Raw genomic sequence first — 57,671 nt, 5'->3', positions numbered from 1 at the left:
GAATACTAAAATTTTAGAAAGAGCTTGAATCACTTTTTTTCCTGAAGTTTGTTTTCCGTAAAACTCGGAGCGGAGACCAGCGCTAACGACACCTCCGAAACCAGCAATATTATTCAATGTATTCACAAACCAACTAGTCTCGAAAACATATAGTTTTTTAGGTTTTTGTTCCAAAATATGATTTAACGTAAAGTCATACCCGATCATTGGTGTTACTGAGATCAGTCCGATTAATGCCATCAACAAAATATTTTTTAGGCTTATACGACTAAAAATATCTGAAAGTTGATCCAATGAAATAGTTTTGGCGATATTAGATAATTCGAAAATAACGATGACAATGACAGAAATCAGAAAAATCGTTTTTAATTTACTTAAATGGATTTTGAACCACTCAACAAATTTCCCCATAAACTCACTCCTTTTCTAATAAAAATTGTAATACTTCTTGATTGAATCGTTTGGGATTCCGTCTGGCAAACATATGACCTTGACCTGACACGATAGCGAAACTAGCATTCGGGATAGAGCGAGCTAAATACATCGAATGTCTAGTCTTGATAGAGTCGTGTTTCCCCACGATAACCAAGGTTGGTGCTGTAATGGCATTCAAATCTTCTGTCGATAAACCGATATCGCGGAAGAGTAAGCGTAAAATTGGCAAGAAATTACGCATCCCTTTATCTACGAATGCACCTATCCAAACAATCGCGTATTGAAGATAACTCAAAACGTGGGGGATAATTCGGACTCCGTCTGGTCTTGTGTTGCCAGCATTCAAGACTAAATGATCTACTTTTTGAGGATACAGATGAGCGAACACCATCGCCAAATTTGCACCATCGCTGAATCCTAATAAATCTGCGCATTCAATTTTTTCTTGGGTCATGATTGCAGCAAGATCATGAGCCATGATTTGGAAGCTAGTTTCTTTTTGTGTATTTGTCGATCGACCGTGCCCCCGACTGTCTACAACATAAACATTGAAGTGTTTACTGAAACTGTTGATTTGTTTCGAAAAATATCTTCCGCTTCCGCCGTTCCCATGAAGTAAGAAGAGGGCGGGACCATTGCCGTATTTTTCATAATAAATTTCTGATCCGTCACTCATCTGAGCGATTCTTTTTTCAGCCATTTTGTTATCACCTACCAAAATTAAGTATACTGATTTTTTTCTTTCTTGCACATTAATTTAGTTATAAGAACAAGTCACATCAATAGAATAATTAATTTAATATAAAGCTATCATTTTTTTCTTTTAAAATCCTAATAACTTCTAGTAGTATAAAAAGAGAAAAAAAGAAGATGATTGGATAAGCTATATGTTGAAATTAATTGGAAAGATAATAAAAATGATGATAACATTAGGGATAATTATTGTTATTTTTGTTGGAGGATTTTTTGCGATTCGTACGTATAAAAGTGTAAAAACAGTCAATAGCTATCGGAGCGATGTCCAACAAGTAGCAGATGAAGCTGGCGTAGGCAAATACACAGATGTCATTTTAGGGATCATGTATACAGAATCAAAAGGAAAAGGCACTGATTTAATGCAAAGTTCTGAAAGTGTCTATGGTAGTCGAGGGCAAATTGATAGCCAAAAAGAGAGCATTGAAAGCGGAGTAGAGCATTTTGTCCAAAGTTACCGCTTAGCCAATGAAGCGGGGTGTGACTTAGCGACTGCGATTCAAGCATATAACTTCGGGACGAAATATATCGATTTTGTTAAAAAAAATGGCGGTAAAAACAGTGTAGAATTAGCTGAAGAATATTCAAGGGATGTTTTATCACCGGGGTTGGGTAATGACCAGCAAACGACTTATCGTTATATGAAAGTGCAATCGGTTCTGTATAATGGCGGGTATTTGTATCGTGACGGAGGAAACATGTTTTATGCTGAAATCGTTCAAGGAAATAAGCAATTGATCAATTGGTATGAAAGGTTTCAAAAAAGTTAAAATAACGAGCGGAAAACTTGTAATAATAAGGAAGTATGCTAAAATGGTACATGTATAAGTTTGTCTAAAACAATCGCGCTGATCGGAAGATGAATTGGGGCGATTTTTTAGGTCTTTTATCATATTTTTATGGAAATCAGGGTGATATTTTTTGGTACAAAGAATTCCCCAACAAGTGATCGATGAGGTTCGAGAAAAAACCAATATCGTCGAAGTAATTGGACAATACGTGCAATTAAAAAAATCAGGGAAAAATTATTTAGGGCTATGTCCATTTCATGAAGAAAAGACACCGTCGTTTTCAGTAGCTGAAGACAAACAAATTTTCCACTGTTTTGGATGTGGCAAGGGTGGAAATGTCTATACGTTTTTACAAGAACTGGAAGGAATCACTTTTCCTGAAGCGGTAAAAAAAGTAGCAGATATCGAACAAATCCCTTTAGCCATTGAGATTGCAACCGAGCCAGTCAGTCAAAACTCTACGGGCCAGCAACAATTGATTGCTTTGCATGAACGGACGAGAGATTTATATCATCATATCTTGATGAATACTAAAGTTGGCGAAGAAGCATTGAATTATTTACACGATCGTGGTTTGACAGACGAATTGATTAATGAATTCAAAATTGGCTTTGCGCCCAATCAACGAGATTTCTTAGTTCAAGTAGCCCAGCAAGATAAAGTTGACACAGACTTAATGGAACGAAGTGGCTTATTTATTCGTCGTGATAATGGTAGCTATAGTGATCGGTTTTATCAACGAGTGATGTTTCCTTTGAATGATTTTCGCGGTAAGCCAATTGGTTTTTCAGGTCGTTTATTGAAGACCCAAGCTTATCCTGGAGATGATCAACCGAAGTACCTCAACTCACCAGAAACGGAATTATTCAACAAACGGCAAGTCCTATTTAATTTCGACAAGGCCCGTAATGAAATCCGAAAACAGGGTGAAGCTGTTCTATTTGAAGGATTCATGGATGTACTGGCCGCTTGGCAAGCAGATATCAAAATTGGATTGGCGTCAATGGGAACAAGTTTGACTGAACAGCAAATTTCAGCAATTGAGCGAATCACCGGACAAGTAGTTATCGCCTATGATGGCGATGATCCGGGACAAGCAGCTACCGATCGAGCGCTAACCTTGCTGGATACACACAGCCGGTTAAATCTTTCAACGGTCACGATTCCTGAAAAATTGGATCCAGATGAGTACTTGCGTAAATATGGGGTCAGTGAATTACAAAATTTGATTCACCATGGTCGTCAGACACCTTTTGCCTTCAAAATGTATTATCGTAAAAAAGGTTTGAATCTGGAAAATGAATCAGATCGGTTGAACTATTTAGAAACAGTGATGCAGGATTTGGCAAAAGTTCAGTCACCGGTGGAACAAGATATGTATTTAGGTCAGCTCGCAGATGAATTCCATCTATCGCGCGAGAGTTTAAAGCAACAATTGAACATGGCGCGCCAAACGCAACGGACAGAGCGGCGGCAACAGCAAATCGTTGTACCTGCACCTATCCAGCCAAGTAAACGTGTACTGACTAAAGAAGAAAAAGCAGAACGTATGCTGATTTATCGTTGTATGAACGAAAATTCAGTGCGTGAACAGTTAGTGCAATCGGAATTTCAATTTATTCACGATCAATATCAGGAATTGCTTCTTTATCTAGATAGTTATATGATGGTTCATGGAAATTTTGTTTTAGCGGACTTCCTGAACTATTTAAAAGAGGAAGAGATGAAGCAGCTAGTCATCGATATCTCTATAATATCCATGTCAGAAGATAGTAACGAACGCGAAATCTACGACTTAATGCGAGTTATTTCCCAATCTGGCATTGCTGAAGAAATCAAACAACGACAAAAAGAGCAGCTTGAGGCCAGAAAAAGTGGGAACCAGCAACGAGAATTAGAGTTGACTGTTCAAATTATCGAATTGACAAAACGCTTGAAACAAGCCTAGAAGTGAAAGGGGCATTTATTTTATGGCAGATGTAAAAAATGACAAAGAATATCAAAAAAAATTAGCAGCCTTTATCAAGGAGAAAAAACCTTTGGGACAGGTGGTCTATGATGAGTTGACCAACCGTTTAGCAACACCGTATTCATTAGGTGCGGAAGCGATGGATGCATTGATTCAAACAATCGAAGATGCTGGGATCAGTGTTGTCGACGAAAATGGCGAACCATCTAAAGCCAGTCTAAAACAAAATGAAAAAACGGCAAAAGAAGCACAAAAAGAAGATTTATCAGCCCCAACTGGTGTAAAAATCAATGACCCAGTTCGTATGTACCTAAAAGAAATCGGTCGGGTTTCTTTATTAACGGCACAAGAAGAAGTTGAACTTGCATTATTGATCGAGCAAGGAGATCAAGAAGCAAAACAACGTTTAGCAGAAGCCAACTTACGGTTAGTAGTAAGTATTGCCAAACGCTACGTTGGTCGTGGTATGCAATTCCTTGATTTGATCCAAGAAGGAAATATGGGTTTGATGAAAGCTGTTGAAAAATTTGATTACCGCAAAGGGTTCAAATTCTCAACTTATGCAACATGGTGGATTCGTCAAGCGATCACTCGTGCAATCGCCGACCAAGCGCGTACAATTCGTATTCCTGTTCATATGGTTGAAACAATTAATAAATTGATTCGAGTACAACGCCAATTACTACAAGATTTAGGTCGCGAACCAACACCTGAGGAAATTGGTGCTGAAATGGATCTTCCGACTGAAAAAGTTCGTGAAATTCTTAAAATCGCACAAGAACCTGTTTCTTTGGAAACGCCGATTGGTGAAGAAGATGATTCTCATTTAGGGGATTTCATCGAAGACCAAGAAGCAACGAGTCCGGCAGAACACGCGGCATCAGAAATGTTGAAAGAACAACTAGAAGACGTTTTAGACACATTAACTGATCGTGAAGAAAATGTTTTGCGTTTGCGTTTTGGATTAGATGATGGTAGAACACGTACGCTAGAAGAAGTAGGCCGTGTATTCGGTGTTACGCGTGAACGTATTCGACAAATCGAAGCGAAGGCATTGCGTAAATTGCGTCATCCTTCTCGTTCAAAACAATTGAAAGACTTTTTAGAATAAACATCGTTGAACTCCTTGAGGCAACTCAAGGAGTTTTTTTATATGAAACGAGCAAAAAGGATTTTCTTATTTTTGATTAATTCAATCGAAAACTGCTTGGAACATTCCGTTACATATGATAGATTAGAGCATAAGATTGAAAAAAAAGGAGCCGATTTCATTGCAAAAATGCCCTAACTGTGGTTTTGAATCAGTCCAAGGATGCACAACTTGTCCGAAGTGTGGCTTTTCATTACAGTTAAATGAAAAAGAAGATACGATAAAAAAAGATGATGATATAAACGACACGATTGAGTGGTCTAAATTGGCGAATATGCCGATCGAATCTGTCCAACAAATGTTTAAAGAAAACGAGGACAAAATGAAAGAGGCGGAAGCTGAGCGTGAAGATCCTAAGCGTGAACCTGAAGAAGCTCTGGAAATGAATCCTATTTTGGCACAATATATTCGCCAACACAAAGAAGGCGCAGACCCTGCTGAAGAAGCGCTACTTGCTGCGGCGATTAAAGAAGCACAAACAGACGAAAAACAATCCCTAGAAGAAAGTAACCAGTCTGAAGAGTCAACGGAACTTTCTAAAGAAGTCGTTGAAGAAACAGCCGAGCCGGAAATGTCGAAGTTAATTGCTGAAGCTGAAAATGCTGCTTTGGCAGAAGACTCATTAGAGGAGTCAGAACCAGTAGTTGCTACTGAGGAAGTGATTGGTTCTGTTAATCCTGGGGAATTAATTGAAGAAACGCAAATTGGGGATCAACAAATTGAACCGAATATAACAACAGTAGAACCTGAACTTAAATCAGAAACGACTACTCAATCTGAATTAGATGAATTGGAGACAAAGGCACCTGAAGAAGTCGAAGCTGAACCACTCTCAGCCAGTCAAAAGGAAGAAACAATCACTGAACCAATAGTGACAAATGAACCTACAGAGGCTATAGTTGAACCGATAGCAACTAGCGAGAAGTCTGAAGAAGCGGTTGCCGAACCGTCTACAAAAGCTGCACCTAATCAAGAAGCCCCCCTATCAAATAATCAAATGCCTGAAGAAAAACCAAAGAAAAACCGTAAAAGATTATTCGTAACATTGGCAGCAGTCGTTGTTTTGGGGATAGGCGGTGGCTACTATTATCATCATGAAAAAGAAGTCGAAGCGCAACGTGTTGCGACGGTCAAAAAGGATAATGAGTCATTGGATGCGATTGAAGAAAGTATCAATGATTATTATACGACGGATGATAAAACTTATATCGCGGCTGATAAATTGGATTTGAATACTGCAAAAATCGATGAGGAACTAGCTGGGTATAAAACTAATAAACGCTATGATGGTTTGAAAAAAGAGTATGCTGAATTGGTCGCCAAACAAAAAGCTGAACAGGCGGTTAATCAATTGTTCACTAGTGCGGCAATCGATGGTGATAAAATGGTGGAGAAACCTCTATTAAAAACAGCTGAATCAGTTGATTTGACAGTTGCTACAGGAGATAAAGATTTTGACGCATTAATGGATCAAGCAATCAATAATGCTAAAGATCAATACACAAAAGTAGAAGCTGCTAAAACAGCTATTGCTAGTTTGTTGAAAGATGGAAAAATGATTGATTCAGTGACGCGTGATCAATACAACGCCGCTAATAATGCCGTAAAAGCAGTTGTTAATCAAGAGTTGGTCAAGTCTCAAAAAGATGAATTAGCTAAAGTAGATCAAACATTGAAAGATAAGGAAAAAAAATCAGCTGAAGAAAAAGCGGCCGCTGAAAAGGCGGCTAAAGAAAAAGCAGAGCAAGAAAAAGCTGCACAAAGCGCTGCGGATACTAGCACTGCAGGTGATACCAACAGTTCTGCCTACACCTGGGCAGCAGGAGTAAAAGAGCAAGTGATTCAAACTTGTATCTCGCGTGGATATATCGTTGAAGGTGGATACAGCTTAGTCCCTGTCAAAATAGAAAATGGCGAAGGTTACTACAATCTTTATGCTACGTCTAATCGTGCAGCTTTGACTAAGGGCTACTCAGATTCTGATTTACCGATGTACCTAGTAACGATCAATTGTAAAACCGGTTGGTTCAAAGGTAATGGTCCTAATTAAATCAATGATACCGAGCTGGGAAGAATACTTCTTTCCAGCTTTACTGCTTGCATTCATCTACGAGAGAATGGTATATGTTAAATAAAGTTATAAGACATTTTGTCTTTATTATAAGTAAGGAGCAAAAAAATATGAATGAGTTATTAGGTCAAGTTATTACGGGGCTGATTATTGATGAGAACGAAACAATGTATTTAGTGCAAAAAAATGGTGTTACTTTTCGATTAGCAAAAACAGAAGGCGAACATGAAATTGGTGAAAGTATCGAAGGATTTGCTTACGTAAATCAAAAGAAAGAAGCAGTTATTACTACTGTAATCCCTCAAGTACGTATGGGACATTTTGCTTTTGGTGAAGTAACCGATGTTCGACGAGATTTAGGTGCATTTGTTAATATTGGATTGCCTGACAAAGATATGGTCGTATCTTTAGATGAGATGCCTAGTATGAAAGAACTATGGCCTAAAAAAGGCGATCGTTTGATGATTAGCTTACGGGTGGATGAAAAGGATCGGATGTGGGGTGTTTTAGCTGATGAGACTATTTTCCATTCATTGAGTCGAGCAGGTTCTGCTGAAATGCAAAATGAAAATAAAACAGGAACAATCTATCGGTTAAAAGTTACCGGGTCTTATCTGATTACTGATGATTTTTATATCGGTTTCGTCCATCCTTTAGAACGGTATAAGGAACCTCGCTTAGGTGAAGTAGTCGAAGCACGAGTAATTGGCGTTCGTCCAGATGGCGTATTGAATATGTCATTAAAACCACGTAATCATGAAATGATCAATGATGATGCTGCAATGATTTTAACGATGTTGCAACGAAATGCAACTAACTCTTTACCGTACTGGGATAAATCAGCACCTGAAGAAATCAAAGAAGCTTTTGGAATCAGTAAAGGTCAATTCAAACGTGCAATTGGACATTTATTGAAAGAGAAATTAATTGTTCAAACTGAGGGAGAAATCAAATTAAAAAGCTAATTGAGAATAGCCTTGCATAAATCTCAAGCTTAAACTATAATAATTCTAAGAAAGAGACGTTTAACTAATCTCTTATTTATAATTATTATAATGTAGACAAAGGAGGGTTCTCTTGAACGCAGTTTTAGCTTTACAGAAAACCAAAAAACAACTCCATGATTCTGGCTTCAAGTTGACTCCTCAACGTGAAGCGACTGTCCTTGTTTTATTAGAAAATGAAAAAGACCATTTATCAGCAGAAGAGATTTATTTTCTTGTCAAGAAAAAAAGTCCAGAAATTGGTTTAGCGACTGTTTATCGGACATTAGAAATTTTGACAGAGTTGCGTATTGTCAATAAAATCAGCTTTGATGATGGCTTAGCACGTTATGACTTACGCAAAGAGGGTGCGGAACATTTCCATCATCATTTACTTTGTTTAGAATGTGGTAATATCGAAGAAATCGAAGAAGATTTGCTAGGAGATGTAGAACGGATTGTTGAATCACGTTATCATTTTGCCGTAAAGGACCATCGATTGACTTTCCATGGAATTTGTCAAAGTTGCCAACAAAAAAATAGAGTATAAAACTTTTAATAAATCGATTAATTCATAATTAAATTTGTAGTCCCTTGCAAAGATACGTGCTATCATTTCAAGGGGCTTTTTGTTATGATAAAGCGAAAGTGGTGAAAACATGGAAGAACAAATTACGGAATATTTGCATTTTTTATCGATTGAACGTGGTCTTTCTGAAAATACCAGAACGAGTTATCAACGAGATTTGCATCAATACTTGGCTTTTTTAAAAGAGCAAGGAATAACGGAATGGTCTGCAGTAGATCGCTACACGGTCATTGCTTTTTTAACGAGCCTGACGGAGGCTGGTAAGGCGACAACGACGATCACGCGAATGATTTCTAGTTTGCGACGATTCCATCAGTTCTTACGCCAAGAGCGCTACACGGATCATGATCCAATGCAACACATTGATAGTCCCAAAAAAGCGCAAAAGCTTCCTCAAACACTTTCGTTAGCAGAAGTTGAGCGTTTGATTGCAGCTCCCGATACGACGACAGATTTAGGTATTCGTGACCGAGCAATTTTAGAAGTGATGTATGCTACAGGTTTGCGGGTAAGCGAACTGATCGGCTTGAAGCTGGGAGATATCCATTTAGAGATGGGGCTGCTACAGACGATCGGTAAGGGAGATAAAGAGCGAATCGTGCCATTAGGTGATTATGCCATCCATTGGATCGAACGTTATTTATCTGAAGTCCGACCAATATTAACTAAAAAAACCCCCAATGAGTCCCATGTATTTGTGAATAATCACGGACACGGAATGAGTCGTCAAGGAATATGGAAAAATTTGAAACAATATGTAATTAAGGCTGAGATCACAAAAGATGTCACGCCACATACATTACGGCATAGTTTTGCGACGCATTTACTAGAAAATGGGGCTGATTTACGAACAGTTCAAGAGCTATTAGGCCATGCGGATATCTCAACGACACAAATTTATACACACATCACTAAGCGTAGGATGACAGAAGTGTATAAAGAATTTTTTCCGCGTGCTTAACAGGAGGAGAAAAAATGCTTACTAAATATCGAAAAAATCAACGAAAAATTGCTATGGGGTTGTTAGGATTTCATGACGGTTTAAAAGATCAAAAACATTTATTAAAAGAAATTGATACATACGAAGAAGACGAACATTATCAATTATTTTGTTACTATGACGAAACATCAGATAACGTTCAAGGGGTCATTGGTATTAGCCAACTAGAAGGCGGCGAACTTGTTTTGCATGATATTAGTTTAAATCCTTCTTATCGCGGAGAAGGAGTCAGCCTAAAAATGATGGAAGAACTCCAAGAACTTTATCCGGAAGAACGAATCATCGGTACACCTGCTACATCCATGTTTTTAGCAAAATGGCAAGAGCGTAAACGAGGATAATATGGAAGCTATCAATTTAAAATTAGATGTTTTCGAAGGTCCGTTAGACTTATTGTTGCACCTGATCCAACAATTGGAGATAGATATTTATGATATCCCAATAGCTGGGGTAACGGAACAGTATATGGATTACATCCATGCGATGAAAACGTTAGAACTAGAAGTTGCCGGAGAATATATTGTTATGGCAGCTACCTTGATGTCGATCAAAAGTCAGATGTTATTACCAAAACAAGAACTAGAATTTGATTACGAAGAGGACGAAGGAGAAGATCCGCGTGATGCTCTAGTACAACAATTACTAGAATATCGCAAGTACAAGTACGCAGCGACTGTTCTATCTGAAAAAGAGCAAGAGCGCAGCCAGTACTATACCAAAACTCCGATGGATCTTAGTGAGTATGAAGACGAGATTTTACCACTGCCTAAAGATCAATTAAATACGATAGATTTATTTTTGGCGCTACATGATGTTTTACAACGTAAAAAGAATTTAGAACCGATTGTTACAACCGTAGCTTCGGAATCAATCACTATCGATCAAAAAGTAGTCGAAATCAATCAACGTCTGATTCATTTAGCTGAAAATGAAAGTTTAACATTAGAGTCATTATTCACGCATTACACTAAAGATGAAATGATCACAACCTTTATGGCATTATTAGAATTAATGAAAAAAGGTCAAGCAATTGCCACACAAACTGAAACATATGCACCAATTTTAATTTTTAAAGGAGCCACCCTATGAACCAAATGAGTCAAATCGAAGCGATGCTTTTTGTTGTTGGTGATGAAGGATTGAGCTTAGAAGAACTGTCATTTACATTAGATTGTCCGACTGCAGAGCTTTATGATGTCATCAATGAATTGAAGAAGCATTATGAAAACGATGAATCATCGGCATTGACGATTTTAGAAGTGGGTAATCATTTCGTGCTCAGTACGAAGAAAATATTTGCTCCGCTGCTAAAAGATTTTGCCCGTTCACCAATGTCCAATCGTTTGAGTCAAGCAGCCTTAGAGACACTGTCGATCATTGCGTATAAACAACCGATTACTCGATCTGAAGTCGATGAATTACGCGGAGTTCAATCCAGTGGTGCAGTCCAAACGTTAGTAGCGCGTCAATTGATCGAAGAACAAGGACGAGTAGAAGGTCCAGGTCGCGCTATTTTATATGGGACAAGCAACTATTTTATGGATTATTTTGGATTAAAAGATATCAAGGAATTACCCGATGTACAAATGATGGAAGCAGATCTAGCAGACGAAGAAGAGCCATTGGATTTGTTTTATGATCGTTTCAAAGAAGAGGATGAAGTATAAATGGAGAGATTACAAAAAATTATTGCTCATGCAGGTATTGCATCACGCCGTAAAGCAGAAGATTATATCACGAGTGGGCGGGTCAGTGTTAACGGTGAAGTCATTAGAGAATTAGGGACCAAAGTTGGAAAAAAAGACATCGTTGAAGTTGATGGCGTGCCGATTTATCAAGAGGAACCTGTTTATTATCTATTTTATAAGCCACGTGGGGTCATCTCTGCTGTTTCAGATGATAAAAAACGAAAAGTCGTAACTGATTATTTCGCGGCTGTTCCGGAAAGAATTTATCCCGTAGGTCGTTTGGACTACGATACATCAGGTATTTTGCTTTTAACTAATGATGGAGATTTCTCTCAACGGTTAGCCCATCCAAAACATGAAATCGATAAAGTGTATGTAGCTAAAGTTAAAGGTTATGCTGAAAAACAGACGTTGATGCCGTTAACTAGAGGCGTGAGAATTGAAGGTAAGAAAACAGCACCTGCGCGGTTTGATATTCTTTCAACTGATAAAGTTGCCGGAACAAGTATTGTTGAATTAACGATCCACGAAGGCCGTAATCATCAAGTTAAGAATATGTTAGCCGCAGTTGGATTACCGGTTCAAAAATTAAAACGTGAACGTTACGGTGATTTGACGCTTCAAGGACTACGTCCAGGTGAATACCGTCGCTTAAATAATAAAGAGATCAATTCTTTATTGAACCAATCAAGATAGTCAAACTCATTTACTTGTATTTTGATAGTAAAGTTGTTATAGTGAATTTACCAAAAAAAAATAATTTAAGGTTCGTCTTCAGGGGCAGGGTGAAAATCCCGACCGGCGGTGATAGTCCGCGAACTGCGTAAGCAGCCGAATCGGTGAAAATCCGATACCGACAGTACAGTCTGGATAAAGAAGATAGAGCTTATTTGAGTGAGTCTGTATTCAATTCAAGTAACTCTATGCTTATTGCTGAAGCATAGAGTTTTTTTGCGCGATCAAGATTTTACTCAAATAGTTCGATGAAGATGATTCCGAATCGGAGGATTTCAGATGAAGAACTTAAAGTTACAAAAAATGACAGCAGTAGCAGTAGCAGCGGCTATGGGATTGATTTTGCAATTGATTGCATTTCCTATTGTCCCCATGTTTCCTTTTCTAAAGCTAGACTTTAGTGATATCCCAGTATTGATCAATATGTTTATTTTTGGTCCACTGACTGGAATCGCAACTGCGCTTATTCGTTCAATCGTACATCTTACAATGACAGGATTTTCGATTGATAATATGATTGGTGATTTTGCTAGTTTCTTTGCATCAGTATTGTATACACTACCGATTTTTCTTTTGTATCGTCAAAAAACGAAAGCCAAACATGCTCTTGGGTTAGGCTTAGGTATTTTAGCAATGACGATTTTTATGAGTGTGGCAAATTATTTTGTGATTACGCCATTATATTTAAAAGTTTTTGGACTTTCAGCAGGTCAAATGCTCGGTATGGATTTAGGACGATATATCTTAGTTGGAATCGTGCCGTTTAATTTAATCAAAGGAGTTATCGTGAGCGGGGTCTTTCTGGTACTACATGCTAAGTTATTGCCTTGGTTATCTAGAAAAACAGTTTCTTCGCAGCACCATTCGATTTAAAACCAAAAGCACAGGCCAAAGCCTGTGCTTTTTTTATTTTTTTACATACAGCTGTTGTTTTACAGGAGCATGATTTTAAAATATGTTATAGTGAATCTTGATATAAGATTGCATGTGAAGGACAACGTTTAGCTGATTCAATGACCACAGCTTGCTGAGCTTCAGGAACAAATTCATGAGTCGCCCCAGGTTCTCCTACGAATAGGACGAGTCCTTCATCTGTATAATCAAAAATTTCTGGCGCGATCGTTTGACATAAACCACAAGCGATACAACGTTCAGGGATGATTTCGCATTTCATTTTTTCACCTTCCACAGGAGATTTTACTATGACAATTTTTATTTTAACGTTATTCCGAACAGGCTACAAGTTAAGAACCTCTACTTTATATCATTTGTTAGTGGGGAAAAGAACTAGTTCTGTCTTGCTACATGGTTTTTTTTACCAAAATTTAGCTTATTTAGGTGCACTGCCCCAACTAAAAGAAGCAAAGTTTCAACAAGCTATTCAGCAATTAGTTGAACACCAGCTGATTGATTTTGAAGACGGATACGGCCAGTTGACGACTTCAGGAAAGCAATTATTAGTAGAAAAAAAAATAGATCTAACTGGGATTGATAATTTACGTTTTGGCCGAATGCGCGAAGAAAGTTGGCAATTGATTTTGTTCAGTATTCAAGTGACTAGTCATCTATCATTTAATGAAAAAAATTATCTGCCGATCGAACATCGTCCGTACTATTTGCATCAAATAAAAAAATGGTTGGTACAATCAGATCAACAGCTAGTAGACAAAATTCAGCAGGAACTATTGACTACGTTAGAAACTTTACCGAATGATGCAGCTGATTTTTTAGCCAACCAATTCTCGGGGCATGATTTTCAAGGGAAAACCGTTTTTCAACTTTTGCCAGAATCTTGGAAAAAGGAACCTTGGGCTGAATTGTACCGCCAACAAGCAATCGACAGTCTTTTACAAGCTCTACCAGATGGCGAATTTAAACGATTGATTGATTTCTTAGATCAGCAAAACATTAATCGCAGTATGATCAAAACGAAAGAATTATTTTTAGCTGGTAAAACAGTGGATGAACTATTAATGTTACGCCAATTAAAACAAGGAACGATCAATGATCATTTTATTGAATGGGCATTGTTGGATGAAACATTTCCATTCGAGCGTTTTGAATTATTACATTTTACTGGAATGAATACGGATGAAGTCATCAATGCTCGTTACCAGGCGTATAATTTGTCGTATTTAAATTTTCGTTTATCACAAATTTATTTTTTGAGGAAATAACTATGGAACTAAAGCAAATAATAAAAACAAAATTCGGTTTTGATACGTTTCGGCCGGGACAGCAAGAAATCATCGAGACCCTCTTAGCGGGGGAGTCAGTATTAGGAATGCTGCCGACTGGAACGGGAAAATCCTTGTGCTATCAATTACCTGGTTACTTATTAGATGGTACCGTGATAGTGATATCGCCATTGATTTCTTTAATGGAAGATCAAGTCACACAACTACAGCGTTTAGGAGAAAAACGGGTGGTTGCACTGAACAGTTTATTAACCTCGTGGGAAAAACAATGGATCTTAAATCAAGCGCACACGTACAAATTTATTTTTATGAGTCCGGAGATGTTTTTGAGTCCGGCAGTCCAGCAAACGTTAAAGTCAATTAAGGTAGCCTTCGTGGTGGTCGATGAAGCACATTGTATTTCGCAATGGGGGATTGATTTTCGCCCCGAGTATTTAAAACTTTCTGAAGGGACTAGTTTTATTGGAACGCCTTTCGTACTTGCTTTGACTGCCACGGCAACCCCCGCTGTTCGTAGAGACATTCAACGCTTATTATTTATTGAACAGCCGGCCAAAGAATTTGTTTATTCCGTTGACCGGCCGAATATCAGCTTCTTTGTTAAACGAGAAGAGAAATTAAATGAACTCCAAACTTTGATCAATTCACTGGATGGATCAGGGATTATTTATTGTGCAACAAGAAAAAAAGTTGAAGAACTCTATGAAACTTTCAAGGGCCAACAAGCCATTGCTTATTATCATGGTGGACTAAGCGGACAAGAGCGTCGAATGTTGCAGCAGCAATTTCTAGCCGGAGATTTGAGGATCTTAATTGCAACGAACGCTTTTGGTATGGGAATAAATAAAGAGGGCATTCGCTTCGTCATTCATTATGATTTACCAGATTCACCGGAAAATTATTTGCAGGAAGTGGGACGAGCCGGGCGTGATGGTCGATTAAGCCAAGCAATCCTTTTATATGAAGAAGGCGATGAACATATTCATCATTTTCTGCAAGATCAAACAGTCCAATCAAAAAAAATGTATGAGATCAAACAAAAAATGACAGACATCATTTTTGATGATCCATTGATTGATAAGTGGGAGCGTTTTTTTCCTAACGCGGGCGAAGAATTGTTAGATTTATTGGAACAGCGAGGAATGACTAAGAAAATTCAGCTGCAAAAAATGTTGGATTATGTTACTACGAATCACTGTAGGCGGGATTTTTTGGTTAGTTATTTTGATGAACGATTAACTAGTGAAAACGATTGTTGTTGTGACAATGATGGTGCTAAGTTACAACTACATCAATTTGAGCAAGCTGTGATTGAAGAAACAATCCCTTGGAAAAAAATTGTTCAAAAAATTTATAAAAATCCATTGAAAGATTGAAATATGGCGCAAATAATTTTAGAGCTATGGTATAATACATGGCGATAGCACTTAGGAGGTTAGAGAAATTGAGTAGAAAAGATCGCTATAATGATACGAAAAATGAACCATGGGAACAAAATATTTATGAATCTGATGGTGAAGAATCAGCAAGTTCACGTAGCCAATCTCGTCGTAGTAACGGTGGGAATAAAGGTGGCGGAAATACAAAATTCTTAACGATTCTTGTCGCGTTATTGTTAGCCCTAATTTTGATTCCAGCTGGCGCATTTTTCTGGATTACTAAAGGAGACAGTAAACCAGCAGCCTCATCAGAAAGTACAACAGAAGTTTCAAAAGTCTCTTCAACAGCTACTTCAAGTAGTGAAGAAAGTACCACAGAAGAAAGTACGGAAGATTCTGCAGCAATTGCAGCTTCACAATCACAAGCAGCGGCTGAACAAGAAGCAGCAGCTTCACAATCACAAGCAGCGGCTGAACAAGCGGCAGCAGCTTCACAATCACAAGCAGCGGCTGAACAAGCGGCAGCAGCTTCGCAAACACAAGCAGCAGCAGAAACGACACCTTCATCATCAAGTACTCAACAAAATGATGAAAATGCGCAATACGGCACGGTACAATCAGGTGAAGGACCTCGTCAAATAGCAGCACGATATGGTATAAGTGTGGACGAAGTTTTACAATTAAACGGAATGACACTAGATAATTTCTATTTCAGTCCGGGACAACAAGTGCGTATCAAATAAGTTAAATATTTTGCCGTAATCAATTGCGATTACGGCTTATTTATTGAAAAGAGGTAGCATATGGAGAAAATTTCAATTGCCATCGATGGACCAGCATCATCTGGCAAAAGTACTGTGGCTAAAATACTAGCTAGTGATTATGGATTTATTTATGTTGATACTGGAGCGATGTATCGCACCATCACTTATCTAGCAATCAAACATCAAGTCGCATTTTCAAATGAAGAAAAATTAGCGGAGTTAGCAATTGATTATCCAATCACTTTTAAACAATCAGCTCATGGCCAGTTGGTCTTTGTCGATGATGAAGATATTACCATGGCGATTCGTCAACCTGATGTGACTGCAGCTGTTTCTGAAGTTTCTGCCCATGGAAAAGTTCGTGAAAAATTGGTTGAAGCACAACGGAAATTAGCAACAGCTGGTGGGATCGTAATGGACGGACGTGATATTGGAACAACCGTCTTACCACAAGCAGAAGTCAAGATCTTTCTGATTGCCAGCGTCGAAGAACGCGCGCAACGTCGTTACAAAGAAAACCAAGCAAAAGGGATCGAAATGGATTTTGAAATGATTAAAGAGGCGATTGCGAAACGTGATTATTTAGACTCTCATCGTGAAGTATCTCCGCTTATCCAAGCAGAGGATGCTTTATTAGTAGATACAACGGGTATGTCGATCGTCCAAGTAGTGGGAAAAATTAAAGCGATCGTAACCTCAAAAGGTTTTTAAATTATTGATATTTTAGACAAATAAAGCGAAATTCTACTAATTTTTAGAAAAAAAGAAGAAATCGCTTTATTTTTCGTGTGTATTATTTTAGAATAGAGCATGTAGTGTATTTTACGAAGAATTGTTGGTTAGGAGGACAAACGACATGACAGAATTAGAACGAAATTCGGTGGAGAACGAAAGTGTTTCCATGGAAGCAGCAATGGAAAGTGTGCATGAAGTTCAAGTTGGCGATATTGTTAAAGGTGAGGTGCTTGCCTTAGAAGACAAACAAGTGATCGTTGGTATTGAAGGTGCGGGAGTGGAAGGTGTTGTTCCTGCAAAAGAACTATCTACATTACCTGTTGAAGATATCAATGATGAAGTCAAGGTGGGCGAGATTCTTGATTTAGTCGTTATCTCTTCTATCGGAAAAGACAAAGAAAATGGTAGCTATCTTCTTTCTAAACGTCGCTTAGATGCGAAAAAAGTTTGGGAAGACATTGAAAAAGAATACCAAGATGGCAATATCATCGAAGCACCTGTAACTAGTACTGTTAAAGGTGGATTAGTTGTTGACGTTGGTGTTCGTGGTTTTGTACCAGCTTCAATGATTGATGATCACTTTGTCGATGATTTCTCAGTGTATACTGGAAAAACATTGAAATTTAAAATTATTGAAATCGAACCTTCTGAAAATCGTTTGATTCTTTCTCATAAAGCAGTTGTTTCTGCTGAAAAAGCTGAGAAGAAAAAAGACCTTTTGGCTGATTTATATGAAGGTCAAGTAATCAAAGGTCAAGTAGCACGTTTAACAGACTTTGGTGCTTTCGTAGATTTAGGCGGTATCGATGGTTTAGTACATGTTTCAGAAATTTCACATAGTCATGTGGCAAAACCTTCTGATGTATTGACTGTTGGTGACGAAGTAGAAGTTCAAGTCCTTTCTGTGGATCCTGATAAAGAACGTATTTCATTATCGATCAAAGCAAACTTACCTGGGCCATGGACAGATATCGAGGAAAAAGCTGCTCCAGGAACAGTTCTCGAAGGAACCGTTAAACGGTTAACAAGCTTTGGGGCGTTTGTTGAAATCTTCCCAGGAGTAGAAGGTTTGGTGCATATCTCACAAATCTCTCACAAACACATTGCGACACCACATGAAGTTTTACACGAAGGTGACCAAGTCCAAGTCAAAGTATTAGAAGTACATCCTGAAGATCATCGTGTTGCTCTTTCAATCAAAGCTTTAGAAGAAAAACCTGAAGAAGCAAAAGAAGAGCCCGCTGAAGAAGAAGCTTATGAATTGCCAGAAGAAAATACTGGCTTTACAATGGGTGATATCCTTGGTGATGTATTGAAAGACGATTCAGACGCTAACGAATAATCATAATCGAGAGCAGGCCAGTTTACTGGAATGCTCTCTTTCTTTGCTATTTTACTAAAATAGCAAAGAGTATCTAAAACCTTCTTATGAAAATGGCTCCTTCTCTTGCCAGAAGGAGTTTTCTTAGTTAAACTAAGGAGAATTTGAAAAACGATGCTAGTCCAACTGTTTGCGATGTATTTATGTGCTATAAGTATGAGTCAAATAGTAGGTCTATAGCTATAATCTAATACGGATAGTTGGATGTTATAAGCTGAAGGGCATCAGATTTATTTTTCATAAGGAAAAATAAATACATTAAGAGGAACGAGGAATCAAATTATGTCAAATCCTACAATTGCAATTGTTGGTCGTCCAAACGTTGGTAAATCAACATTGTTTAATCGAATCGCCGGAGAGCGAATCTCAATCGTCGAAGATACACCGGGTGTAACTCGCGACCGTATCTATGCGAAAGGTGAATGGTTAGGCCATGAATTTTCAATCATTGATACTGGTGGTATCGATATCGTTGATGAACCATTTATGGAACAAATCAAACAACAAGCACAAATCGCTATTGATGAAGCAGATGTTATTTTACTAGCAGCTAGTGGTAAAGAAGGTGTCACTGATGCTGATGAAGCGGTTGCTAAAATTTTGTATCGAAGCAATAAACCTGTTATTTTAATGGTCAATAAAGTTGACAATCCTGAAATGCGTAATGATATTTATGAATTTTATGCTTTAGGATTAGGAGAACCATATCCAGTTTCTGGTAGTCATGGATTAGGTTTAGGAGATGTATTAGACGAAGCAGTCAAACATTTCCCGACGGATAATGAAGAAGAAGAAGATGAAACGATCAAATTTAGTTTGATTGGCCGTCCAAATGTTGGTAAGTCATCATTGATCAATGCTATCTTAGGCGAAGATCGTGTAATCGTTTCTGATATTGAAGGAACAACTCGTGATGCGATCGATACGAAGTTTGTTGGCGAAAGTGGACAAGAGTTTACGATGATCGATACCGCTGGAATGCGTAAACGCGGGAAAGTATATGAAAATACTGAAAAGTATTCAGTAATGCGTGCTATGCGTGCGATTGATCGTTCAGATGTCGTGCTTGTCGTATTGAATGGTGAAGAAGGGATTCGTGAGCAAGATAAACGAATTGCTGGCTATGCGCATGAAGCGGGACGAGGCGTCATCATTGTCGTAAATAAATGGGATTTAGTCAAAAAAGATACAAATACCATGAAAAAATTTGAAGAAGAGATTCGTGATGAATTTGCTTATTTGGATTACGCACCAATTATTTTTGTATCAGCAATGACAAAACAACGGTTGAATAAGATTCCAGCAATTATCGAAGAAGTTAGTATGAATCAAAATCTGCGGATTCCGTCATCTGTATTGAATGATATTATTATGGATGCTGTAGCCATTAATCCAACACCAACAGATAAGGGTAAACGTTTGAAGATTTTTTATGCGACTCAAGTAGCTGTAAAACCGCCGACCTTTGTTGTTTTTGTGAATGAAGAAGAATTGATGCATTTCTCATATGCTCGTTTCTTGGAAAACCAAATTCGTAAAGCATTTGAATTTGAAGGAACACCAATCAAGATTATCCCGCGTCGCCGAAAATAAAGTATTTTATCATACTTTTATTTTGGTGACAATAGATTTCGCTGAAACCTAAAACCAGCATGAATTTTAGTTGATTAATCGCCAAAAACCTTGCTATCACTAGGTTCATATGCTATCGTTATAAAAGAATATTGACCAAATCAATATTTCTCACTAATACTGGACCACTCAGTAATTAGTCGATGTTTATACATCATGTCTCAGGAGGTGAATTCATTCATGGCAAATAAAGCAGAATTGATCGAAAAAGTTGCATCAGCTACTGACTTAACTAAGAAAGATGCTACTGCTGCAGTTGACGCTGTATTTTCAACAATCCAAGAAGCATTAGCTGACGGAGAAAAAGTACAATTGATCGGCTTTGGTAACTTTGAAGTACGTGAACGTGCGGCCCGTAAAGGACGTAACCCACAAACTGGTGAAGAAATCGAAATTCCAGCAAGCAAAGTACCTGCATTCAAACCAGGTAAAGCATTAAAAGATGCTGTTAAATAATTTGGTTGCTAAAACCACTGTGTCCTTGGACACAGTGGTTTTTTGTGCTTCTTCAAGTCGTGAAAACCATAACGTTCGTTCTATTATTAATTTGTATTCTTTTATTTTACGAAAAGCCTTACATAAGATAAAATTAGATAATAACAAAAAATGGAAATGAGTGGGATGCGATGTCGGAAGAGCAATTATTTTATGTTGAAAAAAATGATTCATGGCAAACATATGCGTTTCTTGAAAGCAGACAAAATGATATCCAATGGCATGCGGCCTTTTTGGATGCGCAAGCGTTGTTGGCTCAAGAAGAAAGTCAAAAGCAACGTCGGAAGTTCACGGTGTTGATCGTTGCTGTTCCCGTTTTAGTACTGGGATTGATGGCCGGAGTTTATTTTTATGATCTTGGTGGGGAGCCAGTGATTCCGCAGCGAACAGTCACATTGAATACGGCGATCTCAAGTTCAGAAAGTACCACTGAGAAATCAGAAACGATTGATACATCAAGTGTTGGTCAAGTGCTCGTGACACCTTGGGGAGAACAAGTCACTGTGTTAAGAGTCTTATCTAACGGTGAACATGTCATTAATGAGAATGCTACGCAATCAGATTTGAACAATGATGGTCTGCTGACCTACGAAGAGTTATCTAAAGTACAAGAAGAAGCCAATCAGCAGCAGTCGCCACAGCAAGACTATAATGCAACTGGTCAGGAGCAACAAGAAATAGTAAATGATGGAACAAATCAACAAAATAATTCGACTCAGGTGATTTATCAGCAAGGTCAACCTTGACCTCCTAAAGATAAAGATTCAAAATGTCGGATTGCCTTTCGCTGAATGGTTGCGGGAGGTTTTTTAGTAGTATAGAATGAAGCTGAGGGGATGTGATTGGTTGGAAGCAACGTATCAATCTAATAAAAGAGAGACTCGCATCACCTATGGTGAAACAATTGTATCGATGCTACGCAAAAAAGATTTAGCTAATAAACAAATTCTTTTTTGCGGCAATCAGCGCTATTATGATTTATATGCTGAAAAGTTACGGCAATTTGTTCCATCGTCAAGTACACATGAGTGGTTCATACTAACGAATAACCGCTATTGCAATACCATGGATAATTTTCAAGAATTGATTTATTTTCTTGAGCGTTTTAGCCGACAAAAAGAGTTAGTAATTTTTAGTATTGGAAATGAAGGTGTCATGGAGCTTGTAGGATTTGTCCAACATGTCACCGAATTTAAATCGGAACTATATTTTTTACCCGTTTCTTTACGTTCATTTGCCCAAACACTGACATTTTCATCACAAATCGTTTCGACAGAAACATTGATGAGTATCATGGAAGTAAATGAAGCACCAGAAAGTATCCTTTTCGATCCAACTTTAGCCAATCAACAAACGACTGGTAAAATGATTGATCTTTTGACGCTGATTCGTTGTGGTATCGTCTGTGAACACTCTTTTTTACAAAATCTCTATCAGAATTTCCCGACTCGAGAAGCGCTGTTGCACCATTCATTTGCTGCATATAGTGATACATTGATTCAATATTATCAATCAGATAGTCAAGCCATTCAAAACTTTGGCAAGACATTTGAAAAGGCGTTTTTCCAAACAGAAAATAGTTCTTTATTATCAAATAGTATGAAAATGATGTTTGGCTTGCTATTTGAGCTTGCCTGGAACATCGAATCAAGTGAACTTCATTTCAATTTTAAAAATTTTATGATATGGTTGGTGCGATTGGGTTTTCCTATCGTTATACCACCAGAGATATCTTTAGCTGATTTCGGCCAACAAGTAATCTATTTGGCTGAAGAAAAGCCGCTGAGAGGCTTAGCAAAAATTGGTGAAATCGGCAGGGAAAAAATACCAACTCAAAAAGAATTGCTTCAAACATTTGAAGTGTATCAAAAAATCGTTACAGAGATCAGGGGAGAATAAATGTCAAGTTACAGTGAAAAAATGCTCGCAGCATTAAGAAATGAAGATTTAACCGAAGCCAATTTAATGTTCGAGGAAGCATTGAAAAAAGATGATCCAGAAATATTGGCAAGTTTAGCTGATGAATTACAAACAATCGGTTTTTTAGACGAAGCCAAGCGTATTTTAGCAAAACTCTCCGTTGATTTTCCTGAAGAAGATGTATTTAACCTTTCATTGGCAGAAATTGCGATTGAAAATGATGATATCGATAGTGCCTTTGAATATTTAGAGCGAATCCAACCAGAGAGCGAAAATTATTTAGAGAGCTTATTAGTGACTGCAGATCTTTACCAAGTTTTAGGGATCCCTGAAGTCAGCGAAGCTAAATTACTGCAAGCTAAAACAATTGCACCAGAAGAACCGTTGATTACATTTGCTTTAGCTGAGCTACACTTTACTGCAAATCAATTAGGTGAAGCGATTAATGATTACTCACAATTGCAAAAAGAAGGCATCGATGAGATCGCGAATATCTCAATTGATGAACGGATCGGTTCTGCCTACAGCATGATGGGCGGTTTTGAAGATGCTATTCCATTTTTAGAGCGTGCATTAGAAAAAGAACACACGTCTGATCGTTTATTCCAAACAGGTTTTACGTACTATCAACTGCATGATCATCAAAAAGCGATCAATTATTTGCAAGAATTGATTACGTTAGATCCAGAGTATCAAAGTGGCTATTATTATCTAGCAGAAAGCTTGAAAGAAGAAGAATTGCTTGAAGAAGCGTTGTCTGCAGCCGAAGCTGGAATCAAAGAAAATCCCTATCAAGTCGAATTGTTGCATTTAGCTTCTGAGATTGCTTATCGTTTAAGAGATAGTAAAAAAGCAGAACAACTACTACAGCAAGCACTTGAAACTGGAGATAAAACAGATGAAACATTGTTGACTTTGAGTAATCTTTATTTAAATGAAAATCAACCAGATAAAACGATCGAAATGATTAGTCAAATGGACGAAGAAGGGAATCCTTATGCATCATGGAATTTGGCGCAAGCATACGATGAACTAGAAGATTACGCTGCTGCCGCTACTTATTATAAACAAGCCCATGAAGATTTAGCTCATGAACCAGATTTCTTAAAAGCTTACGGTATTTTCTTACGGGAAGATGGCCAAATCGAATTAGCGAAAACAATATTATTGAGCTATTTAGAATTAGAGCCTGGAGATTTAGAGGTGTTATCATTATTAGAAGAGTAGAGAGGTGAGGAAATATGATCGATGTAGCTGAAAAACGCGATTTTCTCGTTTGGCTGATTAATAACGTAAGCTTTCCGAGAAGAGAAATAATTTGGATTTTGAACTATCTGATCAATCATGAAGCCATTTTAAGAAATGTCCATATTGTTGAACAAGCCTTGACCACGAAACGTGGTTTAGTTTTTCGAGATAGTACACAAGAGGAAGAACCGATGATGTTCAATGTAGAAGACCATCAGTTTTCTAATAGTGATCAAATTTTTCACGAGATTCGTCTACATTGGCAACAACCTTTGTATTTAGAGTGTGTATTTCCTAACTCTTGGCAAAATGCTCAATACTTATCTGTTTTAGAGGATAATCCCGCGCTTCCTTGGAATGATACTGTTAGTGAAGAAATCGTGACCGAAGTCGAGAATTTTTTGAAGTATCAAGAAAAAGAAGCCAAAATCGATTTGTTGAAGAAGCAAATCGATATGGCCTTAGAAGATGGAGACCGCGAAGCCTTTCTTTATCTGAGCGATGAATTGAATCGATTGAAACTAGCCTTACAAGAATAAAAAATAGCCCGTCTCTCATGAGAGTGACGGGCTATTTTTTATGAAGTGCGTTTTAATTTGAAACGGCGACGTTGTGGTTTCAAATAGGTGAAACCTTCACCATCCACATCATGAACATTTGTAATTGAAATAAAAGCTTTTTCATCAATCGAATGAACAATTTTTTTGACTTCGTTGATCTCTTGTGGTGACACCACGATATAAACGATTCGCTTCAATTCAGAAGAAAAACCACCTTCACCATGAAGGTAAGTGACGCCTCGTTCAAGATGTGACATTAATAATTCAGCAATCACATTGCTCTCGTTAGAAATGATCATGACACCTTTGGCTGCATATCCGCCAGAAGCTAGAACATCAACTACTTTACTGAAGACGAATGAAACGATCAATGTGTACATCATTCGTTTTAAATCTAAATAAGTTAGTGAACAAATCAAAACAATAATATCAAAAAACAGGAGTGATTTTCCCATGGTGAAACCGAATTTTTGTTCCAAGATCCGAGCGACGACATCTGCACCACCAGTCGTTCCACCATTGCGATAGACCAAGCCGCTACCAAATCCTGCAACCAAACCAGCTAAGATCGATACGATAAACAAATCGTGATCTAAATTAATTTCGATCGTGACCCGCTGCCAGATCCATAAGAAAACAGATAAACTGACTGTTCCTAAAATTGTGTAGTAAAATGATCGTTTCCCTAAAATTTTTCCACCAATCAAAATCAATGGAATATTGATAATCAACGTAGTATAAGCAGGATCGATTCCGAATAATGCACGAATAATCAAGGTGATCCCAGTAACACCACCTTCAGCTAAATCATTTGCGATATTTAAATAAACCAATCCAAATGCATAAATTGCTGTTCCAAATATGATAAATGAAATTTCTTTGGCTCTTGTAGCCATCGTCGTCTCCATACGACACCTCCTGATTTAATGATGGGAATAACTTTTCCGATGAAAAATTAAAAATAAATCAAATGCCGGATACCTTTTTTCTGTATACTGATTAGTCATTAAGACAAGTAAGTTGCTAAAAATCATCAACAGTTTAGTAATTTTATTTAAAATTGCAGAGGCTGTTAGTAAAGTATGTCATATTCGGCAGAGCGAGTCGTTGGCATTTTCAAATTTCATCCTTATCCAACATAGCATGAAATTTCAAGAGTTACAACATCATGATAGGAAACAAATCTGTTTTTTGATAAGATAGGTCTGAGGTGGTTTGATGAATCAAAAGACAATGAAAATCATGCAGCAAGAAGTGGACGAATACATCCAACAATTTAAAACAGGTTATTTTTCTCCTTTAAGTCAAATGGCAAGACTAACTGAAGAAGTCGGAGAGTTAGCTCGAGAAGTCAATCATTATTATGGCGAAAAAGCTAAAAAAACAACTGAAAAAGCAAATACGGTGGAGGAAGAATTAGGTGATGTGTTATTTGTCACGATTATCATGGCGAATTCTCTAGGTATTGATTTAACAGAAGTTTTTGATCGAAATATGGATAAGTTTAATCAACGCGATCGATATCGTTTTGAACGTAAAGATGGATTGACAGAGGGTGACGAAAAATGAGATTAGAAACACTACCATTAGAATTTCAAGGGGCTATGCCAATTTTGAGAACTTTGCAAGAAGCAGGATACGAGGCATATTTTGTTGGCGGAAGTGTGCGAGACATTCTATTAAATAAACCCATCCATGATGTTGATATTGCAACTAGTGCTTTTCCAGCAGAAGTCAAAGAGTTGTTTCATCGTACGATCGATGTTGGTATTGATCACGGGACAGTAATGGTTGTTACAAAGGAAGAGACATATGAAGTGACGACCTTTAGAACAGAGTCGACGTATCAAGATTATCGCCGCCCTGACCATGTGGAATTTGTTCGTTCACTAAAAGAAGATCTGAAACGACGTGATTTTACGATCAACGCATTAGCGGTCGGTATCGACGGCGAAGTAATTGATTTATTTGACGGCTTGGCTGATTTACGGAACAAAATTTTACGAGCTGTAGGCAATCCGCATGAACGATTCCACGAAGATGCGCTTCGAATGATGCGAGCATTACGCTTTGTCAGTCAACTAGGTTTTACATTAGAACCGCAGACATTTGAAGCGATTCAAGAATATCATTCCTTATTAGCAAAAATTTCTGTTGAACGGATCAATGTTGAATTCGTCAAATTAATGATGGGTTCTTTCCGAGAAGCTGGATTACATTCTTTGGTTGAATCTGAATGTTATATCTATTGCCCTGGGCTAAGAGAATATGGGGAGAGTTTATTGGCTTTTGCCGATCTGAAAGGTCCCGCAATCCCCACTGAGCGTCAAGCGTGGACATTACTGATGTCGCGACTTAAAATGACGCCGGAAGCTATGCGCGGATTTATGAAAGAATGGAAATGCTCAAACCAATTAACGAAAGAAGTCATCCAAATGGTCCCGGCATTAGAGTTTCGTTTAGTTCACGAATGGGATAATTGGTCACTTTATCAATTAGGAAGAGAATTAGCTTTGTCCGTAGAATATTTATTACAATATTTTGATCATGAGCCGAACTTAGCCAAAGTACGTTTGCTCTATCAAAATCTTCCAATGCATTCATTGAAAGACATGGCTTTAAAGGGCAATGATTTGATGGCACATTTTGATTATCCTCGTGGTGCTTGGATCAGTTCAACATTGCATGCGCTAGAGCAAGAAGTTGTTGAAGGCAGACTGAAAAATAATAATGAAAGTCTATTAGCTTTTGCAAAAACCTTTTTGGAGGAAGAAATGACATGAAAATATTCACAAAAGAGTATTTAGTCACTTCTGATCAAACGGCTTTTGCGATGGGGTCAGGTGATTTAGAGGTGTTGGCGACACCAGCTTTGGTAGCGATGATGGAAAATTGTAGCAAAGAATTACTTACAGGTTATTTGACAGCGGAACAAACGAGTGTTGGATTTTCCTTAGAGCTGAAACATTTAGCTCCATCTAAAGTAGGTGCTGTCATTCAAGTTACGGCAGAGATCACCAAACAAACTGAGCGGAAAGTTTTATTTTTGATCCAGGCTTTTCAGCAAGAACAGTTGATTGGTCAGGCGCTCCATCAAAGAGTCGTTGTAAAAAAAGCAACTTTTCTAAAAAACTGAAGCAAGAGCACAACATGTGACCGTTTACTCAAGGTGTGCTACACTTATTTTTAGATTAGTAGTGAGGAGAATGTAGAATGGCAAGAGAAATGACAGCATTAAAATTCTATTTCCGCAATGGAGAAACTTGGACAATTGGTCGTCGTTATATCGGTGATTTGTGGATCAAACAAATTACCACAAGCTTTGGTAGAATCCATGGTAGCGAATTTGTTGAGATTCATCCTTGTGCAGGCTTTAAAATCGAAATCTATCAAGAAGGCGATCATGTTCAAACTTCTGATATTAATTTAGGTGGGTTAGAACTAGGCATGTTTGAGCGCGCTCGTAAATTTGAGGATATCGAAAGAATGGAAATCATCTATCGTGCAGGTCATCCTGATTCTGTTTATTTCCCTTATAAAGATAAAGATACGGAAGGATTAGATAACGTATATCAATCAACCAAAGTTTCTGAAAAAACAAAAAGTTTGTATATTGTTATCGATCCGACAAAAACGGTTGATGATGTCTATGGTGAAAATCTCTAAAGTATCCAAAGCTGGAGCAAAAGTAGAAAATACTTTTGCTTCAGCTTTTTTATGAAGGCTTAATGAGGGTCCATTTTCAGGAATTATTTGAAATGAAACATGTTCAGTGGTCAGTTTGCTGGAGAATGATTAAGTAATTATTAAGGTACCAGATTAATATTCTTTTTTCACTTGTATTTTTATTAAGGTACCTGTATTATATTCTGTATAAGGTACCTTAATAAAAGGAGAGATTATTTATGGAAAATCAAATGAACGAACAATTTATGAAATTACAACATGACCTACGTCGTTATTACCACCGTCAAATGGCCAAAAACCAGACATTTGGAGCTCACAGAGGTCAAGGTCGAGTTTTAGCACTTTTAAAAATGAACCCAGAAATCAGCCAAAAAGATTTAACCTTTGTTTTAGGCATGCGCCCACAATCAGTAGGTGAGTTATTACAAAAATTAGAAGAGAAGGAATTTATCACTCGTGAAGCATCTGAAGAAGATCGCCGCGTAATGATTATTCGTTTAACAGAGCTTGGGAAAGCAGAAGCAGAAAAACTTTCAGAAACGCCTGAGTTCGGTGAAGAGCTGTTTGCAGATTTCACCGATGAAGATAAACAAGAATGGACACGTTTAGTAGATAAATTAAGCGAAACGTTAAAAAAACAATTAGGCGAAGAAGATTCTGAAGATTTCTTCGGTGGAGGCCGAGAAGCCCATGGTCATCATGGACATGGTGGACCCCATGGATTTGGCGGACCTCACGGACACAGCCCCTTTCATGGACATCATTTTGAGAGATTTGACGGTTACAACGGGTAATTTGCTGATAAATTAGATAATTATTGAGAAAGCCATCGAGGAAAATTTCCTTTATGGCTTTTTTTTGTTACAATAGCTTAGAGAAATTTTGAGGATGGTTCAAAATGAAAGAATTGAAAGTAACAGAACTTTATAAGACCTTTGGCGATAAAACACTATTTGATCGTATTTCTTTTTTGATTCACGAAAAGGATCGGATTGGATTAATCGGGGTCAATGGAACAGGTAAATCGAGTTTATTAACGATTTTAGCGGGAAAAGATAGTGGCGATGGGGACGTCTCGGCTATTGAGAAAGCGAGTGACTACCGGATTGGTTACTTGGCACAAACCCAGGATTTCCCGGCAGATCTATTAGTTTTAGATGCTGTTTTTCAAGGAGACAATGCCTTGATGCAAACAGTTAGAAATTATGAAAAAGCTTTATTGCGTTTAGCTGAAGTGAATACGTCTGAATCACAACGTCAATTTACTTTAGCTGAAGAAGCTATGAATAAACAAGATGCATGGACAGCTGATAGTGAAGCAAAAGCAATTTTGAATAAATTAGGGATTGATACGCTAGATAAAAAAATCAGCGAATTATCTGGTGGCCAAATCAAACGTGTGGCGTTAGCACAGGTATTGATCGATGCGCCTGATTTATTATTATTAGATGAACCGACCAACCATTTAGATTATGAAGCAATACAGTGGTTAGAACATTATTTGAAAAGTTACACTGGTTCATTATTAATGGTTACCCATGACCGTTACTTCTTAGATCGAGTAACGAATCGTATTTTTGAGTTGTCATTTGGGAACTTGTATGAATATCAAGGGAATTATGAAGCTTATTTAGTTGAAAAAGCTGAGCGTGACCGGGTAGCTGTTGAACAAGAAGGTAAACGCAAACAGTTGTACAAACAAGAACTTGCTTGGATGCGTGCCGGGGCAAAAGCTCGAACGACAAAACAGCAAGCACGTATCAATCGTTTTGAAGATTTGAAAGAAAATCTTCATCAAGTGCAAACGGATGAGCAGCTTGAAGTCAATATTGCTACGACTCGATTAGGCAAAAAAGTCTTAGAACTGAAAGATGCTTCTTACGCAATCGAAGGAAAAACAATCTTAGCGGATTTTGATCTATTGATTCAAAGCGGCGAACGCTTAGGAATTACGGGGAAAAATGGCGCGGGTAAATCCACGTTATTGAACATTTTAGCGGGACGGTTGTCTTTAGATAATGGCGTGATCGAAATAGGAGAAACGGTTCGTTTAGCTTATTATACACAGCAAAATGAAGAAATGGACCCTAAAAAACGGATGATCGCCTATCTACAAGAAGCTGCAGAAGAAGTGAAACAGCGTGATGGCTCACAAATTAGCGTGGCTGAAATCCTAGAACGATTCTTGTTCCCGCGTTTTATGCATGGAACATTGATCGGTAAACTATCTGGTGGTGAGAAACGACGGTTGTATTTATTAAAATTATTGATCCAACAACCGAATGTTTTGTTATTAGATGAGCCTACAAATGATTTAGATATCGCGACTTTGACTGTATTAGAAGATTATTTGCATGAATTTTCTGGGTCAGTCATTACCGTTTCTCATGATCGCTATTTCTTAGATAAAGTAGCAGAAAAATTATTAATCTTTGAAGGCAATGGAAAAATCGTTTCTTATTTTGGTTCGATTATCGAATATTTGGAACAACAAACGCCAATTAAAGAAGAAAAATTAGTTAAAGCAAAACCACAACCAAAAGAGCGCAAAAAGAAGCTCTCATACAATGAACAAAAAGAATGGGAAACGATTGAAGAAGATATTGCTTTGTTAGAAAATCGAATCGAAGAACTAACCGAGTCAATGAATCATCAAGGCGATGACTTTACAAAATTGCAAGATTTGCAAAAAGAAATCGATGCAACAGAACAAGCCTTAGAAGAAAAAATGGATCGTTGGGAATACTTGAGTGAAATCGTTGAAGAAAATTAAGTAGAGGTTAAATGTGGGAGGTACGCTATGTTAATCGCAATTTGGGCACAAGACAACCAAGCATTGATCGGGAAAAATAATCGTTTACCATGGCATTTGCCGAATGATTTACAGTATTTTAAAACGACAACAATCAATCATACCTTGGTGATGGGGCGTAAAACATTTGAAGGAATGGGCGGTCGCCCATTGCCTAAACGACAAACAATTGTTTTAACACATGATCAAAAATATCAAGCAGAAAATGTTTTAGTCTTGCATTCAGTAGCTGAAGTTTTAGACTACAGTAAAAAACATGATCAAATAACCTTTATTGCTGGAGGCTCTGCGATTTACCAAGCCTTTTTACCTTATTGTGATAAAATCTATCGAACTTACATCAATGAAACGTTTGAAGGCGATGCGTATTTCCCGACAATTGATTGGAAACAGTGGAATTTAGTTGATTCTCAGCAGGGTCCGAAAAATGAAAAAAATCCTTATGATTACTATTATGAAAAATATACTAAAAAGAAAGCCAATTAAATAGGCCATTCAACTTTTATAAAGATATAGTTTCAACAATGATTTATTTTACGAGGTTTGATATACTAAAATTAACGTGAAACTCGGTAGGAAAGAAGGATCAGCATGCCAAATGTAAAAATTGTGACCGACTCGTCTTGTACGATCGAAAAGTCGGTTAGAGATGAATTGAATATAACGGTCATTCCATTATCAGTAATGATCGATGATGTCGTTTATCCTGATGATGATGATTTAACGGGAGAAAAATTTATGGAGATGATGGCAACCGCCAAAAATCTACCTAAAACTAGCCAACCGCCAATTGGTTATTTTGCTGAATTGTATGATGAATTAGGAAAAGATGGCAGTCCTATTGTCTCCATCCATATGTCTCATACATTAAGCGGAACGGCGGAAGCAGCGCGCCAAGCAACTTTTTTAAGTAGTAGCGAAGTCACTGTGATCGATTGTGGTTTTATTGACCAATCACAGGCATTTCAAGTAATTGAAGCAGCTAAACTAGCCGAAAAAGGTGCCAGTGTCGATGAAGTCTTGGAAAGAATCGAAGAAGTAAAAAATCATAGTAAGCTGTTTATTGGAATTTCTTCATTGGATAATTTGGTGAAAGGCGGACGTATCAGCCGTGTAACTGGAGTGATTTCAAGTGTATTGAATATGCGTGTGATCATGGAACTTGAAAATGGTGAATTATTGCCTGTCAGCAAAGGGCGTGGTAAGAAAACCTTCAGTAAATGGTTTGCCACTTTTAAGGAAGAGTTGAATAAAGTCAACGTAAAACAAATTGGTATTTCCTATGCTGGAAAGCTAGAATTTATCGATGAAGCAAAACATGCACTACAAGAAATGTTTCCAGAGATGCATATCCCTGTATTGCACACGAATCCAATCGTTGCAACACATACAGGACCTGGTGCTTTCGCAATCATGTATTATACAGATTAGTTGAAACTGTCTCTAGGAATAGAGGCAGTTTTTTAAAAAGGAGTTGATAAATGAATGGATCGATTAAAACGATTCTCGACGCTATTTATTTTTTTAGCAGCTGTCGCAGGGGCATTATTGGTTCTATTTTTAGTGATTCCTAAAGCAGATTCGCGTTTGCAAGTCAGTCAAGATAGCAATCAGAATTATAAAAAAACGATTCATTTTGTTGCGGTGGGTGATTCTTTAACTGAAGGAGTTGGCGATGAAACAAAAAGCGGTGGATATGTGCCACTAGTCGCAAATGCCCTACAACAAAAATATGAATTGAACTCAGTAGAAAAGGACAATTATGGTATTTCTGGTGAGCGAAGTGATCAAATTTTAAAACGTGTAAAAAAAGATAAAGATCTTCGTAATAGTTTAGCTAGTGCAGATATTATTACGATGACTGTCGGTGGTAACGATTTGTTTCAAGCTTTCCAAAAACATTTAAATGCAAAGAGTGCGAAACAATTTGATTCTTCAATCAAAAAATACGGAAAATATGTTGAGGATATTTTAGCCGAAATGCGTGAGCTGAATTCAGCTGCTCCGATATACGTCGTCGGGATCTATAATCCGTACTATATGAATTTTCCGGACATCACTGCCATGCAAACAGTAGTAGATAATTGGAATAAGCAGACCAAAAATTTGACATCAGATACAACCAATTGTTACTTTGTACCAGTCAATGATTTATTGTATAAAGGAATCGAATCAGAAACAAGTGATAGTACGAAGTCTAGCAACACTAGTGACAGCTCCAGTACGACCACAGAAACGAAAAATAATGTCTTATATGATGAAGATAACTTTCATCCAAATAACTTAGGCTATCAATTGATGGCCAATGCGATTCAGGATAAAATTATGGATACAAAAGATTTATGGTTATTGAAGGAGAAAAAGTGATGAAAAAAAGAATCAATGGTTGGAAAATTGCTTTTCTTGTATTGGTAGGTGTGTTATTGGGCGGGATTATCTTTACGACAGTTCGAGTTTTCTCTACCCGGGAGACGAACCTTCCACCAAGTAGTGAGACAACGGTGCCTGCGGGTTCTCCTGTGCTGACAATGAACACAAATAAGAAAAAACTAAACACTGTTATGGCGTATTTCCTGAATGATCTTCAAAAAGGTTCTGATGTGAAATACGAATTTTATTTAGAGAATCAGGCAATGTTAAAAGGAGAATTCAAGCTGTTAGGAGCTCCGATAGACTTTTATCTTTACTTTGATCCGTATGTTATGGATAATGGCAATGTTCAATTAAAAGCACGTGATCTATCGATTGGAACCTTGAGTCTACCAGTCAGCCAAGTAATGGCAACCATCAAGCGAAGCTATGATTTTCCTAAATGGGTAGCAGTAGATTCAAAAGAACAAACGATCACGTTGAAATTAAATGAATTCAAATTAAATAATGGCATGTTTATCAAGGCAAATCATATTGATCTTGTAAATGATGATATCCAGTTTAGTTTATATCTACCAAAAGACAAGAAAGCCGATGAATAATTGACTAGTAAATCATTGGAGTGAGATCGAGATGAGAAGAAGTTTTTACCATTATATTTTGACACAACGCGGGCATAATCTACATGATCCAATCGAAGCCTTTGCCGGTGAGGTTGCCAAGGATATCATGTTTCCCAAACAATCAGAAGAGTATCATGAAGTAGCTGATTATTTAGAAATGAATGTCGATTATTTAGATTCAATGGATCTTTTTGATCAACTTTGGGAAAAATATTTAGAAAACAACAAATAATTTAAAAAGGAAAAGTTCCGGAAGACTTTTCCTTTTTTTTCTAGCATGCTATGATGAAAAAAAAGGTGAAAGGAAAATGCGCCTTGCAGAAAAAAACATTACCAGTTCCGATCGTTATTATTGTTCTTATTTGTACGGTGATTGTTACAGTAGTCGTGACACATTTTATCGAACAAAAACAAATTTTGAAAAATGAATCAGTCGTAAAAATTACGCGTAATGATCTAGACGATATTCAAGATCTTTATGATTTGATCAGTACAAATTATGTTGATAAAGTTGATAAAGAAACCCTGATTCAAGGTGCACTAAAGGGAATGACTGAAGCAGTTGGAGATTCGAACTCAGAATTTTTGACTGCCAAAGAGACTAAAGAACGTCAATCTCAAGTTGCTGGAAGCTTTGAAGGAATTGGGATTGATTTCGAGATTCAAAATCGTTTACCAGTACTTAATCGTGTGCCAGAAAAAAATTCACCCGCTGAAAAAGCAAAATTGAAAATGGGTGATATCATACTAAAAGTCAACGGCAAATCAACGAAAGATTTATCTGTTGATACCGTGACTAGTATGATTCGTGGAAAAAAAGGAACTCAAGTGACCCTATCACTTCAACGCGGAGCTGAAAGGTTTGATGTCGTGATTGAACGCGATGTAGTTTCTGAGGACACAGTAACTGGAAGTATCGACAAAAATCATCCAACCGTGGGTTCGATTCAAATTGCAAATTTTAGAGATACAACAGCGTTAGAATTTCGCACGATTGTAGAGGATTTACGTAAAGAAGGAGCGACTTCATTTGTGATCGATCTTCGACAAAATTCAGGCGGATTATTGGCTGAAGCTGAGCGTGTAGCAAGTTATTTTTTGGAGAATGGCGATACGATCGCACAATTTTCAAATAATAAACAAGTAATTTCGATAGATAAAGCAAGTAAAAAAATCGATCAAGGCTTTAAAGTCAAAGAGCCGAGTGTTTTTTTGATTGATCAAGAAAGTTCTTATGGAGCAGAGCTGCTAGCAGCAGCAGTGAAAAATAAAAATTATTCTTTGATTGGTTTAACCACGTTTGGGAAAGGTAGCGTTCAAACAATCAGTCCAATCGGAAAAAATAACTATGTTCAACTGACGATCATGAAATGGTATACGCCAGATGGTTCTTCTGTCGAAGGCAAAGGAGTAACCCCAACGATCGAAGCAGATTATCCAGCGTATGCCAAGCTTCCACCAATCTCTAAACAATCTAATTGGCGAGTTGGAGATTCTGGTGATGCAGTCAAGAATATCAATACGATGCTTAAAGCATTGGGATATCCAACAGATGGTGATTTATTCAACGAGGCGACACGCGATGCTGTGATTGGGATCCAAACAGAAAATAATCTACCTGAGACTGGAGCGTTGGACGATAAAACGACTGATGCGCTTCAGACGAAATTATTTAATTTGATCAAAGCCAATGATGTTGCTTATGCGAAGGCCATAGAAACGTTACAAAAATAAGCAAAGAGATTGGATGCTTATGATTGCAAGGAGTGTAGTACTTGAAAAATCTACTTACAAAAGGTCGCTTATGGTTGGGTATAAAATATTTAGTGATTGCTCTTTTTGTGGGTGTGATCATTCGGGGGTTTCTACTAATACCAGTTCCGGTAACGGGTAATTCGATGGATCAGACACTGTCTCAAGGAGACATGGTATTAATGGAGAAATTTAGCAAAATCAAGCGTTTTGATGTGATCGTCTTTCAACAACCCGATGGCACGATTTATATTAAACGTGTGATTGCTTTGCCAGGCGATGAAGTACGTTATGATCATGATCAATTATATGTAAATAATAAAAAAGTTGCAGAACCATTCTTATCGAATAACCGTCAACGGGACCATCAGGTTTCGCCCTATACGACAGACTTTAAGTTAGAAGATCTGACTGGTAAAGCGAAACTTCCGAAGGGTGAGTACTTCGTGTTAGGGGATAATCGACGGATTTCCAAGGATAGTCGGTCATTTGGAACAGTTGATAGCTTAGATATTTTAGGAAAAGCCCGAGCTGTGTATTATCCATTGAACCATCTAAAATGGATATCGTAATTAAACAGAGTATTTGAAGACCGTTGCTATTAGTAGCAGGTCTTTTTATTTTCATAGCGTTTCTAATCATTATTATTAAAGTAAAGCAACTTGTGATACAATCAGAAACGGAAAATAATTTCTGTGGCTGTTATATAGATTGAACGAATAAAAAATCAAGGAGGAAACAGATAATGCCAACAATCCAATGGTTTCCAGGTCACATGGCCAAGGCGAGAAGAGAAGTTTCAGAAAAATTAAAATTTGTCGATATCGTATTTGAATTAATCGATGCTCGGTTACCTTTGTCATCACGTAATCCGATGTTAGATCAAATCGTGCAACAAAAATCACGTTTGATTTTATTGAATAAATCCGATCTTGCCGATCCAAATCAAACGAATTTATGGGTCAATTATTTTAGAGAAGCTGGCCATCATGTGCTTGCGCTAACGGCCAAAGATGACAAAAGTGTCAAACAAATCGTTCCGGCAAGTAAAAAGGTTTTAGCAGAAAAAATTGCTCGGGACCAGGAAAAAGGAATCAAACCACGCGCAATCAGAGCGATGGTGTTGGGAATTCCGAACGTCGGAAAATCAACTTTATTAAATCATTTAGCTGGAAAAAAAATAGCAAGTACGGGTAATCGTCCTGGGGTGACCAAAGGCCAACAATGGTTACGTTTTGGGACTCAACTTGAATTGTTAGATACACCAGGAATCTTATGGCCGAAATTTGAAGATCCAGAAGTCGGTCAACGTTTAGCCCTTACAGGTGCTATCAAAGATGACTTGCTACATTTAGATGATTTAGCATTGTATGAATTAGAAGTCTTTACACGTTTCTATCCTGAACAATTGAAAGAACGCTATAAATTAACAGATGAAAACTTAACTTTAGAATTACCGGAGTTACTACTTTTGATTGCTGAAAAACGTGGATTTAAAGACGACTACGAACGAGCAAGCGAGATGTTGATTCTTGAGTTACGGCAAGGAAGATTAGGACGCTATACGTTAGATCGTTTTGAGGAGCTGAGCGAGTAATGGAAAAAATGTCCATCAAAGCGATCAAAGCACAATTAAATGAAATCATCGATGCAAAAGATCCTAAATTAGTTGAATTTCGTCAGGATAATCGCAAGGGCGTACAACAAGCATTGGATCAATGGCAAAAAAAACAAGCTAAACAAGTTGCTTTAAAACAAAAATATAATGACATGTCTGTTTTTGAGATAGAAAAAAAGGCGCAAGGATTTCAAGCGATTTGTGGGATCGACGAAGTGGGCCGGGGACCATTAGCCGGACCGGTAGTTGCGGCGGCTGTCATTCTGAATGATGAACATGCTATTTTAGGCTTGAATGATTCGAAACAACTTTCAGCTCATAAGCGAGAAGAATTGGTTCAAGAAATCAAAAAAAATGCTCGTGCCATTGGTATTGGCGAAGCTACAGCCGAGGAAATCGATCAATTAAATATCTATCAAGCGACAAAAGTTGCGATGCAGCGGGCGATCGATCAGCTCGAGATTGCACCGGATTGTTTATTGATTGATGCGATGGTGCTCGATAATGGACTGCCCCAAGAAAAAATTATCAAAGGGGATGCTCGTTCAGTTTCGATTGCGGCGGCAAGTATCATTGCCAAAGTTTATCGGGACGAATGGATGGCTAAGTATGGGGAAAACTATCCTGCATATGGTTTTGCAAACAATGCGGGGTATGGCACAAAAGAACATTTGAAAGCAATCGACGAACAAGGGATCTTACCGATTCATCGAAAAACTTTCGCCCCAATTAAAAACAAATAAAATGAAGATCCTTCTTTTTATGTATCTTTTTGATAAAAGAGCTGAAAAGAGGGTTTTTTTTGAAAAATAATTTTCTTTTACGTTTGAGTATGACGAAAGGGATCGGTGCTGTCGCAAAGCAGCGTATCTATCAATTTGCGAAACGCCATCAGTGGTGGCAATTTGATAGTCTAGAAATTCGTTTGCTTGCTCAAACGACGCGTAAGAATGATTGGAATGACTGGAGTGAGGAACGTCTTTGTGAAATACAGCAAACACATCACTATGTCACTATTGAAGATTCAACTTATCCTGAACAGCTAAGACATGTGCCGACACCACCTTTAGTATTATTTTATAAAGGTGAGTTAGCTTTTTTAGAAAGAAAAATGTTGGCAGTCGTAGGGGCTCGTGATGCATCACAATATGGTTATTCTGTTTTGCAAGAACTAATGCCGGAATTAATCAAACGCAACTTCGTGATTGTTAGTGGTCTAGCAAGAGGAATCGATAGCTTTGCCCATCAATTTGCCATCAGTAATCAAGGAAAAACTATCGGAATAGTTGGAACCGGTTTAGATATTTGTTATCCTAAAGGAAGCGGTAATTTACAAATCGAGATGAGTAAACATCACCTCGTAGTAAGTGAATATCCAAATGGGACCACCCCCGCCAAATTCCATTTTCCGATGCGGAATCGAATTATTGCTGGTTTAAGCAGTGGGGTACTTGTGATTGAAGCGAAGAAACGTAGCGGCTCGCTGATTACTGCGCAACAAGCGTTGGATTATGGAAAAGAAGTTTTTGTTGTTCCTGGATCTATCTTGGATGGAAGATCAAGTGGTTGCCATCAGCTGATTCAAGATGGAGCTGTTTGCGTCGAAAAGGCTCAAGATATTTTCGATTGTTATGATTTACTGAATAAATTCGCTAAGCCCTGACTTGACAAACAAAATTTGAATAGCGTATTATAGGCTACGATTTGTCAGTAGTTATCAATATATAATAGAAGTAAAAATTGAGGAGGCAAAACATTTGGCCTATAAATACCTAGTTATTGTAGAATCACCAGCGAAAGCTAAAACGATTGAGAAATATTTAGGAAGAAATTATAAAGTCGTGGCAAGTGTTGGACACGTCCGTGATTTACCTAAAAGTAAAATGGGAATCGACGTTGAAAACAACTATGAACCTCATTATATTTCTATCCGTGGAAAAGGCGATGTCATCAAAAGCCTAAAACAAGCGGCTAAAAAAGCTCAAAAAGTATATCTCGCAAGTGACCCGGATAGAGAAGGAGAAGCTATCGCCTGGCATCTCGCTTACTTATTGGGATTAGATTTAAATGACAAAAATCGAGTAGTATTCAATGAAATTACTAAAGATGCTGTTAAGGCAGCCTTTAAAGAACCGCGGACTATCGATGTTTCGCGTGTAGATGCTCAACAAGCACGGCGCGCATTGGATCGTTTAGTTGGCTATTCGATCTCGCCGATTCTCTGGAAAAAAGTCAAAAAAGGCTTGAGTGCTGGTCGGGTACAATCGATCGCCTTAAAAATAATTATTGATCGCGAACAAGAAATCCGTGATTTCATTCCAGAAGAATATTGGAGTATCGATGGAAACTTCAAAAAGAAAACTAAAAAATTCAAAGCTAATTTTTGGGGCGTCGATGGGAAAAAGAAAAAATTACCAAATGCTGAAGCTGTAAAAGAAATAACTTCAAGAATCGATGGCAAGGATTATGAAGTAACAAAAGTTGAGAAAAAAGAACGTAAACGCAACCCATCATTACCATTTACAACAAGTAATATGCAACAAGAATCTGCACGTAAATTAAATTTCCGGACCAGAAAGACAATGATGGTTGCGCAACAATTATACGAAGGTATCGCTCTAGGTAAACAAGGAACCGTCGGCTTGATTACTTATATGCGTACCGATTCGACTCGGATCTCAGAAACAGCAAAAGCTGAAGCTGCTGAATTCATCGAAAACACATATGGTAAGGAATTTTCGCAACACCAAGCAAGAAAGACTAAAAATCCTCAAGGAGCACAAGATGCCCATGAAGCGATCCGTCCGACCAGCGTGCAACGTACACCAGATGAAATGAAAAAATACTTAGATAAAGATCAACTAAAACTTTACACATTGATTTGGTCACGCTTTGTTGCAAGCCAAATGACGTCGGCGATTTTAGATACGATGAAAGTAACGCTAGAACAAAATGGCGTCATCTTCATCGCTAATGGGTCTAAAATTAAATTTAAAGGATTTATGCAAGTCTACATCGAAGGCAGAGATGATGGCAAAGAAGACAAAGAAAACGTCTTACCAGATCTCGAAAAAGGTGATGTTGTTCATTCGGTAGATATTGAACCAAAACAACATTTCACTCAGCCACCGGCACGCTTTAGTGAAGCGACACTAATCAAAACATTAGAAGAAAATGGTGTAGGCCGTCCGTCAACCTATGCCCCAACGTTAGATACGATTCAACGTCGTTATTACGTGAAATTGACCCAACGTCGCTTTGAGCCGACTGAGCTTGGCGAAATCGTTAACACATTGATTGTTGATTTCTTCCCACAGATCGTCGACGTTAATTTTACTGCGGAAATGGAAAATGACTTAGATAAAGTTGAAGAAGGCAAAGAAGAATGGACAAAAGTTGTCGATCGCTTCTACAAACCTTTTGCAGTAGAATTAGAAAAAGCCGAAGAGGGTATCGAAAAAATTCAAATCAAAGATGAACCTGCTGGATTTGATTGTGAGGTTTGTGGTCATCCGATGGTCATCAAGTTGGGACGCTACGGGAAATTCTATGCTTGTAGTAACTTCCCTGACTGCCGCAATACAAAACCAATCATCAAAGAAATCGGTGTTGAATGTCCTGTTTGTCATAAGGGTCAAGTTGTTGAACGTAAATCGAAAAAGAATCGTTTATTCTACGGCTGTTCACGCTATCCAGATTGTGATTTTACATCATGGGATAAACCTGTCGGTCGTAGCTGTCCAAAATGTGATGGCTATCTAGTTGAGAAAAAAGTCAAAGGCGGAAAGCAAGTTGTCTGTATCAATGGCGACTACGAAGAAGCAGTCCAAAAATAATTATTTGTAAGTGAGGAAGAGATGGTTAAAACAGTTAATGTTATCGGGGCCGGTCTGGCTGGAAGCGAAGCAGCGTGGCAATTAGCCGAAGCGGGTGTTCCCGTGAATTTATATGAAATGCGTCCGGTTAAATCTACACCCGCGCATCACACAGCAAATTTTGCAGAGCTTGTCTGCAGCAATTCATTACGCGGTAACGGTTTAACCAATGCCGTAGGTGTATTAAAAGAAGAAATGCGTCGCTTGAATTCAGTCGTGATCACATCTGCTGATGAAACAGCAGTTCCTGCCGGAGGCGCTTTAGCAGTTGATCGGGATAATTTTTCTGAGTTGATTACTAAAAGAGTGAAGGAGCATCCATTGGTTACGGTGATTGCAGAAGAAATCACTAAAATTCCAGAAGGTATCACGATTGTTTCAACAGGTCCACTGACTTCGGAAGCTTTAGCTACTGATATTGCAGAATATAATGGTTCCCATGGATTCTATTTCTATGATGCAGCAGCGCCGATTTTAGATGGTTCAACTATTGATCGTGAGAAGGTATATTTGAAATCACGATATGATAAAGGCGAAGCGGCATACTTAAACTGCCCAATGACAGAAGAAGAGTTCATGCGCTTTTACAATGCTTTGATCGAAGCGGAAGTAGCGCCGCAAAAAGAATTTGAAAAAGAAAAATTCTTTGAAGGTTGTATGCCGATCGAAGTCATGGCAAAACGGGGTGTCAAAACCATGTTATTTGGACCGATGAAACCCGTGGGCTTAGAAGACCCTAAAACAGGTAAACGTCCGTATGCCGTGATTCAATTACGACAAGACAATGCGGCGGCTTCAATGTATAATATCGTTGGTTTCCAAACGCATTTAAAATGGGGCGAACAAAAACGGGTATTTCAATTGATCCCTGGTTTAGAAAATGCAGAATTTTTACGTTATGGTGTCATGCATCGAAATAGTTTCATGAATTCGCCAGAATTATTACGTCCAACTTATCAAAGTAAAAAACGTGATGATTTATTCTTTGCTGGTCAAATGACTGGTGTCGAAGGTTATGTTGAGAGTGCAGGTAGTGGACTTGTTGCTGGATTGAATGCTGCTCGTTTAGCCAAAGGTGAAGCATTGATTGAGTTTCCTCGAGAAACGGCGATTGGATCAATGGCTTATTACATCACTCATGCCGAAGGAAAACATTTCCAACCGATGAATGCGAATTTTGGACTTTTCCCAGCATTGCCAGAAAGAATCAAAGACAAAAAATTGCGGTATGAAACATTAGCTGAACGTGCACTGAACGCATTAGCTGAAATGAGTTTATAAAAAGAAGAGACAGGCCAAAATTACTTTTGCCTGTCTCTTTTCTTGCGGGAAAAATTAAAGAAAACTATATGAAGAATGGTAAATTATGAAAAAACTGTAAGGAATTGTTAGTATATTTGTGAAAAGTCAATAAATTCTGACAATTCAATTGTAATTAAAAAGCTCTTATGCTACATTTATTTTATGTTGGAGAGGTGAGTAATATTTGGATAATGAGCAGGCAATAAATGAATTCATTAGTTATTTAATGACTGAAAGAGGTTATTCAGAAAAGACCAAAGATGCCTATCTGCGTGATTTAAATGACTTTATCCAATTTCTAAAAGAATCCGGTGAAGCTTCTTTATTAGACGTGGATCATTTAGATGTTCGGGTTTATTTAGCCTTTTTGAATGATAAAAAATACAGTCGTAATACGATCAGTCGTAAAATTGCAAGTTTACGATCGTTTTACCAATATCTTCTAAAACATGGACAACTAGATGAAAATCCTTTTTCTTATGTTCATTTGAAGAAAAAGCAAGCTCGGCTGCCGCGTTTCTTCTATGAAAAAGAGATTCAAGTGTTGTTTGAAAGCGTTGACGGGAATAAGCCGCTTGACCAACGAAACCGGGCTTTACTAGAAGTGCTCTATGGAGCAGGGCTTCGAGTCAGCGAATGTGCTAATTTGAGATTGTCAGTGCTTGATTTTGATAATAGTGTTATGTTGATCCACGGAAAAGGCAACAAAGATCGCTATGTTCCTTTAGGTTCGTATGCTGCTGATGCAATTCAAGAATATCAACAAACAGGCCGGCAACAATTGATGGATCGTTATGGTAAAGAGCATGATTATTTATTTATCAACCATCATGGAGATCAGATCACTGCCACAGGAATCGAATATGTCTTAAATCAAATAATTAAAAAAAGTAGTCTCAGCAGTGATATCCATCCACACATGTTGCGGCATACCTTTGCCACGCATTTATTAAATAATGGTGCGGATTTGAGAACCGTCCAAGAATTATTGGGACACGCTAATTTGTCGACAACTCAAATCTATACACATGTTACTAAAGAAAGTTTACAAAAGAATTATCGTTCATTTCACCCAAGAGCGTAATTAGAAGTATAACTAAAAGAAAGAGTAAGGAGAGAATAAAATGTCTGAATCACAATTTCATTCCACAACGATCTGTGCGATCGAAAAAGATGGAAAATTAGCTATGGCTGGTGACGGCCAAGTAACTATGGGAGAGCAAGTCATTATGAAAGGCACGGCACGAAAAGTTCGTCGAATCTATAATGGCCAAGTAGTCGTTGGGTTTGCTGGGAGTGTGGCAGATGCTTTTACTTTAGAAGAAAAATTTGAAGGTAAATTAAATGAATACAATGGCAATCTACAGCGTGCAGCTGTTGAGTTAGCGCAAGAGTGGCGGACACAGCAAGCAATGAAAAATTTAGAAGCGCTATTGATCGTGATGAACAGTGAAGAAATGCTGTTAGTTTCAGGAAATGGTGAAGTGATCGCCCCTGATGATGGTATTTTAGCGATTGGTTCTGGCGGTAACTATGCTTTAGCGGCTGCTCGAGCAATGAAAAAGCATAATACGGAAATGAGTGCTAAAGAAATTGCTGAAAGTGCCTTGAACATTGCAGCGGACATTTGTGTATTTACAAACCATAATATTATCGTAGAAGAAATGTAGAGACGAATAGATTAAAAAAACTGAATCCAGTAGATTAAGGAGAATGAAGATGACTGAAGTCAATAAAACACCAAAAGAAATCGTAAGTGAATTAGATCAATATATTATCGGACAAACTGAAGCAAAACGTTCTGTAGCGATTGCTTTACGTAATCGTTACCGTCGGATGCAATTAGAAGAAACGATGCAACAAGAGGTGACGCCCAAAAACATTTTGATGATCGGACCAACAGGTGTTGGGAAAACAGAGATCGCTCGTCGTTTAGCACGAATCGTCAAAGCTCCTTTTGTCAAAGTCGAAGCGACAAAATTTACAGAAGTAGGTTATGTTGGGCGCGACGTTGAATCAATGGTTCGTGATTTAGTCGAAAATGCGATTACGATCGTAGAAAAAGAACAATACTCAAAAGTATATTCACAAGCACTAAAACGAGCGAATAAACGTTTAGTCAAAATCTTAGTTCCTGGAATTAAAAAAGAACAAAAACAAAGTTCAAATCCATACGAACAAATGATGAATATGTTCAATCAAACGCAAACAGAGACAAAAGAAGAAGTTACAGAAGACATCAAAGTTAATCGTCAAACGGTTCTCGATCAATTAGAAAAAGGATTACTTGATCAACGAGAAGTGACAATCGAAGTGACTGAACCTAAAAAAGCAGCACCAATGAACAACGGATTAGAACAAATGGGAATCGATTTATCTGACACTCTAGGTGCTTTAACACCAGAGAAGAAAGTCCAACGTACGGTGACAGTCAAAGAAGCACAAGAATTATTGGTAAAAGAAGAACAAGCAAAATTAGTGAATGAAGGTGACATCTCAACTGCAGCTATCAAATTAGCTGAAAGTTCAGGTATCATTTTCATTGATGAAATCGATAAAATCACTTCTAAATCACAACAAAATTCGGGCGAAGTATCACGTGAAGGGGTTCAACGTGATATCTTACCGATTGTTGAAGGTTCTCAAGTTAATACTAAATATGGTGCGATTCAAACCGATCATGTATTGTTCATTGCTAGTGGAGCTTTTAGTTTATCAAAACCAAGTGATTTGATTCCTGAATTACAAGGTCGTTTCCCGATTCGAGTAGAATTGAGCGATCTTACAGCAGAAGATTTTGTCAAAATTTTGACCGAACCAAACAATGCGTTGATCAAACAATATATTGCTTTGGTCGGTACTGAAAATGTCAATATTATCTTCACGCAAGAAGCAATCGAACGAATTGCACAAATGGCTTTTGATGTGAACCGTGAAACGGATAATATCGGTGCGCGTCGTTTGCATACGATTTTAGAAAAATTATTAGAAGATCTATTATTTGAAGCACCAGATATGCAAATGGGTGAAATCACGATTACAGAAGCTTATGTGGATGAAAAATTAGCATCCATTGCTCAAAACAAAGATTTAAGTCGTTATATTCTTTAATCATTGGAGGGGAAAAATGGAAACATTATTAGAAAAAACACGTCAAATCAATAAAATGATGCAACAAAAGAATGCCTTTGAGCCTGCTGCGGAATTGCCTTATAACAATATGGCAAGAATTTTAGGCGATATATTAGGAACTTTGACTTACATTATTGGTGCAGAAGGAAAACTACTAGGGTTGAATGAAAAATTGGATATCAATACTGACCGCGTACGTTCATTCATCGTTGACCGTCAATTCCCTGATAGTTACGTAGATGGAATGCGTGAAGTTTATAAAACGCAAGCCAATATTCCGGTCGAAAATAAATTAACAGCTTTTCCAACGGAACGTGCAGAACTTTATCCTCAAGGATTAACAACGATCATTCCTATTTTTGGTTCTGGTGAACGCTTAGGGACGATTATTTTAGCGCGTACGGAAGGTGCTTTTGCGGATGATGATCTAGTACTTGCTGAATATGGTGCAACAGTTATCGGGATGGAAATTTTATATCAGCAATTTTTAAATGTAGAAGAAAAAGTTCGCAGTCAGACAGCTGTTCAAATGGCTGTCAGCACGCTATCTTATAGTGAATTGAAAGCTGTTAAAGCGATCTTTGATGCTTTGGACGGTGACGAAGGCCGTTTGACAGCTTCGAATATCGCAGATAAAATCGGTATTACCCGTTCAGTTATCGTGAATGCTTTACGCAAACTAGAATCAGCGGGAATCATCGAATCTCGTTCACTTGGAATGAAAGGAACATACTTAAAAGTATTGAATCCATTGTTTAAAGAAGAACTAGTGCGTCACAAATAAGGAGTGTTAAAGTTATGTCAGTAACGATCAGTAATGATTTTTTAACAGCAACGATCAATGAAAAGGGAGCCGAGCTTGTAAGCTTGAAAGCAAATGACATCGAATATATTTGGCAAGCGGATCCTAAATATTGGGGACGTCATGCGCCATTTCTATTTCCTTTTGTCGGTCGTTTGAAAGACAATCAATATACGTACAAAGGAAAAGTCTACCCTATGGGGCAACATGGCTTTGCTCGAGATAAAGAATTTTCAGTAGTAGAACATTCGGCGGATAAAGCCATATTTGTTTTGAAAAGCGATGCTGAAACCAAAAAAATCTATCCTTTTGACTTTGCATTAACAATCAGTTATGAAATGTGGGGTCAAGGAGTACGCATCCGTTTTAATGTTGAAAATAGCGGAGAAGATGAAATGATCTTTGCATTAGGCGGTCACCCAGCCTTTAATATTCCATTAACGGATGATTTGAAGTTTGAAGATTACTTCATTGCATTTTCGCCTCAAAAATCACGAGTGAAAATCCCATTGGAAGGCCCATACACTAATCTAGATCAAAAAACGATTGGTCAAACCAATACGAATATTCAATTGAGTCGTGAGCTTTTTAAAGAAGATGCACTGATCTATGAAACTAGAGGCTTGAATGCTTATACGTTAGGAACGGAAGAATCCTCTCATAGTGTACGAGTAGCCTACAATAATATTCCTTATGTTGGTTTGTGGTCACCATACCCTGAAGAAGCACCGTTTGTATGTATTGAACCTTGGTGGGGGTTTGCTGATTCAGTGGACAGTACGGGACGCTTAGAGGACAAAGAAGGTATGAATCGTTTAGCGCCTAAAGAAAACTTTAAAACAGAATTTTCAATTACAGTAAGTTAAAAAAACTGGAGTAAATCTCCAGTTTTTTTGTTGCTAATTAGTTGCTATTCTTAGTTAATTAGAGGATGCTAGAAGAAAGTTTAGAGTATTTTACTTAAGCCTTCGACTAGACTAAGGAGCGTGAATTGAATGGAAATTATTGAATATCAAGAGCCATACAAAATGCAAGTAGCGGATGTTATTACTAAAATTCAGCAAGAAGAATTTCATATTGCGATCACTTTGGAGGATCAACCAGATTTATTGGAAATCCAAGAATTTTATATCGCCGGTGGTGGGAATTTTTGGTTGGCAATGGATGGTGACCAAGTTGTAGGAACAATTGCGTTGATTCGTTTAGAAAATAGAAATTTAGCCTTACGTAAGATGTTCGTTAAAAAAGAGTACCGCCGGCATAAAGTTGGGCAATTATTATTAGATACAGCAACTAAATTTGCTAAAGAAAATGGCTATAAGGCTATTTATTTAGGAACGATCACGACGTTTGAAGCCGCGATTGCTTTTTATAAGAAAAATGAGTTTGAAGCATTGGCAATTACAGAATTTCCAGCCGATTTCCCTGTCGTTGCTGTTGACAATGTCTTTTTGAAAAAAGAGCTATAAAAAAGGTCACTTCTCAATGAAGTGACCTTTTTTTAATCGAAAAAAACTTGCCAATTTTGTGTTTCATGAGCGGAAAAGCATAAATCGATTTGAGCTTGAGTATTTTTAGCTTCTGCTAACGGTGGCAACCGATCTTTTGTGAACCAACCAATTTGCAGGGTTTCAATGTTTTCGATAAAAGAACCACCAATCAGTTGGCATTCGACAAAAACTTTACAGACACTATAGGCATATCGAGGAAAGTTATGTTTGTTCCGATCTTGAATGGCAATAACTTTTAACGGTTCAACGGTCAAACCGGTCTCTTCTTGTGTTTCTTTAATAGTGTTTTCTTTAATCGATTGATCAAAGTCGACCCAGCCACCAGGTAAGGACCAGAGTTTGTTTTTTTCTTGAACTAATAATATTTTATCTTCGTTAAAAACAGCTGCACGGGTATCTAATTTCGGCGTAGGATAACCTGTTTCATCAGCAAATAAGGTGCGTAATTTCGCTATCGGTAAAGGCGACTGTACAGCTAACATTTCGACAGCGATTGTACGAATCCGTTCAAAGCGTTCTTCATCAAAGGGATCTTTTGTATAAGCTAATCCTGCTTGGGCTAATGCTTGAAGCTCGATTGCCCAAGCTAAAAGTTGTTCATCCATTTATTTCTCCTTTTTATTCAACCCAAAAGAGACACGATTCTCTGTTCCATTTTTGATTCGTTGAATATTTTCCTTGTGTCGGAAAATAATGTAGCACGTTAATACAAAGCAGACTAAAGTTAACAGCCAATTGTGGGTCGGTAAAATAGTAGGCCAAAAATAAGGTAAAAGAATAGATGACACAGTAACAAAAATAGCAGATAAAATACTAGCTGCACTAACCATGCTCGTTAGATATAAAATGACTAAGAAAAAGACTAAAGAATAAAAGAAAAATAAAGGAGCAAAACCTAAGAGCATTCCGGCACTAGTTGCAACCGCTTTTCCGCCTTTAAAACCAGCAAAAATCGGTAAAGTATGGCCAATCACTGCAATCAGACCAAACCATAATGGATTAACATCTAAATGAAAAATCATCGGCAAACACGTTGCTAATGTTCCTTTCAATAAATCCATAGCAAAAACGATGAGACCAGCTTTTTTTCCTAAAATACGAAAGGTATTCGTCGTTCCCGAATTTCCACTACCATATTCGCGGATATCTTTCTTAAAAAATAATTTTCCAATCCAAATTCCAGAAGGGATGGAGCCAAGGAGATACGCCAGCACCATCAGTATAGCGATTTTCATATAAATCCTCATTTCTATAGTTGTAACGTCATTTTAGCAGATTTCAAATCAGTGAACAAATCTATAATCACATGCTATACTTAATTTATGAGTATGACTAAAATTTAGATTGATAGCGAGGGACTAAAATGAGTTTTCAAAATCCAAGTCAAGAAAAAATTTTTCAATATTTGAATGAAGCAAAAGTAATTGCGGTAGTCGGATTGAGTGACAAACCAGAAAAAACAAGTTACAAAATTGCCGAAGTTCTAAAAGCACATGGATATACGTTGTATGGTGTGAATCCGAAGTTAGCAGGCCAAACGATCAACGAGATCCCTGTAGTGGCTGAGTTAACGGATGTACCTGTAACGATCGATATCGTTGATGTTTTCCGTCGCAGTGAATTTTTACCGGAAGTAGCTAAAGCTTTCTTGAAAACCGATGCCAAAGTTTTCTGGGCTCAATTAGGCCTAGAAAGTGAAGAAGCAGCGAAATTGTTGCAAGATCAAGGTAGAAATGATATCGTAATGAACCGTTGTGTGAAGATTGAGTTGAACAAACAAGCTTAAAAAGCAACTCATAAATCTTAAAGAAAAAGATTAAAAAGTCTTTCCACTTTTAGGATAGGCTTTTTTTTTACACACTTTTAGCGTATCATACAAATGATGTACTTTAGGTAAGGATGCCGATCCAACTTTTATTGTCATCAATCAAAGCAATTAGATTTTTAATAGTTTAGTTGGAAACATACACAGTACGAATAACAAGTTATTTTTCGCTAAAGAAAGATACACACGTTAATAGAAATAAGGAGTTGTAAGCTTGGCTAATTTGAAAAACGAGTACAATGATGCTTCAATCCAAGTATTAGAAGGTTTAGAAGCGGTTAGAAAAAGACCAGGGATGTATATCGGCTCGACGGACAGTCGTGGCTTACATCATTTAGTTTATGAAATCATGGATAATGCAGTAGACGAAGCCTTATCCGGATATGGAAATGAAATAGAAGTTACACTTCATGCTGATAACAGTGTGGAAGTCAGTGACAAAGGACGCGGAATGCCGGTCGGAATGCACGCATCAGGTATTCCAACAGTCGAAGTTATTTTCACTATCCTCCATGCCGGAGGAAAATTCGGTCAAGGTGGCTATAAAACATCCGGTGGTCTTCACGGTGTTGGTGCCAGTGTCGTAAACGCACTATCTGAATGGCTGACGGTCACCATCGTTCGTGATGGCGTTGAATATCGTGAAAAATTCAAAGACGGTGGGAAACCACAAGGTACGTTGGAAAAAATTGGTAAAACCCGTCAGGCAAATGGAACGACGGTTCATTTCTTACCTGATAAGAAAATATTTTCTACGTTGCATTTTTCTTACGACACATTATCTGAACGCTTACGAGAATCAGCCTTTTTATTAAAAGGTGTCAAAATCACGTTGACCGATTTACGTGGCACAGAAGAAGTTAAAGAAATTTTCCATTTTGAAGAAGGAATCAAAGAATTCGTCCAATACTTGAATGAAGATAAAGATACATTAACACCGGTCGTATATTTTTCTGGTGAACGTGATGGAATCGAAGTGGAACTATCTTATCAATACAATGATGGTTATTCTGAGAATGTCTTATCTTTTGTCAATAATGTGCGAACGAAAGATGGCGGCACACATGAAGCTGGCATGAAGACATCGATGACGAAAGCTTATAATGAATATGCGCGAAAAACGGGTCTTTTAAAAGACAAAGATAAAAATCTTGAAGGATCTGATTTTCGCGAAGGATTATCAGCTGTATTATCTGTTCGAATTCCGGAAAATCTTTTGCAATTCGAGGGACAAACCAAAGGTAAATTAGGGACACCTGCAGCTCGTGGTGCCGTGGATAATGTGATTGGTGAGCAAATGGGCTTCTATTTACAAGAAAATAGTGAAAATAGTCAAATGCTTGTACGTAAAGCAATTAAGGCTCGTGAAGCTCGTGAAGCAGCTCGCAAAGCTCGTGAAGAGAGCCGTAATGGCAAGAAACGCAAGAAAGGGGAATCATTACTTTCAGGTAAATTGACCCCGGCACAATCAAAGAATGCTGCAAGAAATGAATTATTTTTAGTCGAAGGAGATTCCGCCGGTGGTTCTGCGAAGCAAGGCCGTGATCGGAAATTCCAAGCAATCTTGCCTTTACGTGGGAAAGTTATTAATACAGAAAAAGCAAAAATGCAAGATATTCTAAAAAATGAAGAAATTAATACCATGATCTATACGATCGGTGCGGGCGTTGGACCAGAATTTTCAATTGAAGATTGTAACTATGACAAAGTTATTATTATGACCGATGCGGATACCGATGGTGCCCACATTCAGGTCTTGTTATTAACGTTCTTCTATCGATATATGAAACCTTTGATTGAAGCGGGGAAAGTCTATATTGCATTACCACCGCTTTATAAAGTTTCAAAAGGAGCGGGCCGTAAACAAGTAGTCGAATATGCTTGGACAGATGATGAATTGCAAGCTGTCATTGGCAAAGTTGGGAAAGGTTATATGCTCCAACGATACAAAGGTCTGGGTGAAATGAATGCAGAACAACTATGGGAAACAACGATGGACCCAGAATATCGTACTCTGGTTCGTGTGCGGATCGACGATGCTGCCCAAGCCGAACGTCGCGTGACGACGTTGATGGGTGATAAAGTTGAACCTCGTCGTAAATGGATTGAAACACATGTCCAATTTACTTTAGAAGAAGATGGTAGCTTGTTAGACAATAAAGAAGAATCACAAGCAGAACCAATCCTTGAACAAAATGAAACAGAAAAAACAGCTGATGATACAAATTCAATCAGTTTGTTTGATGAGTAGGAGGTGGTCGGACGATGGATGCAAAACATTCGATCCAAGAATTAACATTAGAAGAAGTAATGGGTGACCGTTTTGGCCGCTATTCAAAATATATTATTCAAGAACGGGCATTACCAGATATTCGTGATGGACTAAAACCAGTTCAACGCCGAATCTTATATGCTATGAATAAAGATGGCAATACGTATGATAAAGGATTCCGGAAATCTGCCAAATCTGTCGGAAATATCATGGGGAATTATCATCCCCATGGAGACAGCTCAATCTATGAAGCAATGGTGCGGATGAGTCAAGACTGGAAGTTACGTCAGGTCTTGATCGAAATGCACGGAAACAACGGCTCGATGGACGGTGATCCGCCAGCGGCGATGCGTTATACAGAAGCTCGTTTGTCTCAATTAAGTGGTGAAATGCTGAAAGACATTGAAAAAAATACAGTCGATTTAGTTTGGAACTTTGATGATACCGAAAAAGAACCAACTGTATTGCCAGCAGCCTACCCCAATTTATTAGTCAATGGATCAACAGGTATTTCTGCGGGGTATGCAACGGAAATCCCCACTCACAATTTAGCCGAAGTGATTGAGGGTGCGATCTATTTGATTGATCATCCAAATGCGACGTTGGATAAGATCATGGAGTATATTCCTGGGCCAGATTTTCCAACAGGTGGTATTTTACAAGGCAAATCCGAAATAAAAAAAGCCTATGAGACGGGTAAAGGAAAAGTCATTCTGCGCTCTAAAACATCGATCGAACCACTAAAAGGTGGCAAGCAACAAATCGTGATCCATGAGATTCCATATGAAGTCAATAAAGCAGTATTGGTCAAAAAAATGGATGAGATTCGTTTGAATAAAAAAATTGATGGTATTGCTGAAGTTCGTGATGAATCTGACCGTACGGGGTTGCAAGTCGTTGTTGAATTGAAAAAAGATGCAAATGCAGAAGGAATTTTAAATTATTTGTTTAAAAATACGGATCTGCAAATCAATTACAACTTTAATATGGTTGCTATCGATAATATGACACCCCAACAAGTGGGGTTGAAACATATTTTAGAAAGCTATGTTGCTCACCGTAAAATCGTTATCACTAAACGTAGCGAGTACGAGTTAGCCAAAGCACAAAAGCGTCAACATATCGTTGAAGGCTTGATGAAAGCTTTGTCGATTTTAGATGAAGTGATCGCTGTGATTCGTAGCAGTAAAGATAAAAAAAATGCGAAACAAAATTTAGTTGAGCGCTTTGATTTTTCTGAAGAACAAGCAGAAGCCATCGTGACACTTCAGCTGTATCGTTTAACAAATACGGATATTACCGATTTAGAAAAAGAAGCCGAAGAGTTAGCTACTGAAATCAAAGAATTGCAATTGATTTTGAATAGTGAAAAAGAATTGCATAAAGTGATGAAACAAGAATTACGTCAAATTAAGAAAAATTATGGCAATGATCGATTGACGAAAATCGAAGATGAAATTACCGAAATAAAAATCGATACAGAAGTCTTGATCGCTCAAGAAGATGTCATCGTAACTTTGACCAAAGAAGGCTATCTAAAACGGAGTAGCATTCGGTCTTACAATGCCTCTCGCCCAGATGAATATGGGATGAAAGAGGGCGATTCAATTATTTTTATTGAGAAAATGAATACATTGGAGCATTTATTGATTTTAACGAATCGGGGTAATATGATTTATCGTCCTATTCATGAAATTACTGAATTAAAATGGAAAGATGTAGGGGAACATATTTCTCAAACAATCAATAATTTATCGATGGATGAAGAAATTATTGCTGCTTTTCCATACAAAAAAATCGATGCGAACAAGCTCTTTATCTTTATCAGTAAAGATGGCATGATCAAACAAACACGGATGACAGAATTTTCACCATGGCGGACATATCGGAGTCGTCCAACGACTGCTATGAAGATGAAAAGTGCGACTGATCAAATCGTATCTGTCTTTTTAACAAGCGATATTTTAAAGGTCGATGTGTTGATTGCTTCCCATCGAGCGTTTGGCCTACGTTATCCATTAGATGAAGTACCTGTAGTTGGCGCAAAAGCTGCTGGAGTAAAAGCTATTAATCTAAAAGATGGGGATTATGTTGTTTCTGGCGCATTAGTTCCGTCTGAAGGTGATTCGCCAATTTTACTATTGAGTCAACGCGGTGCGGCTAAACGAATGTTAGCACAAGAACTACCCCAGCTAGGTCGGGCAAAACGCGGGTTAATGATTTTCCGTGAGTTGAAAAAAAATCCCCACCGTTTAGCCTTTATGACGACAGATACAGAAGGCACATTGTTGCTAACCACTCAAAAGGGTACAGAAAAAGAATTAGATATTACTAAAGTACCAATCAGCGACCGTATTTCAAACGGAAGTTTTGTAATTGATGAGAAGAAAGATGGAGAATTGTTCTCCGTTTTTCAAGAACAAAATTTGATTCAAGAATAGATTTTCTGTGTTAATTTTTATGATAAAAAACGGCTTCTGTGTTAATACAGAAGCCGTTTTTTTAATCACAATATTAAGAATAGGCTAGCAGGATAAGAGAATAAAATTAGAATTTAAAAAACTAAAACCCTTTAATAACAAAGATTTGGTAACGATAACAAGTGAAATTTATAATATTGATAATCTTTCACAAGTAAAGGCTTGCATAAATAGAACGATGTGTTATACTGTGTTCGTAAAGCTGTAGCAATTACGTTTTTATATTCTAAGGAGGTCCTTTTAAAATGGGAACTGCAACAAATGAACTTAAACAAATGAAGAACACTGAAAAGGCTGCATGGGAAGGCTTTAAAGGTCATTTATGGAAAACGGAAATTAACACCCGTGACTTCATCCAAGCAAACTACAAACCTTATGAAGGCACTGCTGAATTTTTAGCAGAACCAACAGCAGCAACAAACGAATTATGGGGCAAGCTACAAAAATTACAAAAACAAGAACGTGAAAATGGCGGCGTTTTAGACATGGAAGCAGATGTTGTTTCTGCTGCTAATGCTTATGGTGCTGGCTATATCGATGAAGAAGCAAAAGATCAAGAAGCAATCGTAGGGATTCAAACAGACAAACCATTGAAACGTGCATTCATGCCTTATGGTGGTATCCGAATGGCGGAAGAATCACTTGAAAGTTATGGCTATACACCAAATCCTAAATATACAGAAATTTTCAATACGTATCACAAAACACACAATCAAGCAGTATTTGATATCTATACGCCAGAAATTCGTGCGGCGCGTCGGAATAAAATTATTACAGGTCTTCCAGATACTTATGGTCGTGGGCGCGTTGTAGGTGACTACCGTCGTGTTGCTTTATACGGCATTGATTATTTGATGCAAGAAAAATTTAAAGATCATGAAAACTGTGGTCACGGACAATTTACAGAAGAAGACATGCGTTTGCGTGAAGAAATCACTGATCAATACAATGCATTGAAACGTATCAAAGAAATGGCTGCAGCGTATGGTTTTGATATTTCTCGTCCAGCAGAAAATGCAAAAGAAGCGGTTCAATGGACATACTTCGGTTATTTAGCTGCGATCAAAGAACAAAACGGAGCGGCAATGTCAATTGGTCGTGTCTCTACATTCTTAGATATTTATATCCAACGTGATATCGAAAATGGTACATTGACTGAAGTAGACGCACAAGAATTGATCGACCACCTAGTAATGAAATTACGAATGGTCAAATTCGCACGGATTCCTTCATACAATGAATTATTTTCTGGTGACCCTGTTTGGGCAACTCTTTCAATTGCAGGCATGGGCATGGATGGTCGCACATTAGTCACAAAAAATGATTTCCGTTTCTTACACACATTAGAAAACATGGGCCCATCTCCTGAACCGAACTTGACTGTTTTATATTCTTCACGTTTACCAGAAGGATTTAAAGATTATGCAGCGAAAATTTCGATTGATACATCATCGATTCAATATGAAAATGATGATGTGATGCGTCCAGTATGGTTAGATGACTATGCGATCTGCTGCTGTGTATCAGCGACCCAAACTGGGAAAGAAATGCAGTTCTTTGGTGCACGTGCCAACTTAGCCAAAGCATTATTATACGCAATCAATGGTGGGGTCGACGAAAAATCTAAAGTTCAAGTCGGACCGGATTATCGCCCGATTGAATCAGATGATGTTTTAGATTTTGAAGAAGTTATGGCTAAGTATGATGACATGTTGGAATGGTTAGCAGGAATGTATGTAAATACATTGAATGCTATTCATTACATGCATGACAAATATTATTATGAAGCTGCTGAATTAGCTTTGATGGACACTAATATAAAACGGACATTTGCTACTGGTATTGCTGGTTTTTCTCACGTTGTCGATTCATTAGCGGCTATTAAATACGCAAAAGTATATCCATTGCGTGATGAAGATGGGATTGTTACAGACTTCAAGATTGATGGCGAATTTCCTAAATACGGAAATGATGATGCTCGTGCGGATGACATCGCTGTTTGGTTGTTGAAGAAATTCATGGAAAAACTTGAACATTATCATACTTACCGCAACTCAGAACCAACAACATCAATCTTAACGATTACTTCGAATGTTGTTTATGGTAAAGCTACTGGTGCAATGCCTGACGGTCGTAAAGCAGGAGAACCACTATCTCCAGGTGCTAACCCATCTTATGGCGCTGAACAAAATGGCTTATTAGCTTCACTTAATTCATTGACAAAATTACCTTATGAATATGCTTTAGATGGTATCTCAAATACACAAAGTATCAACCCAGATGCCTTAGGTCATGATGAAGATGAACGTATCGAAAATCTAACGAGTGTGTTAGATGGCTACTTTAACCAAGGTGCGCATCATTTGAATGTAAACGTCTTTGGTAAAGAAAAATTAGTCGATGCTATGGAACATCCAGAAAAAGAAGAATATGCAAACTTCACCATTCGTGTTTCTGGCTATGCTGTTAAATTTATCGATTTAACTCGTGAACAACAAGAAGATGTTATCAGCCGTACGTTCCATGCAAAAATGTAGTTGTTAGTTAAAAATCAAATGAATAATAAAGTAAGGGCGGATGGACGGTGGTCTATTCGCCTTACTTTTTAATAGGTTTCACCTATAAAATGAATTAGGGGGACTACTTATGTCAACTATCACAGAACAACCTATTTTAGGAAATGTCCATTCAATCGAAAGCTTTGGCTCTGTTGATGGACCAGGAGTTCGCTTCATTGTTTTTATGCAAGGCTGTCGGATGCGGTGTCAATTTTGCCACAATCCTGATACTTGGCAAATCAATGATCCCAAAGCAAAACAACGAACAGCCGATGACGTATTACAAGAAGCATTGAATTATAAAAGCTATTGGGGTAAAAAGGGCGGAATCACAGTTAGTGGTGGAGAACCTTTATTACAAATCGACTTTTTAATTGATTTATTTAAAAAAGCCAAAGCGATGGGGATCAGTACAACTTTAGATAGTTGTGGCAAACCCTTTACACATGATGAACCATTTTTCTCGAAATTTGAAGAATTGATGCAATATACAGATTTAGTTTTATTTGATATCAAACAGATCGACAATCAAAAACATAAAGAACTAACTGGACAAAGTAATGATAACATCTTAGA

58 protein-coding genes and 1 riboswitch (2 of these 59 only partly in view) are annotated in these 57,671 nt (G+C 37.8%); of the genes, 52 read left to right on the top strand and 6 right to left on the bottom strand.

Going from position 1 to position 57,671, the window contains the following annotated elements; translation table 11 throughout:
- Together mprF and RV04_RS03660 are read right to left on the bottom strand one after the other, a co-directional pair.
- On the bottom strand, nucleotides 1-411 hold the 5' end (the start) of the coding sequence (gene mprF, locus RV04_RS03665; protein WP_071857115.1) for a bifunctional lysylphosphatidylglycerol flippase/synthetase MprF. The gene continues 2,169 nt to the left of window position 1, outside the view; only the first 411 of its 2,580 coding nucleotides appear in the window; it begins with the start codon at nucleotides 409-411; its stop codon lies off the left edge, out of view.
- 4 nt (nucleotides 412-415) lie between these two features.
- Nucleotides 416-1,135 (bottom strand): alpha/beta fold hydrolase, encoded by a 720-nt coding sequence (locus RV04_RS03660; RefSeq protein WP_071857114.1) that lies wholly within the window; start codon nucleotides 1,133-1,135, stop codon nucleotides 416-418.
- 187 nt (nucleotides 1,136-1,322) lie between these two features.
- Between RV04_RS03660 and RV04_RS03655 the strand changes: the two genes are divergently transcribed.
- The 12 genes from RV04_RS03655 (at nucleotide 1,323) to RV04_RS03600 (ending at nucleotide 13,037) form a co-directional block, all read left to right on the top strand.
- Nucleotides 1,323-1,958 carry a lysozyme family protein gene (locus RV04_RS03655; RefSeq protein WP_071857113.1) on the top strand — a complete coding sequence of 212 codons (636 nt, stop codon included), beginning with the start codon at nucleotides 1,323-1,325 and terminating at the stop codon, nucleotides 1,956-1,958.
- 151 nt (nucleotides 1,959-2,109) lie between these two features.
- Nucleotides 2,110-3,927 (top strand): DNA primase, encoded by a 1,818-nt coding sequence (dnaG, locus tag RV04_RS03650; protein ID WP_071857112.1) that lies wholly within the window; start codon nucleotides 2,110-2,112, stop codon nucleotides 3,925-3,927.
- Between the two features lie 22 nt (nucleotides 3,928-3,949).
- Nucleotides 3,950-5,059 carry an RNA polymerase sigma factor RpoD gene (gene rpoD, locus RV04_RS03645; protein WP_071857111.1) on the top strand — a complete coding sequence of 370 codons (1,110 nt, stop codon included), beginning with the start codon at nucleotides 3,950-3,952 and terminating at the stop codon, nucleotides 5,057-5,059.
- 160 nt (nucleotides 5,060-5,219) lie between these two features.
- Nucleotides 5,220-7,148 carry a cell division site-positioning protein MapZ family protein gene (locus RV04_RS03640; RefSeq protein WP_071857110.1) on the top strand — a complete coding sequence of 643 codons (1,929 nt, stop codon included), beginning with the start codon at nucleotides 5,220-5,222 and terminating at the stop codon, nucleotides 7,146-7,148.
- 131 nt (nucleotides 7,149-7,279) lie between these two features.
- A complete protein-coding gene (locus RV04_RS03635) occupies nucleotides 7,280-8,134 on the top strand; it encodes a CvfB family protein (protein WP_071857109.1) in 855 nt (284 codons plus the stop codon).
- 112 nt (nucleotides 8,135-8,246) lie between these two features.
- The gene (fur, locus tag RV04_RS03630; RefSeq protein ID WP_071857108.1) at nucleotides 8,247-8,702 is read left to right on the top strand and encodes a ferric iron uptake transcriptional regulator; all 456 of its coding nucleotides are present in this window, start codon (nucleotides 8,247-8,249) and stop codon (nucleotides 8,700-8,702) included.
- Between the two features lie 109 nt (nucleotides 8,703-8,811).
- Nucleotides 8,812-9,702, top strand: coding sequence for a site-specific tyrosine recombinase XerD (gene xerD / locus RV04_RS03625; RefSeq protein WP_071857107.1), 891 nt, complete (start codon nucleotides 8,812-8,814; stop codon nucleotides 9,700-9,702).
- A 14-nt stretch (nucleotides 9,703-9,716) separates the two neighbouring features.
- Nucleotides 9,717-10,082 carry a GNAT family N-acetyltransferase gene (locus RV04_RS03620; protein WP_071857106.1) on the top strand — a complete coding sequence of 122 codons (366 nt, stop codon included), beginning with the start codon at nucleotides 9,717-9,719 and terminating at the stop codon, nucleotides 10,080-10,082.
- 1 nt (nucleotide 10,083) lies between these two features.
- Entirely contained in the window at nucleotides 10,084-10,830 is a 747-nt protein-coding gene (locus RV04_RS03615) for a segregation/condensation protein A (RefSeq protein WP_071857105.1), read from the top strand.
- Complete coding sequence (scpB, locus tag RV04_RS03610) at nucleotides 10,827-11,408, top strand: SMC-Scp complex subunit ScpB (protein ID WP_071857104.1); 582 nt, start codon at nucleotides 10,827-10,829, stop codon at nucleotides 11,406-11,408. The genes RV04_RS03615 and scpB overlap by 4 nt, the downstream gene beginning before the upstream one ends.
- Entirely contained in the window at nucleotides 11,409-12,125 is a 717-nt protein-coding gene (locus RV04_RS03605) for a pseudouridine synthase (RefSeq protein WP_071857103.1), read from the top strand.
- A 70-nt stretch (nucleotides 12,126-12,195) separates the two neighbouring features.
- Nucleotides 12,196-12,314: riboswitch (FMN riboswitch) on the top strand.
- 129 nt (nucleotides 12,315-12,443) lie between these two features.
- Nucleotides 12,444-13,037 carry an ECF transporter S component gene (locus RV04_RS03600; protein WP_071857102.1) on the top strand — a complete coding sequence of 198 codons (594 nt, stop codon included), beginning with the start codon at nucleotides 12,444-12,446 and terminating at the stop codon, nucleotides 13,035-13,037.
- A gap of 85 nt (nucleotides 13,038-13,122) precedes the next feature.
- Here RV04_RS03600 and RV04_RS03595 read toward each other — a convergent pair whose 3' ends face one another.
- Nucleotides 13,123-13,338, bottom strand: coding sequence for a ferredoxin (locus RV04_RS03595; protein ID WP_071857101.1), 216 nt, complete (start codon nucleotides 13,336-13,338; stop codon nucleotides 13,123-13,125).
- 28 nt (nucleotides 13,339-13,366) lie between these two features.
- Here RV04_RS03595 and RV04_RS03590 point away from each other — a divergent pair, with 28 nt between their 5' ends.
- The 11 genes from RV04_RS03590 (at nucleotide 13,367) to RV04_RS03540 (ending at nucleotide 24,455) form a co-directional block, all read left to right on the top strand.
- Nucleotides 13,367-14,341, top strand: a complete 975-nt coding sequence (locus tag RV04_RS03590) for a YpbB family protein (RefSeq protein WP_071857100.1) — start codon at nucleotides 13,367-13,369, stop codon at nucleotides 14,339-14,341.
- Between the two features lie 2 nt (nucleotides 14,342-14,343).
- Nucleotides 14,344-15,738, top strand: coding sequence for a RecQ family ATP-dependent DNA helicase (locus RV04_RS03585; RefSeq protein WP_071857099.1), 1,395 nt, complete (start codon nucleotides 14,344-14,346; stop codon nucleotides 15,736-15,738).
- Nucleotides 15,739-15,806: 68 nt separating this feature from the next.
- Entirely contained in the window at nucleotides 15,807-16,484 is a 678-nt protein-coding gene (locus tag RV04_RS03580) for a LysM peptidoglycan-binding domain-containing protein (protein WP_071857098.1), read from the top strand.
- Nucleotides 16,485-16,544: 60 nt separating this feature from the next.
- Complete coding sequence (gene cmk, locus RV04_RS03575) at nucleotides 16,545-17,216, top strand: (d)CMP kinase (RefSeq protein WP_071857097.1); 672 nt, start codon at nucleotides 16,545-16,547, stop codon at nucleotides 17,214-17,216.
- Nucleotides 17,217-17,361: 145 nt separating this feature from the next.
- The gene (gene rpsA, locus RV04_RS03570; protein WP_071857096.1) at nucleotides 17,362-18,582 is read left to right on the top strand and encodes a 30S ribosomal protein S1; all 1,221 of its coding nucleotides are present in this window, start codon (nucleotides 17,362-17,364) and stop codon (nucleotides 18,580-18,582) included.
- 321 nt (nucleotides 18,583-18,903) lie between these two features.
- Nucleotides 18,904-20,214, top strand: coding sequence for a ribosome biogenesis GTPase Der (gene der / locus RV04_RS03565; protein ID WP_071857095.1), 1,311 nt, complete (start codon nucleotides 18,904-18,906; stop codon nucleotides 20,212-20,214).
- Nucleotides 20,215-20,433: 219 nt separating this feature from the next.
- On the top strand, nucleotides 20,434-20,709 hold the full coding sequence (locus RV04_RS03560; RefSeq protein WP_071857094.1) for an HU family DNA-binding protein: 276 nt from the start codon (nucleotides 20,434-20,436) through the stop codon (nucleotides 20,707-20,709).
- 170 nt (nucleotides 20,710-20,879) lie between these two features.
- Entirely contained in the window at nucleotides 20,880-21,494 is a 615-nt protein-coding gene (locus RV04_RS03555) for a hypothetical protein (protein WP_071857093.1), read from the top strand.
- Nucleotides 21,495-21,570: 76 nt separating this feature from the next.
- Nucleotides 21,571-22,647 carry a hypothetical protein gene (locus RV04_RS03550; RefSeq protein ID WP_245791033.1) on the top strand — a complete coding sequence of 359 codons (1,077 nt, stop codon included), beginning with the start codon at nucleotides 21,571-21,573 and terminating at the stop codon, nucleotides 22,645-22,647.
- Nucleotides 22,648-23,895 (top strand): tetratricopeptide repeat protein, encoded by a 1,248-nt coding sequence (locus tag RV04_RS03545; RefSeq protein WP_071857091.1) that lies wholly within the window; start codon nucleotides 22,648-22,650, stop codon nucleotides 23,893-23,895.
- A gap of 14 nt (nucleotides 23,896-23,909) precedes the next feature.
- The gene (locus RV04_RS03540) at nucleotides 23,910-24,455 is read left to right on the top strand and encodes a YpiB family protein (RefSeq protein ID WP_071857090.1); all 546 of its coding nucleotides are present in this window, start codon (nucleotides 23,910-23,912) and stop codon (nucleotides 24,453-24,455) included.
- A gap of 38 nt (nucleotides 24,456-24,493) precedes the next feature.
- Here the strand turns inward: RV04_RS03540 and RV04_RS03535 are convergent, their stop codons facing one another.
- Nucleotides 24,494-25,384, bottom strand: coding sequence for a YitT family protein (locus RV04_RS03535; RefSeq protein ID WP_084405503.1), 891 nt, complete (start codon nucleotides 25,382-25,384; stop codon nucleotides 24,494-24,496).
- Between the two features lie 310 nt (nucleotides 25,385-25,694).
- On the opposite strand from RV04_RS03535, the gene RV04_RS03530 reads away from it, so the two are divergent.
- From RV04_RS03530 to RV04_RS03415, 24 genes are all read left to right on the top strand, one after another.
- A complete protein-coding gene (locus RV04_RS03530; protein ID WP_211271168.1) occupies nucleotides 25,695-26,045 on the top strand; it encodes a nucleotide pyrophosphohydrolase in 351 nt (116 codons plus the stop codon).
- Nucleotides 26,042-27,259, top strand: a complete 1,218-nt coding sequence (locus RV04_RS03525) for a CCA tRNA nucleotidyltransferase (protein WP_071857088.1) — start codon at nucleotides 26,042-26,044, stop codon at nucleotides 27,257-27,259. Before RV04_RS03530 ends, RV04_RS03525 begins: the two co-directional genes overlap by 4 nt.
- A complete protein-coding gene (locus RV04_RS03520; protein ID WP_071857087.1) occupies nucleotides 27,256-27,612 on the top strand; it encodes a thioesterase family protein in 357 nt (118 codons plus the stop codon). Before RV04_RS03525 ends, RV04_RS03520 begins: the two co-directional genes overlap by 4 nt.
- Nucleotides 27,613-27,689: 77 nt before the next feature.
- Nucleotides 27,690-28,142, top strand: a complete 453-nt coding sequence (locus RV04_RS03515; protein WP_071857086.1) for a hypothetical protein — start codon at nucleotides 27,690-27,692, stop codon at nucleotides 28,140-28,142.
- A gap of 239 nt (nucleotides 28,143-28,381) precedes the next feature.
- Nucleotides 28,382-28,957, top strand: coding sequence for a MarR family winged helix-turn-helix transcriptional regulator (locus RV04_RS03510; protein WP_071857085.1), 576 nt, complete (start codon nucleotides 28,382-28,384; stop codon nucleotides 28,955-28,957).
- Between the two features lie 104 nt (nucleotides 28,958-29,061).
- Nucleotides 29,062-30,936 carry an ABC-F family ATP-binding cassette domain-containing protein gene (locus RV04_RS03505; protein WP_071857084.1) on the top strand — a complete coding sequence of 625 codons (1,875 nt, stop codon included), beginning with the start codon at nucleotides 29,062-29,064 and terminating at the stop codon, nucleotides 30,934-30,936.
- A 27-nt stretch (nucleotides 30,937-30,963) separates the two neighbouring features.
- The gene (locus RV04_RS03500; RefSeq protein ID WP_071857083.1) at nucleotides 30,964-31,461 is read left to right on the top strand and encodes a dihydrofolate reductase; all 498 of its coding nucleotides are present in this window, start codon (nucleotides 30,964-30,966) and stop codon (nucleotides 31,459-31,461) included.
- Between the two features lie 105 nt (nucleotides 31,462-31,566).
- Nucleotides 31,567-32,406 carry a DegV family protein gene (locus RV04_RS03495; RefSeq protein ID WP_071857082.1) on the top strand — a complete coding sequence of 280 codons (840 nt, stop codon included), beginning with the start codon at nucleotides 31,567-31,569 and terminating at the stop codon, nucleotides 32,404-32,406.
- A 54-nt stretch (nucleotides 32,407-32,460) separates the two neighbouring features.
- Nucleotides 32,461-33,342 carry an SGNH/GDSL hydrolase family protein gene (locus RV04_RS03490; protein ID WP_071857081.1) on the top strand — a complete coding sequence of 294 codons (882 nt, stop codon included), beginning with the start codon at nucleotides 32,461-32,463 and terminating at the stop codon, nucleotides 33,340-33,342.
- A complete protein-coding gene (locus tag RV04_RS03485; protein ID WP_143139484.1) occupies nucleotides 33,342-33,947 on the top strand; it encodes a YpmS family protein in 606 nt (201 codons plus the stop codon). Before RV04_RS03490 ends, RV04_RS03485 begins: the two co-directional genes overlap by 1 nt.
- 31 nt (nucleotides 33,948-33,978) lie before the next feature.
- Nucleotides 33,979-34,200 carry a YozE family protein gene (locus RV04_RS03480; RefSeq protein ID WP_071857079.1) on the top strand — a complete coding sequence of 74 codons (222 nt, stop codon included), beginning with the start codon at nucleotides 33,979-33,981 and terminating at the stop codon, nucleotides 34,198-34,200.
- 83 nt (nucleotides 34,201-34,283) lie between these two features.
- Nucleotides 34,284-35,702: a S41 family peptidase gene (locus RV04_RS03475; RefSeq protein ID WP_071857078.1), complete on the top strand. Its 1,419-nt coding sequence runs from the start codon at nucleotides 34,284-34,286 to the stop codon at nucleotides 35,700-35,702.
- A gap of 41 nt (nucleotides 35,703-35,743) precedes the next feature.
- Entirely contained in the window at nucleotides 35,744-36,292 is a 549-nt protein-coding gene (gene lepB / locus RV04_RS03470) for a signal peptidase I (RefSeq protein WP_071857077.1), read from the top strand.
- A gap of 173 nt (nucleotides 36,293-36,465) precedes the next feature.
- Entirely contained in the window at nucleotides 36,466-37,317 is an 852-nt protein-coding gene (gene ylqF, locus RV04_RS03465) for a ribosome biogenesis GTPase YlqF (protein ID WP_071857076.1), read from the top strand.
- Complete coding sequence (locus RV04_RS03460; protein WP_071857075.1) at nucleotides 37,317-38,081, top strand: ribonuclease HII; 765 nt, start codon at nucleotides 37,317-37,319, stop codon at nucleotides 38,079-38,081. The genes ylqF and RV04_RS03460 overlap by 1 nt, the downstream gene beginning before the upstream one ends.
- Nucleotides 38,082-38,140: 59 nt before the next feature.
- Complete coding sequence (gene dprA / locus RV04_RS03455) at nucleotides 38,141-39,001, top strand: DNA-processing protein DprA (RefSeq protein WP_211271167.1); 861 nt, start codon at nucleotides 38,141-38,143, stop codon at nucleotides 38,999-39,001.
- Between the two features lie 94 nt (nucleotides 39,002-39,095).
- The gene (topA, locus tag RV04_RS03450; RefSeq protein ID WP_071857074.1) at nucleotides 39,096-41,174 is read left to right on the top strand and encodes a type I DNA topoisomerase; all 2,079 of its coding nucleotides are present in this window, start codon (nucleotides 39,096-39,098) and stop codon (nucleotides 41,172-41,174) included.
- Nucleotides 41,175-41,195: 21 nt separating this feature from the next.
- Nucleotides 41,196-42,494, top strand: a complete 1,299-nt coding sequence (gene trmFO, locus RV04_RS03445; protein WP_071857073.1) for an FADH(2)-oxidizing methylenetetrahydrofolate--tRNA-(uracil(54)-C(5))-methyltransferase TrmFO — start codon at nucleotides 41,196-41,198, stop codon at nucleotides 42,492-42,494.
- 205 nt (nucleotides 42,495-42,699) lie between these two features.
- Nucleotides 42,700-43,599 carry a tyrosine recombinase XerC gene (xerC, locus tag RV04_RS03440; protein ID WP_071857072.1) on the top strand — a complete coding sequence of 300 codons (900 nt, stop codon included), beginning with the start codon at nucleotides 42,700-42,702 and terminating at the stop codon, nucleotides 43,597-43,599.
- A gap of 40 nt (nucleotides 43,600-43,639) precedes the next feature.
- On the top strand, nucleotides 43,640-44,185 hold the full coding sequence (hslV, locus tag RV04_RS03435; protein ID WP_071857071.1) for an ATP-dependent protease subunit HslV: 546 nt from the start codon (nucleotides 43,640-43,642) through the stop codon (nucleotides 44,183-44,185).
- Between the two features lie 49 nt (nucleotides 44,186-44,234).
- Entirely contained in the window at nucleotides 44,235-45,626 is a 1,392-nt protein-coding gene (gene hslU / locus RV04_RS03430) for an ATP-dependent protease ATPase subunit HslU (RefSeq protein WP_071857070.1), read from the top strand.
- 16 nt (nucleotides 45,627-45,642) lie between these two features.
- Entirely contained in the window at nucleotides 45,643-46,431 is a 789-nt protein-coding gene (gene codY / locus RV04_RS03425) for a GTP-sensing pleiotropic transcriptional regulator CodY (RefSeq protein ID WP_071857069.1), read from the top strand.
- A 14-nt stretch (nucleotides 46,432-46,445) separates the two neighbouring features.
- Nucleotides 46,446-47,315 (top strand): aldose 1-epimerase family protein, encoded by an 870-nt coding sequence (locus RV04_RS03420; RefSeq protein ID WP_071857068.1) that lies wholly within the window; start codon nucleotides 46,446-46,448, stop codon nucleotides 47,313-47,315.
- A gap of 129 nt (nucleotides 47,316-47,444) precedes the next feature.
- Nucleotides 47,445-47,918, top strand: coding sequence for a GNAT family N-acetyltransferase (locus RV04_RS03415; RefSeq protein ID WP_071857067.1), 474 nt, complete (start codon nucleotides 47,445-47,447; stop codon nucleotides 47,916-47,918).
- 32 nt (nucleotides 47,919-47,950) lie between these two features.
- Here the strand turns inward: RV04_RS03415 and RV04_RS03410 are convergent, their stop codons facing one another.
- Nucleotides 47,951-48,565 (bottom strand): NUDIX hydrolase N-terminal domain-containing protein, encoded by a 615-nt coding sequence (locus tag RV04_RS03410; RefSeq protein WP_071857066.1) that lies wholly within the window; start codon nucleotides 48,563-48,565, stop codon nucleotides 47,951-47,953.
- Nucleotides 48,566-49,195: a glycerol-3-phosphate 1-O-acyltransferase PlsY gene (gene plsY, locus RV04_RS03405; RefSeq protein WP_071857065.1), complete on the bottom strand. Its 630-nt coding sequence runs from the start codon at nucleotides 49,193-49,195 to the stop codon at nucleotides 48,566-48,568.
- A gap of 128 nt (nucleotides 49,196-49,323) precedes the next feature.
- On the opposite strand from plsY, the gene RV04_RS03400 reads away from it, so the two are divergent.
- The 5 genes from RV04_RS03400 to pflA all read left to right on the top strand — a co-directional run.
- Nucleotides 49,324-49,746 carry a CoA-binding protein gene (locus tag RV04_RS03400; RefSeq protein ID WP_071857064.1) on the top strand — a complete coding sequence of 141 codons (423 nt, stop codon included), beginning with the start codon at nucleotides 49,324-49,326 and terminating at the stop codon, nucleotides 49,744-49,746.
- Between the two features lie 262 nt (nucleotides 49,747-50,008).
- Nucleotides 50,009-52,036: a DNA topoisomerase IV subunit B gene (gene parE, locus RV04_RS03395; RefSeq protein WP_071857172.1), complete on the top strand. Its 2,028-nt coding sequence runs from the start codon at nucleotides 50,009-50,011 to the stop codon at nucleotides 52,034-52,036.
- A 14-nt stretch (nucleotides 52,037-52,050) separates the two neighbouring features.
- The gene (parC, locus tag RV04_RS03390) at nucleotides 52,051-54,498 is read left to right on the top strand and encodes a DNA topoisomerase IV subunit A (protein WP_071857063.1); all 2,448 of its coding nucleotides are present in this window, start codon (nucleotides 52,051-52,053) and stop codon (nucleotides 54,496-54,498) included.
- Between the two features lie 284 nt (nucleotides 54,499-54,782).
- On the top strand, nucleotides 54,783-57,074 hold the full coding sequence (gene pflB, locus RV04_RS03385) for a formate C-acetyltransferase (protein WP_071857062.1): 2,292 nt from the start codon (nucleotides 54,783-54,785) through the stop codon (nucleotides 57,072-57,074).
- A 109-nt stretch (nucleotides 57,075-57,183) separates the two neighbouring features.
- On the top strand, nucleotides 57,184-57,671 hold the 5' portion of the coding sequence (gene pflA / locus RV04_RS03380) for a pyruvate formate-lyase-activating protein (protein ID WP_071857061.1). It continues 292 nt past the right edge of the window; only the first 488 of its 780 coding nucleotides appear in the window; its start codon is at nucleotides 57,184-57,186; its stop codon lies beyond the right edge, outside the window.

The organism is Enterococcus hermanniensis (assembly GCF_001885945.1).
Lineage (GTDB): Bacteria > Bacillota > Bacilli > Lactobacillales > Enterococcaceae > Enterococcus_A > Enterococcus_A hermanniensis.
The sequence above is the reverse complement of the archived record's forward strand: the minus strand, read 5'-3'. Positions and strand labels throughout refer to the sequence as shown.

What these genes read in the sequence shown, in the direction of transcription:
- RV04_RS03660 (WP_071857114.1), bottom strand. Translation starts at nt 1,135, where the DNA reads ATGGCTGAAAAAAGAATCGCTCAGATGAGTGACGGATCAGAAATTTAT.
- RV04_RS03655 (WP_071857113.1), top strand. Translation starts at nt 1,323, where the DNA reads ATGTTGAAATTAATTGGAAAGATAATAAAAATGATGATAACATTAGGG.
- rpoD (WP_071857111.1), top strand. Translation starts at nt 3,950, where the DNA reads ATGGCAGATGTAAAAAATGACAAAGAATATCAAAAAAAATTAGCAGCC.
- RV04_RS03635 (WP_071857109.1), top strand. Translation starts at nt 7,280, where the DNA reads ATGAATGAGTTATTAGGTCAAGTTATTACGGGGCTGATTATTGATGAG.
- xerD (WP_071857107.1), top strand. Translation starts at nt 8,812, where the DNA reads ATGGAAGAACAAATTACGGAATATTTGCATTTTTTATCGATTGAACGT.
- RV04_RS03620 (WP_071857106.1), top strand. Translation starts at nt 9,717, where the DNA reads ATGCTTACTAAATATCGAAAAAATCAACGAAAAATTGCTATGGGGTTG.
- RV04_RS03615 (WP_071857105.1), top strand. Translation starts at nt 10,084, where the DNA reads ATGGAAGCTATCAATTTAAAATTAGATGTTTTCGAAGGTCCGTTAGAC.
- scpB (WP_071857104.1), top strand. Translation starts at nt 10,827, where the DNA reads ATGAACCAAATGAGTCAAATCGAAGCGATGCTTTTTGTTGTTGGTGAT.
- RV04_RS03605 (WP_071857103.1), top strand. Translation starts at nt 11,409, where the DNA reads ATGGAGAGATTACAAAAAATTATTGCTCATGCAGGTATTGCATCACGC.
- RV04_RS03600 (WP_071857102.1), top strand. Translation starts at nt 12,444, where the DNA reads ATGAAGAACTTAAAGTTACAAAAAATGACAGCAGTAGCAGTAGCAGCG.
- RV04_RS03595 (WP_071857101.1), bottom strand. Translation starts at nt 13,338, where the DNA reads ATGAAATGCGAAATCATCCCTGAACGTTGTATCGCTTGTGGTTTATGT.
- RV04_RS03590 (WP_071857100.1), top strand. Translation starts at nt 13,367, where the DNA reads ATGACAATTTTTATTTTAACGTTATTCCGAACAGGCTACAAGTTAAGA.
- RV04_RS03585 (WP_071857099.1), top strand. Translation starts at nt 14,344, where the DNA reads ATGGAACTAAAGCAAATAATAAAAACAAAATTCGGTTTTGATACGTTT.
- cmk (WP_071857097.1), top strand. Translation starts at nt 16,545, where the DNA reads ATGGAGAAAATTTCAATTGCCATCGATGGACCAGCATCATCTGGCAAA.
- rpsA (WP_071857096.1), top strand. Translation starts at nt 17,362, where the DNA reads ATGACAGAATTAGAACGAAATTCGGTGGAGAACGAAAGTGTTTCCATG.
- der (WP_071857095.1), top strand. Translation starts at nt 18,904, where the DNA reads ATGTCAAATCCTACAATTGCAATTGTTGGTCGTCCAAACGTTGGTAAA.
- RV04_RS03560 (WP_071857094.1), top strand. Translation starts at nt 20,434, where the DNA reads ATGGCAAATAAAGCAGAATTGATCGAAAAAGTTGCATCAGCTACTGAC.
- RV04_RS03555 (WP_071857093.1), top strand. Translation starts at nt 20,880, where the DNA reads ATGTCGGAAGAGCAATTATTTTATGTTGAAAAAAATGATTCATGGCAA.
- RV04_RS03550 (WP_245791033.1), top strand. Translation starts at nt 21,571, where the DNA reads ATGAAGCTGAGGGGATGTGATTGGTTGGAAGCAACGTATCAATCTAAT.
- RV04_RS03545 (WP_071857091.1), top strand. Translation starts at nt 22,648, where the DNA reads ATGTCAAGTTACAGTGAAAAAATGCTCGCAGCATTAAGAAATGAAGAT.
- RV04_RS03540 (WP_071857090.1), top strand. Translation starts at nt 23,910, where the DNA reads ATGATCGATGTAGCTGAAAAACGCGATTTTCTCGTTTGGCTGATTAAT.
- RV04_RS03535 (WP_084405503.1), bottom strand. Translation starts at nt 25,384, where the DNA reads ATGGAGACGACGATGGCTACAAGAGCCAAAGAAATTTCATTTATCATA.
- RV04_RS03530 (WP_211271168.1), top strand. Translation starts at nt 25,695, where the DNA reads ATGAATCAAAAGACAATGAAAATCATGCAGCAAGAAGTGGACGAATAC.
- RV04_RS03525 (WP_071857088.1), top strand. Translation starts at nt 26,042, where the DNA reads ATGAGATTAGAAACACTACCATTAGAATTTCAAGGGGCTATGCCAATT.
- RV04_RS03520 (WP_071857087.1), top strand. Translation starts at nt 27,256, where the DNA reads ATGAAAATATTCACAAAAGAGTATTTAGTCACTTCTGATCAAACGGCT.
- RV04_RS03515 (WP_071857086.1), top strand. Translation starts at nt 27,690, where the DNA reads ATGGCAAGAGAAATGACAGCATTAAAATTCTATTTCCGCAATGGAGAA.
- RV04_RS03510 (WP_071857085.1), top strand. Translation starts at nt 28,382, where the DNA reads ATGGAAAATCAAATGAACGAACAATTTATGAAATTACAACATGACCTA.
- RV04_RS03505 (WP_071857084.1), top strand. Translation starts at nt 29,062, where the DNA reads ATGAAAGAATTGAAAGTAACAGAACTTTATAAGACCTTTGGCGATAAA.
- RV04_RS03500 (WP_071857083.1), top strand. Translation starts at nt 30,964, where the DNA reads ATGTTAATCGCAATTTGGGCACAAGACAACCAAGCATTGATCGGGAAA.
- RV04_RS03495 (WP_071857082.1), top strand. Translation starts at nt 31,567, where the DNA reads ATGCCAAATGTAAAAATTGTGACCGACTCGTCTTGTACGATCGAAAAG.
- RV04_RS03490 (WP_071857081.1), top strand. Translation starts at nt 32,461, where the DNA reads ATGGATCGATTAAAACGATTCTCGACGCTATTTATTTTTTTAGCAGCT.
- RV04_RS03485 (WP_143139484.1), top strand. Translation starts at nt 33,342, where the DNA reads ATGAAAAAAAGAATCAATGGTTGGAAAATTGCTTTTCTTGTATTGGTA.
- RV04_RS03480 (WP_071857079.1), top strand. Translation starts at nt 33,979, where the DNA reads ATGAGAAGAAGTTTTTACCATTATATTTTGACACAACGCGGGCATAAT.
- ylqF (WP_071857076.1), top strand. Translation starts at nt 36,466, where the DNA reads ATGCCAACAATCCAATGGTTTCCAGGTCACATGGCCAAGGCGAGAAGA.
- RV04_RS03460 (WP_071857075.1), top strand. Translation starts at nt 37,317, where the DNA reads ATGGAAAAAATGTCCATCAAAGCGATCAAAGCACAATTAAATGAAATC.
- trmFO (WP_071857073.1), top strand. Translation starts at nt 41,196, where the DNA reads ATGGTTAAAACAGTTAATGTTATCGGGGCCGGTCTGGCTGGAAGCGAA.
- hslV (WP_071857071.1), top strand. Translation starts at nt 43,640, where the DNA reads ATGTCTGAATCACAATTTCATTCCACAACGATCTGTGCGATCGAAAAA.
- hslU (WP_071857070.1), top strand. Translation starts at nt 44,235, where the DNA reads ATGACTGAAGTCAATAAAACACCAAAAGAAATCGTAAGTGAATTAGAT.
- codY (WP_071857069.1), top strand. Translation starts at nt 45,643, where the DNA reads ATGGAAACATTATTAGAAAAAACACGTCAAATCAATAAAATGATGCAA.
- RV04_RS03420 (WP_071857068.1), top strand. Translation starts at nt 46,446, where the DNA reads ATGTCAGTAACGATCAGTAATGATTTTTTAACAGCAACGATCAATGAA.
- RV04_RS03415 (WP_071857067.1), top strand. Translation starts at nt 47,445, where the DNA reads ATGGAAATTATTGAATATCAAGAGCCATACAAAATGCAAGTAGCGGAT.
- RV04_RS03410 (WP_071857066.1), bottom strand. Translation starts at nt 48,565, where the DNA reads ATGGATGAACAACTTTTAGCTTGGGCAATCGAGCTTCAAGCATTAGCC.
- plsY (WP_071857065.1), bottom strand. Translation starts at nt 49,195, where the DNA reads ATGAAAATCGCTATACTGATGGTGCTGGCGTATCTCCTTGGCTCCATC.
- RV04_RS03400 (WP_071857064.1), top strand. Translation starts at nt 49,324, where the DNA reads ATGAGTTTTCAAAATCCAAGTCAAGAAAAAATTTTTCAATATTTGAAT.
- parC (WP_071857063.1), top strand. Translation starts at nt 52,051, where the DNA reads ATGGATGCAAAACATTCGATCCAAGAATTAACATTAGAAGAAGTAATG.
- pflB (WP_071857062.1), top strand. Translation starts at nt 54,783, where the DNA reads ATGGGAACTGCAACAAATGAACTTAAACAAATGAAGAACACTGAAAAG.